We start from the raw sequence: 56,839 nt of genomic DNA on the forward strand, positions 1-56,839 counted from the left end.
GGCCGCCCGGGGTCAGTCGGCCTGGGTGCGGGCCAGCGGGTTGGCCTGGGTGGAGTTGCGGACGGTGAAGACCACCGCGCCGGGGCGGTAGCGGTCGTCGGAGGTCTCGACCGGGCGGCCCTCCGAGGTGGTGGTGGTACGGCGTACGCGCAGCAGCGGGCTGCCCCGTCGCACCCGCAACTCCCGGGCGTCCACGGTGCCCGCCGCGAGGGCGTCCAAGTGGTGCTCGCCGTGGGCGAAAACCAGGCCGCAGGAGTCCAGGAGCGCCTGGGTGACCGATTCGCAGCCGGCCGGCAGCTCCTCGACGGCCTCGGCGATCCAGCCCGCGTAGACCGTGCGCTCCAGCAACACCGGCTCGCCGTCCAGGGTCCGCAGCCGCAGCACCCGCAGCACCTCGGCACCCGGCGCCAGTTGCAGCAGCGCGGCCTCTTCCCGGTCGGCGGTGCCGCGGTCGCTCTCCAGGACCTGGCCGCCGGGGGTGTGGCCGCCCGCGCGCGCCCACTGGGCGAAGCTGCGCAGCTCGGTGAAGCTCTGGCTGGGCGCGGTGCTCAGCACGAGATGCCGGGCGCCCTGGCGGGAGCCGATCAGGCCTTCGGCGAGCAGCGCGGCCAGTGCCTGGCGGACCGTGCCGCGCGAGACGCCGTGGGTGGCGGCGAGTTCGGTCTCCGAGGGCAGTGCGCTGCCCACCGGGAGCCGCCCGTCGGTGATCTCCCGGCGCAGGGCCTCGGCGATCTGCTGGTGGCGTCGGGTCAACAGGACTCCTCGCGGCCAGGTCAGGACGTGGCCGGCGGTCTGGCTCCGGGGCTGCGGACAGGGTCGGAACGATCGGGTCAGCTGTGCACAGGTGTAGATATCCACGCAGTCACGGGGTATGCGTCTAACCACTGCGCCAAACTCTAAACCTTTTCCATTATAACGCTTATGACCTGCGGTTTTTATGTCGCCAGGGGTTTATTTCGAGTCCCTCTTGCGGTTACTTTGACGGGGCTTACTGACGGCAGCTTGTTCATACAGGTTGGCTGCCAAAGATCCAGGAGTAACCAGTGAAGCGACCCCGACCGGCCCCCGTGCGCCGGGCGCTCGCCGTCGGCATCGCGGTCCTTGTGGCCGCCACGGCCGCCGGCGGCTGCGGCTATGCCCCGGCCGCCGTCACCGGCAAGGCGGCCACCGCCCGGTCGGCGGCGGACCTCGGCGGCATGGACGCGCTCGTCAAGGCGGCCAGGAAGGAGGGCCGGCTCAACGTCTATGCGCTGGCCCCCGATTGGGCGAACTACGGCGAGATGATCAAGACCTTCGAGCGGAAGTACGGCATCGAGGTCAACAACGAGAACCCCGGCGGAACCAGCCAGCTCGCCCTCGGCGCCGCCGACAAGCGCCGCGGCCAGGACCGCGCCGTCGACGCCCTCGACCTGGGCACCGCGTTCATGCGCAACGCCCAGGGCAAGCGGCTGCTCGCGCCGTACAAGGTGACCGGCTGGCCGGACATCCCCCGCGCGCAGAAACAGGCCGACGGCTCGTACCTCAACAACTACGGCGGGTACATCTCCATCGGCTGCGACGCCAAGGCCGTCAAGAAGTGCCCCAGGACCCTCGCCGAACTGCTGCGGCCGGAGTACCGGAACAAGGTCGCGCTCAACGGCAACCCGGCCGAGTCGTCCTCGGCGTTCTCCGCGCTCTTCGCCGCCGCGCTCGCCAACGGCGGATCCTTCGACGACGTCCGGCCCGGCCTGGAGTTCTTCAAGAAGCTCAAGCAGCGCGGCAACTTCGTGCCGGTCGAGTCCTCACCGGCCACCATCCGCAAGGGCGAGACCCCGATCTCCCTCGACTGGGACTACCTCAACCTCGGCTACCGCAAGGAACTCACCGCCAAGGGCGTCGACTGGCAGGTCACCGTGCCGTCCGACGGCCAGTACTCCCAGTACTACAACCAGGGCATCAACGCCTACGCCCCGCACCCCGCGGCCGCCCGCCTGTGGCTCGAATTCCTCTACAGCCCCCAGGGCCAGAACATCTGGCTGCGGGGCTACTCCCGGCCCGCCCTCCTCGACCGGATGGAGAAGGACGGCACCGCCGACAAGAAGGCCGCCGCCCGCCTCCCCGAGGTCCACGGCACCCCCCGGTTCCCCACACCGGAACAGGAGGACGCCGCCAAGGTGGCCATCAACGAGGGCTGGGGCAAGGCCGTCGGCTGACCCCACTCACCCCCCTCCCCGCCTCCTGGAGACCCGCGCATGAGTGACCGACCCACGACGGCCGCCGGCCCGCCCGGCCGCCCGTCCCGCAGAACCGGCCGCCGCCACTGGCCGGCCGTCCTCCCGTTCTTCGCCTTCCTCGCGCTGTGCTTCGGCCTGCCGGCCGGCGCCCTGGTGTACGGCGCCTTCACCGCCACCGACCCGGCCACCGGCAACAGCCACGCCACCCTCGACAACGTCCGCCAGTCGCTCAAGGGCATCTACGCCACCGGCCTCGGCGGCAGCGTCCAGCTCTCCTTGATCTGCGCCGTGCTGGCGACGCTCTTCGGCACTCTCATCGCCCAGGCCGTCGTCGGCTCCCGGCGCCCCGCCCTGCGCCGCGCCGTGGTCGCCGCCTCCGGCGTGCTCGCCAACTTCTCCGGCGCCCCGCTCGCCTTCGCGTTCGTCGCGACGCTGGGCACCACCGGCACCCTCACCCGGCTGCTGTCCCTGGACCGCACCGGCTTCAGCCTCTACACCACCGCCGGACTGGTGCTGGCCTACCTCTACTTCATGATCCCGCTGATGGTGGTGACCGTGCTGCCCGCGCTCGACGGGCTGCGCACCCAGTGGCGGGAGGCCGCCGCCTCCTGCGGCGCCACCCGCGGCCAGTTCTGGCGGCACATCGGCATCCCCGTGCTGCTGCCCTCGCTGCTCGGCGGCGCGGTGCTGCTCTTCGGCACCGCCTTCGCCTCGCACGCCACCGCCGCCGTCATGGTCGGCAGTTCGGTGCCGCTGATCACCGTGCAGATCTCCAACGCACTGGCCGGAAACGTCCTGGTCGGCCAGGAGAACCTGGCCCTCGCCATGAGCCTCAACATGGTCGTCATCGCGCTGCTGGTGATGGCCGTACAGATACCGCTACAGCGCAGGAGTGCCCGATGGCTGGGATGACCACCGCCGCGCAGCCGCCCGTGGCACCGCCCTCGGACCGCGCCCCCGGGCAGCGCCCCGCACCCCCGGCCCGCGGCCGCCGCCCCTACGGACGCCTCGCCGTCCTCCTGGTGGCGTTCCTCTACTTCGCGGTCCCCGTCGCCGCCTCCCTCTGGTTCACCGTCGACGACCCCGTCAAGGGCTTCTCCCTCGACGTCTACACCGGCCATCTGGTCTCCGGCGACATGCTGGGCAGCCTCCAGCTCTCCGTCGAACTGGGCCTGGCCACCGTCGCGCTGGGCCTGCTGCTGGTCGTCCCCGCCATGGTCGTCGTGCATCTGCGGCTGCCCCGGCTGCGCCCGCTCGTCGAGATCCTGTGCATGACGCCGCTGGTCGTCCCGCCGATCGCGCTGGTCGCCGGCGTCAACACGGTGCTGTCCTGGGCACCCGGCCTGGCGCGGACGCCCTTCTACCAGACCCTGATGGTCATCCAGAACGAGAACTTCCCGCTCGTCCTCGTCCTGCTCTACACCGTGATGTCGCTGCCGTTCCTCTACCGCTCGCTGGACGCCGGACTCCGGGCCGTCGATCTCAAGACGCTGGTCGAGGCCTCCCGCAGCCTGGGCGCCGGACGGCTGATGACCCTGTGGCGGGTGGTCGTGCCGAATCTGCGGCCCGCCGTCGTCAGCGGCGCGGTCCTCAGCCTGGCCATGGTGCTCGGCGAATACACCGTGGCCTCCGTGCTCGGCTACCGGCCGTTCGCCGTGTGGATGGTGGAGGTCGGCAACGAGGAGGCCGAACTCGCCGGGGCCGCCGCCATGCTGAGCCTCTTCCTCACCTGGGGCCTGCTGCTTCTGCTCACCCTCCTGGCGGGCGGACGGACCCGTCGTACCCGCCGGCAAAGGAAGACGTCATGACCGTACCCGTACAACTCAAGGGGCTGCGCCGGAAATTCGGCGCCACCACCGCGCTGGACGGCCTCGACCTGGACATCGCGCCCGGCGAGCTGGTCGCCCTGCTCGGACCGTCCGGCTGCGGCAAGACGACCGCGCTGCGCATCATCGCGGGCTTCGAGACCGCCGACAGCGGCGAGCTCACCATGGACGGCCAGGACGTCACCCACGTCCCCGCGCACCGCCGCGACATCGGCATGGTCTTCCAGTCGTACAGCCTCTTCCCCAACATGACGGCCGCCCAGAACGTCGGCTACGGCCTGCGGGTCCGCAAGTCCTCCACCGCCGAGCGCGCCGCCCGCGCCGGGGAGCTGCTGGAACTGGTCGGCCTGCCCGGCCGCGAGGACCACTATCCGCACCAGCTCTCCGGCGGCCAGCAGCAGCGCGTCGCCCTGGCCCGCGCGCTCGCCGTCCGGCCGCGCGTGCTGCTCCTCGACGAACCGCTGTCCGCGCTGGACGCCAAGGTGCGGCTCAGCCTCCGCGAGGAGATCCGCCGCATCCAGCTCGAACTCGGCATCACCACCGTCTTCGTCACCCATGACCAGGAAGAGGCGCTGTCCATGGCGGACCGCGTCGCCGTGATGCAGGGCGGACGGCTCGAACAGTGCGCCGCACCCGCCGAGTTGTACGAGCGCCCGGCGACACCGTTCGTCGCGGAGTTCGTCGGCACCATGAACCGCCTGCCCGGCACCGTCCGGGACGGCGGGGTGGTGGAACTGTTCGGCCGCCGCCTGCCGATCCACGGGGCGGAGCCGGGCACCGAGGGCCGTACGGTCGACGTACTGCTCCGGCCGGAAGGCCTCGCCATCCGTACGGACGCGGGCGCGGAGGGGATGTCCGCGACCGTACGGGTGGCGACCTTCCTGGGCGCCACCACCCGTCTCCACCTGACCACCGAGACCGGCGTCCAGCTCAAGGCCGATGTCCCCAGCTGGGAGGCGGGCGGCCTGACACCGGGCGCACGGTGCACGGTCACCCCGCACGAGAAGCCGGTGCTGGTGGCGGAGGGCTGAGCTGGGGCTTCGCGGTCCGGAGTCCCGCTCCGTCCGCGATGCGCCGCGCGCCCTGGCTCCCCTCCGGGGGGAGGGGAGGCAGGGTGTGCGGGTGGGGCCCGGGGCCGGAGCCGTGCCGTGAGGGTGGCGTGGAGCCCTGCTGCCCGGAGCAGGTCACCGGGATCGGCGCGGTGCCCCGATGGCCGGAAGCGGTCACCGGGTTCCGGCGTCCCGCGCGCCGCACAGGGCGTGGTCGACGAGGTTGGTGATGCCCCGGAGCTGGCGCAGGGCGGTGTCCTTGTCCCCGGGGCGGCTGTGCGCGGAGACGGTGACGGCGGCCCGCCCGTCCGGGGTCACGCCGGGCCACACCACGTAGCCGAACCCGGTGCCGCTGTGCCCCCAGTACCCGCCGCCGCAGGACAGCGGTATCCAGAGGAGGCCGAGCCCGTCGCGGGTTCCCGGGGGGCTGCCGTGGCCTTCGGTGACCTCGACCGTCCGTTGCATCTCGGCGAGCTGCGCGGGGGCCAGCAGCCGCCCGCGCGCCAGCGCCGCGAAGAACCTGTCGGTGTCCGCCGTCGTACTGATCATCGATCCGTCGGCATCCCCGTCGAAGGGGAGGTAGGCGACCGTGGTGTCGGTCATCGGCCCGCCGGGCTCGAACTGCTGGTAGTTGCGGGCATGCGGGCGGGGCAGGAACGGCCGGTTTCCGGGCGTGAGGGTGTGTGTCAGCCGCAGCGGACGCAGAATCCTGTCCCGGACCTCCCGCTCCCAGGAGTGGCCCGTGGCCGCCTTGATCACCATGCCGGCGAGGACGTAGTTGGTGTTGGAGTACTCCCAGCGTGCGCCGGGGTCGAAAGAGCGCGGATGCTTCATGGCGAAGGCGACGCGCTGCTCGGAGGTGTGGACGGTCCAGCGGTGGTGGCGGTACCCCGCAGCGCTGGGGTCCGGGACGACGTCGTTGACGTAGTCAGGCAGTCCACTGGTGTGCTGGAGCAGCTGGCGCAGGGTGATCCGGCGGCCATCGTTTCCGTGGCCACGGACCACGCCCGGCAGCCATGTGTCCACCGTATCGGCGAGCGACAGCCGACCCTCGCCGACGAGTTGGAGCAGCACGGTCGCGACGAACGTCTTCGTGTTGCTGCCGATCCTCACGTACCCGTCCGCGGGCGGGGGCTGCCCGGTGCCGAGATCTCCCGCTCCGCTGCGGACGGTGCGCACTCCACGGGGCGTTTCCAGCCGGACCGATACTCCGGTGACGCCGGCGTCCCGCAGCGCGTCGGCATCGCGTTGCAGCGGGGAGGTCCGGGCGGCGGCCACCGCTCCGGACCCGGAGGGTAAGAGCGCTGTGAAGAGCGCGACAGAAAGGACGGCCGCTGTCCGGCGCGTCATCCGACGTTGCGTGATTGACATGGCCCGACTGTAGGAGCGGGCAGGGGCGGAGAACATCCGGCCGGCCAGAGGTCTCACGGTCGGGTTTTCCACCGGCAGGGGCGGGTTCGCGGCGGCCGGGGGCGGGTTTTCCACCGGACCGTCGGGTTCCTCACCGCAGGAGGCGGGCTTTCCACCGCCGCCCGCTCGTACGGCTGTTGCGGGCATTCGGCGTCGATGGCGCTGAGGAAGCGGGGCCTTGTCGATGGCCGTGCGAAAGCGCGGTCCTTGTCGACGGGCCTGAGGAAGCGGGCCCTGAGGAAGCGCGGCCCTTGTCGACGGGGCTGAGGAGGCGGGGCCTTGTGGACGGCGTGGAGGAGGCGGCGCCTTGCGGAGAAGGAAGCGGGGCCCTTCAGGGCCGGCCGGAAAGTCGGCTCAAGTACGCACGGCGGGCCCCGGAGCCGGTCCCTTCTCCGGGCCCCCGCCCCCTCCCCTCCCCCTTCGGGGAAGGGGAGGGGGCGGGGGAGGGTGTGCGGGTGGGGTGGGGGAGCGGTGGAAACCGCCCCCAGCCGTCAGGCGGGCGGCGCGCCGGCCCCTCCCGCGGCCCCGGGCGGGCAGTGCGCCGACCTCAGCCGGGCACTGCACCAGCCTCAGCCGGCCGTTGCCCCAACCTCAGTTGGGCAGTGCGCCGTTCGGCAGTTCGACGTCGGCGCCCAGCTCGACGAGCTTCTCCATGAAGTTCTCGTAGCCGCGGTTGATCAGGTCGATGCCGTGCACCCGGGAGGTGCCCTGCGCCGCCAGCGCCGCGATCAGGTACGAGAAGCCGCCGCGCAGGTCGGGGATGACCAGGTCGGAGCCCTGGAGCTTGGTGGGCCCGGAGACGACCGCGGAGTGCAGGAAGTTGCGCTGCCCGAAGCGGCAGGCGGAGCCGCCCAGGCACTCCCGGTAGAGCTGGATGTGCGCGCCCATCTGGTTGAGCGCGGAGGTGAAGCCGAGCCGGGACTCGTAGACCGTCTCGTGCACGATCGACAGGCCCGACGCCTGGGTCAGCGCGACGACCAGCGGCTGCTGCCAGTCGGTCTGGAAGCCGGGGTGGACGTCGGTCTCCAGGGCGATGGCGTTGAGCAGGCCGCCCGGGTGCCAGAAGCGGATGCCCTCGTCCTCGATCTGGAAGGCGCCGCCGACCTTGCGGAAGGTGTTGAGGAAGGTCATCATCGACCGCTGCTGTGCGCCGCGGACGTAGATGTTGCCCTCGGTGGCCAGCGCCGCGGACGCCCAGGAGGCCGCTTCCAGGCGGTCCGGGAGGGCGCGGTGGGTGTAGCCGTCGAGCTTGTCGACACCGGTGATCCGGATCGTCCGGTCGGTGTCCATGGAGATGATCGCGCCCATCTTCTGCAATACGCAGATGAGGTCCTCGATCTCCGGCTCCACGGCGGCGTTCGACAGCTCGGTGACGCCCTCGGCCAGGACGGCGGTCAGCAGCACCTGCTCGGTGGAGCCGACCGACGGGTACGGCAGCCGGATCTTGGTGCCGCGCAGACGCTGCGGGGCCTCCAGGTACTGCCCGTCGGCGCGCTTCTCGATCGTCGCGCCGAACTGGCGCAGCACGTCGAAGTGGAAGTCGACCGGCCGGCCGCCGATGTCGCAGCCGCCCAGGCCCGGGATGAAGGCGTGGCCGAGCCGGTGCAGCAGCGGGCCGCAGAAGAGGATCGGGATCCGTGAGGAGCCCGCGTGCGCATCGATGTCCGCGACGTTGGCGCTTTCCACGTGCGACGGGTCGAGGACCAGCTCGCCCGGCTCGTCACCGGGGCGCACCGTGACGCCGTGCAGCTGGAGCAGCCCGCGCACCACGCGTACGTCGCGGATGTCGGGCACATTGCGCAGCCGGCTGGGGCCGCTGCCGAGCAGGGCGGCGACCATGGCCTTCGGCACAAGGTTCTTCGCACCGCGAACCCGGATCTCGCCCTCGAGCGGGGTGCCGCCGTGGACAAGCAGTACGTCGTCAGTAGAGACGGTCATGGATCTCGCGTTCCTGGAGACGGGCAGGGGCCAAGCTGAAATGGTAAGGGCGGGCGGGGGTGAGTCCGTAGACCCGTGCAGCCTCTGTGCATGTAATGGCTTTGTCACAACACGCTCCGCTACGATGCGCCTTTGATCTGTAATCGCCCTTTGGCTGAAAACGCGGGGGAATGTCTTGAATGGCCTATCCGGCGCCGACGTTGTGCGCCGGTGCTGCCGCCGTACGCCCTGCCCTGCTCTCGGCCGGGTCCGGGCGTTGACTCCCCGCTCCGGGCAGAAGTGCGGGATCATGTGGCCATGACCGAGGTGTCCTCGCTCACAGGGCGGCTTCTTGTCGCGACCCCCGCGCTCGCCGATCCGAATTTCGACCGCGCGGTGGTGCTGCTCCTCGACCACGACGAGGAGGGCTCCCTCGGCGTGGTCCTCAACCGTCCCACGCCGGTCGGCGTCGCCGACATCCTCGCGCCCTGGGCCGCGCTGGCCGGCGAGCCCGGGGTGGTCTTCCAGGGCGGCCCGGTGTCGCTGGACTCGGCGCTCGGGGTCGCCGTGGTGCCCGGCGGGCTGTCCGGTGAGGGCGGTATCCCGTCGGTGGACAGCGGCGCCCTGGCCAACGGCGACGGCGCGGAGACGGCCGGCGCACCGGCCGCGGACCGGGCGGGCGTCCAATCGGGTGACGAGCCGCTGGGCTGGCGCAGAGTGCACGGCGCGATCGGCCTGGTCGATCTGGAGGCCCCGCCGGAACTCCTCGCGGCGGTGCTCGGCAGCCTGCGGATCTTCGCCGGTTATGCGGGCTGGGGTCCGGGCCAGCTGGAGGACGAACTGGTCGACGGTGCCTGGTACGTCGTCGAGTCCGAGCCCGGCGATGTCTCCTCGCCCGACCCGGAACAGCTGTGGCGCGCGGTGCTGCGCCGGCAGCGCAACGAACTGGCGATGGTGGCCACCTATCCGGACGATCCGTCGCTGAACTGACCCTCGCCGGGTTGCGTTTCGGGGGGATCAGATCCCGGACGGGTGCCGAGGGGTGCGGCCGGGGTCGGGGCGGCGGCGGACGGCGGGCGTGCCGTCGGTCGCCACATTTTTGTTGACGACTTGATTATTGTGACGGCTTCGTCATGGGGAATTGTCAGCCCCCGTCGCTATCGTTCGGGACGACAGGGGACGGTGCGCGGTCGCGTCGGCGGGACCGTGCTGGACAAGCGGGGGAGAGCGCCATGCACAGGCCGAGCGTGCCCGAGGACCTGGATCACCCGGAGCGCCTGTGGGCGCGCGCCGCGACGCTGGCGGTAGTGGCGGCCGCCATGGACGACGGAGACGAATTCTCCTGGGGCGACCTGGGTTTGCAGTGCTGGAACGGCGGCGGAAGCTACTGGTGGCGGCTGAAATTGTTCGAGGACGGCCGGGCCCTGCTGTGCGGCCAGGACTCGGACGGCAGCCATACGCACAGCGCCAGCCGGCAGATCGACTTCCTGGACGGCGGTCCCGCATGGCTGCCCTGGGAGCAGTTGCGCGAGGACGCCGAGGGAAACCTCTTCGGGTTCGTCTACTGGTGGCAGGACGGCGCCTGGGCCCGCGCGCCGTACCCCGAAAAGATGCCGGACGACGGCCTGGAGATGGCCATGAGCTGGGTCGCCCCCGGTGACGACGCGGTCCGGGACATCGTCGAGGATCTGGTGGCCCGCACGGAGACCGAGGTCGACGCCCTGGCGGCGGTCCGGGCCTTTCTCGCCGCCGCCGAGGCCCGCAGCGTCGGCGCCGAGGACATCAGCACGCTCCTGGACGCGGTCTGCGGCCAGGATTCCTGGTACGAGGTCCGGCCGGACGCCGCGCTGGCGTTCGCCACGAAGCTGGGCCTGACGGCCGGGGCGCGGGGCGGGATGGCAGTGGCTTCCTAGGGGAGGCCCTCCCCGGGGCGGGCCCTCCAGGGACGGTGGGCCCCTCACCGGCCCTGGTGCCCCAGCAGACCGGTTGCCGGCGCTGCGCGCCGAGCGTGGCACCGTCGCCCTCGCCCTGAACAACTCGGCCCTCTCTCTGGGCAGGCACGGTCGGCTCGGCGCTCGGCGGGCCGGCGCTCGGGGCGGGGCCGGCGCCGTACGCGCTGCCGTGGGTGGCCGCCGGGGTGGCGGCGGCGGGTCTGGCGCTCCACCTGGCGACGGGCCGACGCTCCCGGGTTGCGGCGCGCGTGAGTACCCTTGGCTGTTATGAGCACTCTTGAGCCCGAGCGCGGGGCAGGTACGGGGACCCTCGTAGAGCCGACACCGCAGGTGTCGCACGGCGACGGCGACCACGAGCGCTTCGCCCACTACGTCCAGAAGGACAAGATCATGGCGAGCGCGCTCGACGGCACCCCCGTCGTGGCGCTGTGCGGGAAGGTCTGGGTCCCGGGCCGCGACCCGAAGAAGTACCCGGTCTGCCCGATGTGCAAGGAGATCTTCGAGTCCATGGGCGCCGGTGGCGACAAGGACAAGGGCGGCAAGGACGGCGGCAAGAAGTAAGCAACCGCCGGCCGTGACGCCCGGCCGGCCACGGCCGGTTGCCGCCCCGTGAGCACAGCAGAGCCGAAGTGCCGCAGAGCCGCCGGGCGCAGCCGTCCGTCATGAGGCGGCGGCGCTCCGCGTCGGGTACGGGCCCGGGTCCCCTCGTGGACCGGGCCCGTCGGCATTCCCGTAGGAGCCCTGGCGGAAGCCCCGGCCGGGCCGGTAGCTGCTTCCCGGCCCGGTGAGGCGGTAGCCGCTTCCCGGCCCGGAGAGCACGCGACGGCCCTGGGCCGGGGCGCAACCGCCCGTGATCTTCCCTGAATTGTGCGCCCGGGTCACCGCCCCCGCCCGCCTCCGCCGGTCATCTCCGGCCCCCGCGCCACAGCACTGCTGTGCGCCATGTCCCTCCCCGGCATCACCGCGCAGTCCACCGTGCCCCCGCGCGGCCGGTCTTCCGTACCTTCGCGCCGAACCGGAACGAGCGGGGCGCGATCATGGCAGCATCGACCGTGACGACCATCCCCGTGCTGGTCTTCTTCGTGCTCCTCTTCGTACTCGTACAGGCCGACCGGTCCCGGGCCGGGCGGCGCGGTGAAGGACGGACGGCATGCCCGACACAGACCCCACCCCGACGGCACCGGGCGGCGGCCTGGTCCCGGCGCCCCTGAGCATCGACGGGCCCTACCGCAGCGCCGTCCGCCTGGGCGACGAGACCGCGTTGGCGGCCGCACCCGGCACCGAGGACACCGCGCGCTGGCTGCGCACCACCCTCGGCGCGGCCTTCGGCCTGCCGCTGCCGCCCGGCTCCGACGGGGCGACGGACACCCTTGCGCTCACCCTCGACCCGGCCCTCCCCGCGGAGGGCTACCGCCTGGAGGCCGTCACCGGCTGGGGCGTACGGATCACCGGCGGCAGCCCGGCGGGCGTCTTCTGGGGAGCGCAGACGCTGCGGCAGCTCCTCGGCCCGCACGCCTTCCGCCGGGCGCCGCTCGCCCCCGGGCGCGCGGCCGTCCTGCCGCAGCAGACCATCGAGGACGGCCCCCGCTTCGGCTGGCGCGGCATGCTGCTCGACGTCGCACGGCACTTCCTGCCCAAGGACGGTGTGCTGCGCTGCCTCGACCTGCTCGCCGCCCACAAGCTCAACGTCCTGCACCTCCACCTCACCGACGACCAGGGCTGGCGGATCGAGATCGCGCGCTACCCGAAGCTGACCGGGACCGGCGGCTGGCGGGAGCGCACCAAACTCGGTCACCGGGCCTCCCCCCTCTGGGACGAGCGCCCGCACGGCGGCTACTACACCCAGGACGACATCCGCGAGATCGTCGCCTATGCCGCCCAGCGGCATATCACCGTCGTGCCCGAGATCGACATCCCCGGACACTCGCAGGCCGCCATCGCCGCGTATCCGGAACTCGGCAACACCGACGTCATCGACACCACCTCCCTGAAGGTCTGGGACACCTGGGGCGTCAACCCCAACGTACTGGCACCCACCGACAACACCCTGCGGTTCTACGAGCAGGTGCTCGAGGAGGTCCTCGCGCTCTTCCCCTCGCCGTTCGTGCACATCGGGGGCGACGAGTGCCCCAAGGACCAGTGGAAGGCGTCCGCCACCGCCCAGGCGCGGATCGCCGAGCTGTCACTGGCCGGCGAGGACGAGCTCCAGAGCTGGTTCATCCGGCACTTCGACCGCTGGCTCGCCGACCGAGGCCGCCGCCTGATCGGCTGGGACGAAATCCTGGAAGGCGGACTGGCCGAGGGTGCCGCGGTCTCCTCCTGGCGCGGCTACGCCGGGGGTATCGCCGCCGCGAAATCCGGCCATGACGTCGTGATGTGCCCCGAACAGCAGGTGTACTTGGACCACCGTCAGCATCACTCCCCGGACGAGCCGGTGCCGATCGGCTTCGTACGGACCCTGGAGGACGTCTACCGCTTCGAGCCGGTACCACCGGAGCTGACCGCCGACCAGGCCGCACACGTCCTGGGCACCCAGGCCAATGCCTGGACCGAGGTCATGGACAGTCAGCAGCGCCTCGACTACCAGGTGTTTCCACGGCTTGCCGCGTTCGCCGAGGTCGCCTGGTCGCGGCTGCCCGCACCGGCCGACCGCGACTACCAGGACTTCACCCGGCGGATGGCCGTCCACTACGCCCGCCTCGACGCCCTCGGTGTCGACTACCGCCCGCCCGGCGGCCCCCTGCCCTGGCAGAAACGGCCCGGCGTGCTCGGACGCCCGATCGACGGGGCGCCCCCAAACGTGTGAGCCCCGGTGCAAGGAGGGCGCTCGCGCGGCCGGACCCTGGGACGGTGGTGCGGTACGGCGGTCCCCCCGCACCGCTGTGCCGCCGTACCGGCGTACCGGGCGGCATTGCCGTACCGACGGTGTGCGCGACGCCGGACTCCTCCACCGATGCGCCACACCGCAATTCCCGCACGGTCGGCGGCGGACGAAACCGGACCAGCGCCCTGTCCGGGGACGGATCGCCGGTTCGCGGACCCTCGCGCCGAGGGCCCGGGAAGATGTGCCAGAGTTGCCACGTCCGGGCTGGGAGCACGTACCGTACGGCGGAGCGGAACTGCCGGGACACCGGGGAAGGGGCAGCTGGCTTGACCACGCACGCACCGCACGCGTCGCACACGGTGACGTTGCCGGCCTCGCTCGACGAGGCGGTGGCGGCGCTCACGGCCATGCCTGCCGCCGTGCCCGTCGCAGGCGGCACCGATCTCATGGCGGCGGTCAACGCCGGACTCCTCAGACCCGCAGCCCTGGTGGGCCTCGGCCGGATCAGCGAGATCCGCGGCTGGCAGTACCTGGACGGCCATGCGCTGCTCGGCGCCGGCCTCACCCTCGCCCGTATGGGACGCCCCGACTTCGCCGCCCTGATCCCGGGCCTCGCCGCCGCCGCCCGCGCGGCCGGCCCGCCGCAGGTCCGCAACGCAGGCACCCTCGGCGGCAACATCGTGACCTCCGCGCCCACGGGCGACACCCTCCCGGTGCTCGCCGCCCTCGAAGCCACGGTGATCATCGCCGGACCCGGGGGCGGCCGCCGCGAGATCCCGGTCAGCCATCTCCTGGCCGGCCGGGAGATGCTGAACCCCGGCGAGCTCGTCGGTTTCGTACGGGTGCCGCTGCTGCACGCCCCGCAGACCTTCCTCAAGGCCACCGGCCGTACCGGCCCCGGCCGGGCCGCCGCCTCCGTGGCGCTCGTCCTGGACCCGGCCAGGCGCGGCGTGCGCTGCGCGGTGGGCGCGGTCGCCGCCATGCCGCTGCGCCCCCTGGAGGCCGAACAGTGGGTGGCCTCGCTCATCGACTGGGACGGCGAACGCGGCCTGGTGCCCGAGGCGCTGACGGCCTTCGGTGACTATGTCGCCGCCGCCTGCATCCCGGACCCGGCGCCGCCCGAGGACGGTTCGGAACCGGCCACCCTGCCGCCGGCCGCACTGCATCTGCGCCGTACGGTGGCAGCCCTGGCCCGCCGCGCACTTGGGAGGGCGCTCTCGTGAGCGACGACAACCGTCATCCGTACCAGCCGCACCCCGATCAGGGCTGGCAGCCGCTGCCGCAGGGCGGCGAGTACGAGTCGGAGGCGACGGCCTTCGTACAGCTCCCGGAGGGGTTCACCACCGGGGTCTACGGAGGCGGTTCGCCCCGGTACGGCACCCCGGGCACCGAGCCGCTCGCCGCACCCGGCCACGGCTACACCCCGCCGGCCTCCTTCACCCCGCACGACCCCACGCCGTCGGCTGCGGACGCGGGTCCCGATCCGGCGGCCACGGGCCAGTGGACGATGCCCTTCGCGGACCACTCGGCCGGTTACGCCGACCCGCCCGCCGGATACCCGGCCCAGGCGGAGCACGCGGCCCACCACGGCCCGTCCACGGGCTACCACGGCGACGCTCCCGAGGGAGCCCGGTCGTGGCACGGCGACCCGGTGGACTGGCCCGTCGCGGGCAGCCAGGAGGCGGGTGGCACCGGCACCTGGTCGGTCCCCGCGGCGGCGGACGACGGCCTGGAGGAATCCGGCGAATACCTGCTCGGCGACGACGGACTGACGGGGTATACGGGACGTACGGGCGACCATCCGGGCCACCCCGGGCACTCGGGGCATCCCGGCCACTCCGGCGATCCCGGACATCCGGGCTTCGCGGGCCCGGGGGGCGCCGCCGGTTACCAGGGCGGGTACCCGGGCGCCGGTGCGTACGACGGCGCCGGGGGCGCGGCGGACGGCGGCGAGGCCGCCCGGACCGGGCACTGGAACTTCAGCGCCGGGCTGGACGCCACGGGCGGGCCGGAGACGCACCCCGCGGCGCCGCATGATGCCTCGCACGGCGGGGCGGTGCACGATCCCTTCGCTCACGCGCGCGACCCGTATGCCCACGACGCGCACGATGCGCACGAGAGCGGCCTGCCGGACCACGGCGCCGAGCCGGACGGTGAACTGCCCGGCGACGGCGGCCCGTCGGGCGGCGACCCGTACGGGACGGGCGCGGGCGGCCTGAACGGCGCCGCCGGCGCGGCGACCGGACACTGGTCGCTGCCGGCCGACGCACTGGCCCAGTGGCCGCCGGCCGCGGAGACGGCGCAGCCGCCGCACGACGGGGCGCCGCAGCATCACGGGGCGCCGCAGCACCACGAGGGTGCGGAGCGGGCCGGCGGGACGGCGGACGCGCCCGGTGCCGGCGGGTGGACGATCCCGGGGGCCGAGGGCGAACAGCAGGAGGATCCGGGCGAGTTCGCGCTCACCGACGCGCACGGGCCCGTTGCGCCTGGGCCGTCCTCCGCGCCCGTTTCATCCGCCTCGTCCGCCTCGTCCGCCTCGTCCGCCTCGTCTGCCGGGCCGGGTGCCGGCGGCCTTGCGGACGCCTTTCCGGAGCGATCGAAGCGCGGCGAGCACCCCGAGTCCGGTCGGCCCACCGGCCCCGACGGCCTCGCGGGTCCGGCGGGTACCGGGCACGTCGGCGAGGGTGCCGGGCCGAACGAGGGCGCCGGGACGGGCGAGAGTGCCGGGACGGGCGAGAGTGCCGACGGATCCCGTCGTGCCGACATCACCGGCCGGGCGGAGTCCGCCGAGGGTGCCGGACCCACCGGTAACGGGGGCCCCGCCGACGCCGAGGGCTCCGCAGAACTTGTCGACGCCGCATCGGCATCCGCATCTGCTTCCGCCTCCGCCTCCGTTGCGGACCTTGCGGACGACCCCGGCATCGACACCCACGACGAACGCCCCGCCGCCTCCTACGTCCTGCGGGTGAACGGCATCGACCGCCCGGTCACCGACGCCTGGATCGGTGAGTCGCTGCTCTATGTGCTGCGCGAGCGGCTCGGCCTGGCCGGTGCCAAGGACGGCTGTTCGCAGGGCGAGTGCGGAGCCTGCTCCGTCCAGGTGGACGGGCGGCTGGTGGCGTCCTGCCTGGTGCCCGCGGCCACCACGGCGGGCAGTGAGGTCCGTACGGTCGAGGGGCTCGCGGAGAACGGTGTGCCCTCCGACGTGCAGTGCGCGCTCGCCGCCTCCGGCGCGGTGCAGTGCGGCTTCTGCGTACCGGGGATGGCAATGACCGTCCACGACCTGCTGGAGGGCAACCACGCCCCCAGCGAGCTGGAGACCCGTAAGGCGCTGTGCGGCAACCTCTGCCGCTGCTCCGGCTACCGGGGCGTGCTGGACGCCGTCGACGAGGTCGTCAAGGCCCGCGCGGCCGCCGCGGAGGCCGCGGAGGCCGCCTACGCCCCGGCGGACGACGCCGAGGGGGCGGCGCCGCCGGACACCGCCCGTATCCCCCACCAGGCGGGCCCCTCCGACCCCACGGGCCGCGCCCCGCACGACCAGGATCCGCACACGGGAGGCTCCGCATGAGTGGCACGTCCGATGGCGCAGGTGCCGTCACCGCGACCCCTGCGGCGGGCGTCCAGATCCCCGACGAGCAGCCGGCGCACGGCCTGGGCGTCTCCCTGCCGCCCGCCGACGCGTCGGCCAAGACGGAAGGCACCTTCCCGTACGCCGCCGACCTGTGGGCCGAGGGGCTGCTGTGGGCCGCGGTGCTGCGCTCACCGCACCCGCGTGCGCGGATCCTGTCCCTCGACACCAAGCACGCCGCGGAGATGCCGGGCGTCCGGGTCGTCGTCACGCACGAGGACGTCCCCGGTGACGCGGGGCACGGCCGGGGCACCGCCGACCGCCCGGTCTTCGCCAAGGACGAGGTCCGCCACCACGGCGAGCCGATCGCCGCGGTGGCCGCCGACCACCCCGACACGGCGCGGCTGGCCGCTGCCGCCATCGCCGTCGAGTACGAGATCCAGGAAGCGGTCACCGACCCCCAACTGGCCTTCGAGGCGGAGCCGTTGCACCCGGACGGCAACCTCATCCGGCACATCCCGCTCCGCTTCGGTGACCCCGATGTCGTGGGCGAGGTGATGGTCGAGGGGCTGTACCGGATCGGCCGCCAGGACCCGGCGCCCATCGGGGCCGAGGCCGGGCTCGCGGTGCCGCGCCCCGATGGCGGCGTGGAGATCTACACCGCCTCCACGGACCCGCACACCGACCGTGATCTGGCCGCCGCCTCCTTCGGCCTCGAACCGGAGCAGGTCAAGGTCGTGGTGACCGGCGTGCCCGGCGCCACCGCCGACCGCGAGGACCCCGGCATCCAGCTGCCGCTCGGCCTGCTGGCGCTGCGTACGGGCTGCCCCGTCAAGCTCGCCGCCACCCGCGAGGAGTCCTTCCTCTCGCACGCCCACCGCCACCCCACGCTGCTGCGCTACCGCCACCACGCGGACGCCGACGGCCAGTTGCTCAAGGTGGAGGCCCAGATCCTGATGGACGCCGGCGCCTACGCCGACACCTCCGCCGATGCGCTCGCCGCCGCCGTCTCCTTCTCCTGCGGCCCGTACGTCGTCCCGCACGCCGTCGTCGACGGCTGGGCGGTGCGCACCAACAACCCGCCGTCCGGCCATGTGCGCGGCGAGGGCGCGATGCAGGTCTGCGCCGCCTACGAGGGCCAGATGGACAAGCTGGCCGCCCGGCTGGGCCTGGAGCCCGCCGAGATCCGGCTGCGCAATGTCATGGCCACCGGCGATCTGCTGCCCACGGGGCAGACCGTGACCTGCCCGGCCCCGGTCGCCGAACTCCTGCACGCCGTCAAGGAAGCGCCGCTTCCCGAGCTGCCCAAGGATGCGCCCGAAGCGGAGTGGCTGCTGCCGGGCGGGCCCGAGGGTGCGGGCGAGCCGGGCGCGGTGCGCCGCGGTGTCGGCTATGCGCTGGGCATGGTGCACATGCTCGGCGCGGAGGGCACCGACGAGGTCTCCACCGCGACCGTCAAGGTCAGCGGCTCGGTCGCCACCGTCATCTGTGCCGCCGTCGAGACCGGATCCGGGTTCTCCACGCTGGCGCGGCAGATCGTGCAGGAGACGCTCGGGGTCGAAGACGTGCAGGTCGCGGGCGTCGACACCGACCAGCCGCCGGCCGGTCCGGCCTGCCACGGGCGGCACACCTGGGTCTCCGGTGGCGCCGTCGAGCGCGCCGCCAAGATGGTCCGTACACAGCTGTTGCAGCCGCTGGCCCACAAGTTCGGGATGTCCACCGAGCTGCTCCAGATCAACGACGGCAAGATCACGTCATACGACGGGGTGCTCAGCACCACGGTCGCCGAGGCGCTGGACGGCAAGGAACTGTGGGCCACCGCCCAGTGCCGTCCGCACCCGACCGAGCCGCTGGACGAGGGCGGCCAGGGGGATGCGTTCGTGGGTCTCGCCTTCTGCGCGATCCGCTGCGTCGCCGATGTCGACATCGAGCTGGGCACCATCCGGGTCGTGGAGATGACCGTCGCCCAGGACGTGGGCCGGGTGCTCAACCCCCGCCAGCTGCGGGCCCGTATCGAGGCCGGGGTCACCCAGGGCCTGGGCGCCGCCCTGATGGAGAACCTGCGCACCACCCGCGGGCAGGTCCGCCACCCCGACCTGACCGGCTATGCGCTGCCGACCGCCCTCGACGCTCCGGACATCCGCATCGTCAAACTCGTCGAGGAACGGGACGTGATCGCCCCCTTCGGCGCCAAGCCCGCCAGTGCGGTCCCGGTCGTCACCTCACCGGCCGCCGTGGCCTCCGCGGTCCGCGCCGCCACCGGCCGCCCCATCGGCCGCCTCCCGATCCGCCCGCAGGCGGCGGTGGCGCAGGCGGTGCAGCAGTAGGAGGTAGGAGGGGTTGGGGGCGGGCCGGCGCGGAGCGGGCCGGGACCGGGCCGGGTCGGGCCGATCCGGGGCTGAAGGTTCGTGACCGCAGTGCGCGGCCGCAGTTGGCGGCCTCGCGGGAGCGCTCGCAGGTCGGGCAGGCTCTCACTCCTCTGCGTTCTGCCGCGCGTGCACCAGTCCGGCAACGAGGTGCGCCCGCTCGGCCATGGCGCCGGTCACCAGATACTCGTGGTCGGCGTGGGCGCCGCCCCCGACTGCTCCAAGGCCGTCGAGGGTGGGCACCCCCAGCGCGGCCGTGAAGTTGCCGTCGCTTCCGCCGCCGACTGCCGTGCCTTCGAGGCCGGGTAGCAGTCGCCGTGCCACCGCAAAGAGTTCTGCCGACGCCGACTCGGGCATCGGGGGCCGGCTGACGGCTCCCTGAACCGCGATCTCCGCCTCGTCGAGATGCGGAGCCAGTGCCGCGAACGCAGCTTCGATGCGGTCCTTCTCGTCGGCCGACTCGACCCGGACGTCGACGATGACGGTCGCCGCTGCGGGAACGACGTTGTCCAGGGTCCCCGCCGACGCGACGGTCGGGGTGACGGTCGTGCCGAGGTCGGGCCGGCCGAGCGCTGCGATGTCCAGTACCTGGTGCGAGGCTTCGATCAGGGCGTTGACCCCGGCTGCGGGCTCAAGGCCCGCGTGCGACGCCCGGCCCGTGACGGAGACCTGGAACGTGCCGCAGCCTTTACGGCCGGTCTTCAGGCCTCCGCCGTCAGCGGCACCCTCGCACACCAGCACCGCGCCGCAGGCACGGGCGCGTTCTTCGATGAGGGCCCGGGAGGAGCGGGAGCCGACCTCTTCGTCGGCGGTCACCAGGATCTCGACGCCCGACCGGTCGTCGAGCGTCGCCAGGCCGTGAATGGCCTGCACCAGACCGCCCAGCATGTCGAAGACCCCGGGTCCGGTTGCCTGCCCGTCTTCGACCTTGAACGGGCGGCGTTCAAGGGTGCCGAGCGGAAACACCGTGTCGTGGTGACCGAGGATCAGCACTCGGGGATCGCCCCCGGCCGACCAGTGGACGTGCGGCCCGGCGTCGCTCGCGATGAGGTGGGCCTGCCCGCCGAGGCGGCTCTCGATGACGGCGGCGACGGCTTCGGCCGAGGCCGTCAAGGCGTGGAGATCGCGCGAGGGAGACTCGATTTCGACGAGTGTCCTGAGATCCTCAAGCATCGCGTCAACACTTACGTCTACGCCCTTGTGCATCGTCACGCCGCAAGGGTACGCGGTGCGCTGCCCGCCACTCGTGCACCGCCGGACGCCAACTCCGGATTCCAGGCGCTCATTTCGGCCTCTTTCCCTCCGTGCTTTGCGCGCGGAAGGCGGTTGGTGTGCGGGGTGAAAGCGGTGAGGGAGGCCCTCCGTTGGGAGGGCCTCCCTACCTGTAGCCCCCTGCAAGGGCAGTGGAGGCCGTGGCGGGAATCGAACCCACGTAACTCGCTTTGCAGGCGAGTCCCTAAACCACTCGGGCACACGGCCGGGATGCTGTGCTGATCCCGACTGTAGGCCGCCGAGTGGGGTGTCCGGCAAGAGGGCGGGGCGGGGTGCCATGGAGCTGTCATACGGGGCAACACGGGGCAACATGCCGTTCATGAAGCGGGCCTGTGCCGTCGGGGCGGGGCTCCGGCGGGGGCCCGTTCCTCAAGCCGCCCCTCAAGCCGCCCCTCACGCCGTGTGCAGGAACTCCTCCACGGTCGGTCCGAAGGCCTCCGGTGCGTCCACCCATGGGTAGTGGCCCACCTCGTGCAGCTGTCGCACCCGTGCGTCCGGGAACGACGCGGCCACCAGCTCGCCCGCCCGCATACCGGTCACCGCGTCCCGGTCACCGGTCACCACCAGCACCGGGCAGGTCACCTCCCGCAGCCCGGCCGCCAGTGCCGTCCGCAGCTGCTCGTCCACGCCCTGCCAGAACCCGGCCCGTGGTACCGGCCCCAACTGCTCGCCCTCCGTGGCGGCATGGGCCCGCTGCGGCTCGTCCCACCGTCCGTAGGCGAGCGGCGCCGCGGCGAACAGCAGCTCCCGTACCTCGCTCAGATCGGAGGCGTCGGCCAGCTGCTGTACGGCCGCCGAAGCCTGCGGCCACCACTCCTCGTGCGCCCGCGACGCGAAGATCTCCTGTGCGTCGTCGGGAAGTTCGCCCTGTAGACGGGAGCCGGGGCAGACCAGCACCAGGCGGCTCAGCCGTTGCGGATGCCCCGCGGCGTACGCCTGCGCGATCGCGGCACCCGCGTCGTGCGCGAGCAGCGCGAACCGCTCCAGGCCCAGGTGCTCGCGGAGCGCTTCGACATCCTCGGAGAGCTGCGGGAAGGCGTAGCGGGACGGGTCGGCGGCGGACGGGGAGTCGCCGGTGCCGCGGCTGTCCGGGATGATCAGCTGCCGGTGTGCGGCCATCCCGCCGAGGTCGCCCAGGTACGCGGCGTCCCGCCCGGGTCCGCCGGCCAGGCACACCAGGGGCGGCAGCGGCGAGTCGGCCGGTCCGAGGACGCGGTAGTGGAGCTCGGCATCGTCGTATGTACGGAAGTGCGGCATACGGACAGCTTGCCCGACGCGCGGCCAGGGGAACTCGCGGCAACGACGGTGAAGGGGCTCGCGGCGTGGGAGGCGAAGGGGCCGGCGGCGCCGGAGGCGAGGGGAATCGCGCCGGCCACCGCGAGGGCTCGCCGCTCCCCCCGCGACGTAGGACCGACGACCGACCCGATCCCCGTCTCCCGACAGGGGCACAGCCGCCATACGGCCCTTACGCTGGCCCGATGACCGCTGACCGCCCCCGCGGCGCCGACGCCGACCCCGACCCCGACCCCCACCCCGGCACCGGGACCGAGCCCCACACCGCCCCCGCCCCTGACTCCGCCACAGCCACCACAGCCGCCACGACCAGCGGCACCGTCGCCACCACCCACCCGACCCACTCCGCGCCCCACGGCGACGCGCACAGTGGCGCCGGGATCCTCGGCCGGGAGCACCGCGCGCTCACCTTCGGGATCATCTCCGTCGTCTCGGTCGTCGCCTTCGAGGCGAGTGCCGTGAGCACCGCGATGCCCGTCGCCGCCCGCGCCCTGGACGGCATCGGTCTGTACGCCTTCGCCTTCTCCGCCTTCTTCACGGCGAGCCTGTTCGCGATGGCGCTCTCGGGGGAGTGGAGCGACCGGCGCGGCCCGCTCGGACCGCTGTTCGGCGGGATCGCCGCGTTCGGGGTGGGGCTGCTGGCGGCGGGCGGTGCCCCGAGCATGGGGATGTTCATCGCGGGCCGCGGGGTGCAGGGCATCGGCGGCGGGCTGGTCGTGGTCTCGCTGTATGTGGTCGTCGGCCGTGCCTATCCCGAGCGGCTGCGCCCGTCGGTCATGGCCTCGTTCTCGGCGGCCTGGGTGGTGCCGGTGATCGTCGGTCCGCTGGTCGCGGGGGCCGTCACCGAACAGCTCGGCTGGCGCTGGGTGTTCCTCGCCATCCCCGTCCTGATACTGCTGCCGCTCGCGGTGATGCTGCCCGCGCTGCGCAAGCTGCCCCGTACGCCGCCCGGCCCGCGCGGCGGCGCGCGGCAGGTGCTGGGCAACCGGCGCTGTCTGCTCGCGCTGGCCGTCGCCGTGGGTGCCTGCCTGATTCAGTACGCGGGCCAGCATCCGACCTGGTTCGCGCTGCTGCCCGCGGCCGCCGGACTGGCCCTGCTGGTACCGGGCATCGTGCGGCTGCTGCCCCGCGGCACGTTCCGGGCGGCGCGCGGTCTGCCGAGTGTGGTGCTGATGCGTGGTCTGGCCGCGGGCGCGCTGGTCGCCGCCGAGAGCTTCATCCCGCTGATGCTGGTGACCCAGCGCGGACTGTCCGCCACCCTCGCCGGCCTCTCTCTCACCGGCGGCGGACTGACCTGGGCGCTCGGTGCGTACGTCCAGAGCAGGCCGCGGATGGAGCCGTACCGGGAGCGGCTGATGGGCCTGGGGATGGTCCTCCTGGCGGCGGCCATCGTGACGGTGCCGCTGGTCCTGCTCGACGGCGTGCCGGCCGCGGTCGTCGCGGCGGGCTGGACGGTCGGGGGGTTCGGCATGGGCCTGAACATCTCCAGTGGCGGTGTCCTGCTGCTGAAGCTGTCCCGGCCGCAGGAGGCGGGCAGCAACTCCGCGTCCCTCCAGATGTCGGACGCGCTGGGGAATGTCACCTTCGTCGGCCTCAGCGGTGTGCTGTTCGTGGCGTTCGGCGGTGGCTCGATCGCCGTGGACGGGCCCGCGGCCACCGCCGGCGCCGGTTCGGTGAGCCATCCGGCGGCCTTCGCGGCCGTGTTCGCGGCGATGGCGGTGGTGGCGCTGGCCGGCGCCGGTGTAACAACCCGGTTGCGGCCGGAGCGGGGCTGAGGGAGCCGCGCCGACGGCCGCGGCACCGCCCCCACCACGGCAACCACCGGTATCCAGGGCCGGATGGCGATTGTGACCTCGGTCCCACCCCGGGGTGACCCGGCCTTGTAACCCCGGAGCGTGAACCGGCGCACGGGTAGGCTGACGCGGTTGCCGATCGCCGAGTTCAGCCGACGGAGACCGTGACTACCACCACCAGCGCCACCAATAGCCATCACCTGTCCCCAGCCTTCCCGGGACGGGCCCCTTGGGGTACCGCGAACAAGCTGCGTGCCTGGCAGCAGGCGGCCATGGACCGCTACCTCCAGACCCAGCCGAGAGACTTCCTCGCCGTCGCGACGCCCGGAGCCGGCAAGACGACGTTCGCGCTCACGCTCGCCTCGTGGCTGCTGCACCACCACGTCGTGCAGCAGGTGACGGTCGTCGCACCGACCGAGCATCTGAAGAAGCAGTGGGCGGAGGCGGCGGCCCGGATAGGGATCAAGCTCGACCCGGAGTACAGCGCGGGGCCGTTGGGCCGCGAGTACCACGGCGTCGCGATCACCTATGCCGGCGTGGGCGTACGGCCCATGCTGCACCGCAACCGGATCGAGCAGCGCAAGACGCTGGTCATCCTCGACGAGATCCACCACGCCGGTGACTCGAAGTCATGGGGCGAGGCGTGCCTGGAGGCGTTCGAACCCGCCACCCGGCGGCTCACGCTGACCGGTACGCCTTTCCGGTCCGACACCAACCCGATTCCGTTCGTGACGTACGAGGAGGGCAACGACGGCATCCGGCGCTCCTCCGCCGACTACACCTACGGATATGGGAACGCGCTGGGCGACGGCGTCGTCCGGCCGGTCATCTTCCTCTCCTACAGCGGCAATATGCGCTGGCGGACGAAGGCGGGCGACGAGATCGCGGCCCGGCTCGGCGAGCCGATGACCAAGGACGCGGTCTCGCAGGCGTGGCGTACCGCGCTGGATCCGCGCGGCGAGTGGATGCCGAATGTGCTGCGCGCCGCCGACCAGCGGCTGAGCGAGGTCCGTAAGTCCATCCCCGACGCCGGGGCGCTGGTGATCGCCTCCGACCAGGAACAGGCGCGGGCGTACGCCAAGCTGATCCGGGAGATCACCGGCGAGGGCGCCACCCTCGTCCTGTCCGACGACTCCGGCGCCTCCCAGCGCATCGACGACTTCGCGTACTCCCAGGACCGCTGGATGGTCGCGGTCCGGATGGTGTCCGAGGGGGTGGACGTGCCGCGGCTGGCGGTCGGGGTGTACGCCACCACGATCTCGACGCCGCTGTTCTTCGCGCAGGCCGTCGGGCGCTTCGTGCGGTCCCGCAAGCGCGGCGAGACCGCCTCCGTCTTCCTGCCCACCGTCCCGATGCTCCTCGGCTTCGCCAACGAGATGGAGGTCGAGCGCGACCACGTCCTCGACAAGCCGAAGAAGGACGGGGAGGAGGACCCGTACGCCGAATCCGAGAAGGAGATGGAGGAGGCGAACAAGGAGCAGGACGAGGACACCGGCGAGCAGGAGCAGTTCTCCTTCGAGGCGCTGGAGTCGGAGGCGGTCTTCGACCGGGTGCTCTACGACGGTGCCGAGTTCGGGATGCAGGCCCACGCGGGCAGCGAGGAGGAGCAGGACTACCTCGGCATCCCCGGACTGCTGGAGCCCGACCAGGTGCAGATGCTGCTCCAGAAGCGGCAGGCGCGGCAGATCGCCCACAGCAAGAAGCGGCCGGACGCGGAGGCGGATCTGCTGGAGCTGCCGGCCGAGCGGCGTCCCGTGGTCACGCACAAGGAGCTGCTGGAGCTCAGGAAGCAGCTGAACACGCTGGTGGGGGCGTATGTCCACCAGAGCGGGAAGCCGCACGGTGTGATCCACACCGAGCTGCGGCGGGTGTGCGGCGGGCCGCCGAGCGCGGAGGCCACCGCCGGGCAGCTGGGTGAGCGGATCAAGAAGGTACGGGAGTGGGCCACGCGGATGAAGTGAATCCGCCTGTGGCCCGTGGGGGCGGTGTGCCGGTTGCGGCGCGCCGCCCCTTGCTCGTTCGTTCCCCTCGTTCGCTCGCCTCGTTCGTTCCTCTCGTTCGTTCCCTCCCCCCGCTCGTTCTCGCCCCGCTCGTTTTCTCCCCTCTCCCGCGACGGGGCGAAGCGGAGTCGCGTATTCCCATAACGCCCGGATGGCGCTGTAGCCCAACCTGAAACACAACGGGCCGTTGTGAGCGGACCTACAGGGATATTCCGGGCGGGAAAGCCCGGATTCTGGACGGACTCTTCCGCTCACCGGACTGGCTCGCTACTGTCCCGCTCACGCACACGCCCCGTGGCAGCGCCGCCGCGGAGCGCAGCCGGTGCCATGCGGCCGGCGGCCTCTAGCGCGCGCTGCTCCGGGACACTCGCAGCGCGTCGCGTCCGAGTGCCGCCACTCACCCAGGAGGCGTCGTGACCGCAGAGACCTCCCAGACCCTCGACCGAGGGCTGCGCGTCCTCAAACTGCTTGCCGACACCGACCACGGGCTGACCGTCACCGAGCTCTCCAACAAGCTCGGCGTCAACCGCACCGTGGTCTACCGTCTGCTGGCCACGCTGGAGCAGCACGCTCTGGTGCGCCGCGACATAGGCGGCCGGGCCCGGGTCGGTCTGGGCGTGCTGCGCCTGGGCCGTCAGGTGCATCCGCTGGTCAGAGAGGCCGCGCTGCCCGCGCTGCGGTCGCTCGCCGAGGACGTGGGGGCCACCGCGCACCTCACCCTCGTCGACGGTACGGAAGCGCTGGCCGTCGCCGTGGTGGAGCCGACCTGGACCGATTACCACGTGGCCTACCGGGCGGGGTTCCGTCATCCGCTGGACCGGGGCGCCGCCGGGCGGGCGATCCTCAAGGCCCGGCAGGGCCGCACCCAGGACGCCGGACTCGCCCTGACGCACGGGGAGTTGGAGGCCGGCGCGAGCGGTGCGGCGGCGCCGCTGCTCGGGGTGAGCGGTATCGAGGGGAGCGTGGGCGTGGTGATGCTCGCGGACACCGTCTCCGAGCGGATCGGACCGCGGGTGGTGGACGCGGCCCGGGAGGTGTCGGAGGCGCTGCGCTGAGGCCGTGGGTGCGGCCGGGGTCACGGGGTGTGAAGGGGCGGTGGCCGTGTCGTGAGGCCACAGCGCCTTGAGGCTCTGTTGGAGCGGGTGTCAATTAGGGTGGCGGAGTGTCCTCACGCACCCGCGCCCTGGCTTTCTGCGCCGCCCTCGTTCTCGCCCTCCTCCTCGCCGCGGCGTTCGCCCCGCTGCCGTATTCGGTCGCCTATCCGGGCATGACGGCGAACGTCCTCGGCAAGGACAAGGGCAAGCCGGTGATCACCATCACCGGCGCCGGGACCCGTAAGACGAGCGGGCAGCTGCGGATGACCTCGATCGTCGCCACCGGCCCGGACGCCTCGGTCCATCTGCCGGACATCCTCAAGGGGTGGCTGAGCACGGATGAGGCCGTGATGCCGCGGGAGGCGGTCTACCCGGTGGGCGAGAACACCGAGGAGATCGCCGAGCACAACGCGAAGCAGATGGAGGAGTCCCAGGACACCGCCACCAGCGCCGCGCTCGGGCAGCTCGGCAAGTCCGCCAAGGACATCAAGGTGAAGCTGAGCCTCGCGGACGTGGGCGGACCGAGCGCCGGGCTGATGTTCGCCCTCGGCATCGTCGACAAGCTGGACGGCGACGGTGCGGGCCACGACCTGACCGGTGGGCGCACCATCGCCGGTACGGGGACCATCACCGCCGGTGGCAAGGTCGGCGCGGTGGGCGGGGTCCCGCTGAAGACCCAGGCCGCGCACCGGGACGGCGCCTCGGTCTTCCTGGTCCCGCGCAAGGAGTGCACGGACGCGCGGGCGGAGCTGCCGAAGGGGATGCGGCTGGTGCCGGTCACGACGCTCGACGGTGCGGTGGACGCCCTGAAGGCCCTGCGGACCGGGGGCAAGGTTCCGCACTGCTGAGCGGCGCCGCCGCTCGCGTCCCACCGCTCCTGCGTCCGCCGCTCCCGCCTGCGCCGCGCTGCCCGTGCCTCACCCCTCCTTGATGAACCCCTCCCGGATCAGCCAGTTCTTGGCGACCTCGTGCGGGTCCTCGCCGTCCACGTCGACCTTGCGGTTCAGCTCCTGGGCGACGGTGTTGTTGAGGGCCTTGGTGACCGGGGCCAGGACCGGGGCGATGGCCGGGTACTTCTTCAGGGCCTCGGCGTTGATCTCGGGCGCGACGTTGTAGTTGGGGAAGAAGTGCTTGTCGTCGGCCAGGACGTGCAGATGCATCGCCTTGATCCGCCCGTCGGTGGTGAAGACCTCTCCGAACGCACAGGTGCCCTTCTGCGTCTCGGTGTAGACGACACCGCCGGTCATCTTGCGGACATTGGCCGACGGCACCTGCATGCCGTATGCCCGCGCCATGCCCGGCAGACCGTCGTTGCGGGTGGCGAACTCGTTCTCCACACACATCGTCACGGCGCTCGGCTTCTTGTGGGACAGCGCCGCGACGTCCGAGAGGTCGCGCACCCCCAGCTTCTTCCAGTTCGCGGAGTTCAGCGCCAGCGCGTAGGTGTTGTTCAGCGTCGAGGCCGGCAGCCAGACGATGCCGTTCTTCCGGTCCTCGTCGCGGACCGCCTGCCACTGCTTCTGCGGATCGACGATCGGCTTGGTGTGGCCGAGGTAGGTGATCCAGCCGGTGCCGGTGTACTCGTACGCGGCGTCCGCCGTACCGGACTTGACGGCCTCGCGTGCGCCGATCGAGCCCTGGATGCTGGTCTTGTCGATGACCTTGGCGCCTGCCGCCTCGAAGACGATGCCCATCATCTGGCCGAGGACGATCTGCTCGGTGAACTCCTTCGAGGTCACGGTCAGCTGCGCCCCGGTGAGCGGCCGGCCCGGGTAGCCGGCCTTCGGCCCCGGCCGCACGTTGTCGGTCATCGCGCTGCCGCTGACCAGGCCGCATCCGCCGAGCACGGCGGTGGCGAGCAGGGCGGTGGCGAGCAGGACTGCCCGGCGCCTTCCGGGGCGGCGCGGGCCCTGGCGCGGATGGTCCCTCATGTCGTCGCCTCCAGTCCGCGCGGCCGCAGCAGCAGTTCGGCCAGCGACGCCAGCCATTCGACCAGCAGGGCGAGCGCCACGGTGAGCACCGAACCGAGGATCAGTACGGGCATGCGCTGGGTGACGATGCCCGCCGAGATCAGGTCGCCGAGGCCGCCGCCCCCGCCGAAGGTGGCCAGGGTCGCGGTGCCGACGTTCAGTACCAGCGCGGTGCGGACGCCGGCCAGGATCAGCGGTACGGCCAGCGGGAGTTCCACCTTGGTCAGCACAAGGGTGGGGGACATGCCGATGCCGCGGGCGGCCTCGGTCAGCGTCGGGTCGATGCCGCGCAGCCCGGCGATGGTGTTGGCGAGGACCGGCAGCACGGCGTAGATGACCATGCCGACGATCGCCGAACGGGCCCCGATGCCCAGCCAGATGACCAGCAGGATCAGCAGACCCAGGGCCGGGATGGCCTGTCCGAGGTTGGCGAAGGCCATGGCGACCGGGGTGGCCCGGCGCAGCTTGGAGCGGGTCAGCGCGATGCCCAGCGGGATCGCGATGATCAGTACGAAGAAGGTGGAGATCACGGTGAGCTGGATGTGCTGCCGCAGCGCAATCCACACCTTGCCGTTGTCCACCGCCTGGTGGGCGATGGAGTCCAGACGGGCACCGCGGAACCACAGCCAGGTGGCGAGCAGCGCGGCCACCAGAAAGACCGGCATGAAGGTCCACTTCTGCCAGCTGATCCGGCGCCGGCCCGGGACGGCGGGCGCGGTGGGCGCCTCACCGGCCGCCCGTTCCCGCTCCTGCATCTCGACGTCGTCGCGGAAGGCGAAGGCCTCGTGGTCGCTCGGCGGGCGCTCACTGTCCCGCGGACTGTTCCCGTCGCGGGGGCTCATGCCTCCAGGCCCTCCTGTTCCAGGTGCGTCTGGCGGGCGCGCTGTTCCTGGAGCTGGTGCTGGTGCTCCAGGGCTTCCATCCGGTCCGCCTCCAGCAGTTCTTGGACGTTGTTCATCAGCGTCTCCATGTCGACCACGCCGATGTACTCGCCGCGGCGCCCGGTGACCGCGACCCGGCCCGCGCTGTCGGTGAGCACCGCCTCCAGTGCGTCGCGCAGCGTCGCATCCCGGGTCACGGTGTGCTGGACCGGCGTCCCGGCCCGCGCAAGCGACTCCTTGGCGAGGGCCAGATCGCTGCGGCGCAGCCACTTGTACGGGCGGCGGTTGGGGTCCAGCAGCAGCAGTTCGTTGTGGGAGCCGGCGCGCACCCGGTCGAAGATGGACTCCAGCGGGTCATCGGTCGCGGCGGTGGGGAAGTCGACCACGCCGACGTCCCGTACGCGGGTCAGGTTCAGCCGTTTGAGTGCCGCTCCCGCACCGACGAAGCCGGAGACGAAGTCGTCGGAAGGGTTGGTGAGGATGGCCTCGGGGGTGTCGAACTGGGCGATGTGCGAGCGCTCGCGGAGCACCGCGATACGGTCGCCGATCTTGATGGCCTCGTCGAAGTCGTGGGTGACGAAGCAGATGGTCTTGTGCAGCTCGTGCTGGAGCCGGATCAGCTCGTCCTGGAGGTGGTCGCGGGTGATCGGGTCGACGGCGCCGAACGGCTCGTCCATCAGCAGGACGGGCGGGTCTGCGGCGAGGGCGCGGGCCACGCCGACGCGCTGCTGCTGACCGCCGGAGAGCTGACGGGGATAGCGGCCGTGGAATTCGCCGGGGTCCAGGCCGACCAGGTCGAGCATCTCCTCGACCCGGTTCTTGATCTTCGACTGGGACCAGCCGATCATCTTCGGGACCAGTGCAATGTTCTGGGCGACCGTCATGTGCGGGAAGAGGCCGGAGGACTGGATGGCGTAGCCGATCGTGCGGCGCAGCTTGACCGGGTCCATGTCGGTGACGTCCTCGTCGCCGATCCGGATCCGCCCGGAGCTCGGCTCGATCAGCCGGTTGATCATCTTCAGGGTGGTGGACTTACCGCAGCCCGAGGGCCCCACGAGGATCACGATCTCGCCGGCCTTGATCTCCATGTTGACGCTGTCCACCGCGGGGACGGGGTTCCCCTGATAGATCTTCGTCAGGTTCTCCAGCTGGATGCTGGCGCCGGAGGCGGCGGCGGTCTCGGGCGTCTCAGGCACGGATCCCCCTGGAGATGGTCAGGCGTCCGATCAGGACGTATGCGGCGTCGAAGAGAAGAGCGAGGATGGCGATCCCGACGGTGCCGGAGAGCACCTGGTTGAGGGAGTTGGCGCTGCCCAGCGAGGCGATCCCGCGGAAGATCTCGTTGCCCAGGCCGGGGCCGGAGGCGAAGGCGGCGATGGCGGCGATGCCCATGAGCATCTGGGTGGCGACCCGGATGCCGGTGAGGATGGGCGGCCAGGCCAGCGGCAGTTCGACGCGGAAGAGCCGGGCGGTGCGGGACATCCCGATGCCGTTGGCCGCATCGACCAGGTCCGGGTCCACCCCGCGCAGCCCGACGATGGCATTACGGACCACCGGCAGCAGCCCGTACAGGGTCAGCGCGATCACCGTCGGGGGGACGCCCAGGCCGACGATCGGGATCAGCAGACCGATCAGGGCCAGGGAGGGGATGGTCAGGATGGTGGCGGTCGAGGTGGTGGCGAGGTTGCCCGCCCATTCGCTGCGGTAGGTCACCACGGCGATGAAGACCCCCAGCAGGGTGGCGAGCACCATGCACTGAAAGACGGCGCTGGCGTGCTGATATGTGTCCGTCAGCAGCTGTGCGTGCCGGGTGCCGACGTACTCCCAGAAGCTCACTCGGTCTCCTCGGTCAGTCTCCCGATGCCTGTTTCACCAGCGGGACGATCCGCAACGGAACCGGATTTTCCATGACGATTGCCGTTGATGCCCGCACGATCCCATCAAAGCCCACAACCCGGTCGATCACCCGCTGTAGATCGGCGTTGGACCGGGCGACAAGCCTGCACAGCATGTCCCCATGTCCCGTCGTTGTATGCAGCTCCAACACCTCGGGAACGGTCGTCAAGTGGGCGCGCACGTCATTGCCTTGCCCCTGTTTGATCTCAAGTGTGGCGAAAGCGGTCACGGGATAGCCGAGCGCCGCCGGGTCCACATCCGGTCCGAATCCCCGGATCACTCCATTCGACTGAAGCCGGTCGAGCCTGGCCTGGACCGTCCCGCGGGCCACCCCCAGCCGCCGGGACGCCTCCAGGACGCCGATCCGCGGCTCCTCGGCGAGCAGCTCCAGCAGTGCTCCGTCCAAATGATCGATCGCCATCGCTCGCACCGTCCCTTTTGATGGTCATCATGTACAGATAGCTCGGCGGCTGCGCCTTTTCGCTATGCATAATGCCCAGAAAATCCGCGAACTATTGCGCACCTTGTGGATCGGAGGGACTCTGCGACCATGGCAGACACCACGATGCACACCCAGCCCACCCACCCCGGCGCGACCCGGCAGGCGGACCCCTTCCCGGTCAAGGGGATGGACGCGGTCGTCTTCGCCGTCGGGAATGCCAAGCAGGCCGCGCACTATTACTCGACCGCCTTCGGTATGCAGCGCGTCGCCTACTCCGGTCCGGAGAACGGCAGCCGCGAGACCGCGAGCTATGTGCTCGAATCCGGCGGCGCCCGGTTCGTGTTCACCTCGGTCATCAAGCCCAGCACCGAGTGGGGCCACTTCCTCGCCGACCATGTCGCGGCCCACGGAGACGGTGTCATCGACCTCGCCCTCGAGGTCCCGGACGCCCGCGCCGCCTACGAGCACGCCGTCGCCCACGGTGCCACCGGCCTGGAGAAGCCCTACGAGCTCACCGACGAGCACGGCACTCTCGTCCTGGCGGCCATCGCCACGTACGGCAAGACCCGGCACACCCTCGTCGAGCGCTCCGGTTACCACGGCCCCTACCTGCCCGGCTTCGTCGCCGCCGAGCCGCTGGTGGAGACCGGCCCGCGGCGCTTCCAGGCCATCGACCACTGCGTCGGCAACGTCGAACTCGGCAAGATGAACGAGTGGGTGGCCTTCTACAACAAGGTCATGGGCTTCACCAACATGAAGGAGTTCGTGGGCGACGACATCGCCACCGAATACAGCGCGCTGATGTCGAAGGTCGTCGCCGACGGCACGCTCAAGGTGAAGTTCCCGATCAACGAGCCCGCGATCGCGAAGAAGAAGTCGCAGATCGACGAGTACCTGGAGTTCTACGGCGGCCCCGGCGTCCAGCACATCGCGCTGGCCACCAACGACATCGTCGCCAGTGTCCGGGCGATGCGCGCCGCCGGTGTGGAGTTCCTGAACACCCCCGACTCCTACTACGACACCCTCGGTGAGTGGGCCGGCGAGACCCGGGTGCCCGTGGAGACGCTCCGCGAGCTGAAGATCCTGGTCGACCGCGACGAGGACGGCTATCTGCTCCAGATCTTCACCAAGCCGGTCCAGGACCGGCCGACCGTGTTCTTCGAAATGATCGAGCGGCACGGCTCCATGGGCTTCGGCAAGGGCAACTTCAAGGCCCTCTTCGAGGCGATCGAGCGGGAGCAGGAGCGCCGCGGCAACCTCTGACCGCGGACGGCGCTGCGCGCCGACCGGACCCGCGGGCCGTACACGATCTTCCGTGTACGGCCCACGGATGCGAGGCTGAGGGTATGGACCTCATCGCACGGCTGCGCGCCGGACTCCCGGGTGAAGCGATCCTCACCGACCCCGACGTCACCGGCTCCTACGCCCATGACATGGCGAGCTTCTGCGAGGCCGGGACACCCGCCGTGGTCGTCCTGCCGCGCACCGTCGAAGAGGTCCAGCACATCATGCGGACGGCCACGGAACTGAGGGTTCCGGTCGTCCCCCAGGGCGCGCGCACGGGCCTGTCGGGTGCCGCCAACGCCTCCGACGGCTGCATCGTGCTCTCCCTGGTCAAGATGGACCGGATCATCGAGATCAACCCCGTCGACCGGATCGCGGTCGTCGAACCCGGCGTCATCAACGCCGTCCTCTCCCGCGCGGTGAACGAACACGGCCTCTACTACCCGCCCGACCCCTCCAGTTGGGAGGAGTGCTCGATCGGCGGGAACATCGGCACCGCCTCCGGCGGCCTGTGCTGCGTCAAATACGGCGTCACCGCCGAGTACGTCCTCGGCCTGGACGTCGTCCTCGCCGACGGGCGGCTGCTGACGACCGGCCGGCGTACCGCCAAGGGCGTCGCGGGCTACGACCTCACCTGGCTGTTCGTCGGCTCCGAGGGCAGCCTGGGCATCGTCGTACGAGCCGTCCTCGCCCTCAGGCCGGAGCCGCCCGGCCGGCTCGCGCTGGCCGCCGAGTTCCCCTCCACGGCGGCCGCCTGCCAGGCCGTCTGCGAGATCATGGCCCGCGGCCACGCCCCCTCGCTGCTGGAGCTGATGGACCGTACGAGCATCCGCGCCGTCAACGACATGGCGCAGATGGGCCTCCCGGACAGCACCGAGGCGCTGCTGCTGGCCGCCTTCGACACCCCCGAGCCGGCCGCCGACCTCGCCGCCGTCGGGAAGCTGTGCACCGCGGCGGGCGCCACCGAGGTCGTGCCCGCCGAGACCGCCGCCGAGTCCGATCTGCTGCTCCAGGCCCGCAGGCTGACCCTGACCGCGCTGGAACGGGTCAAATCCGCCACCATGATCGACGACGTCTGCGTCCCGCGCTCCCGGCTCGCCGAGATGCTCGACGGCACCGCCGCCATCGCCGAGAAGTACGGCCTGACCATCGGCGTCTGCGCGCACGCAGGCGACGGCAACACCCACCCCACCGTCTGCTTCGACGCCGCCGACCCCGACGAGTCCCGCCGGGCCCGCGAGTCCTTCGACGACATCATGGCGCTCGGCCTGCACCTGGGCGGCACCATCACCGGTGAGCACGGCGTCGGCGTCCTGAAGAAGGAGTGGCTGGCGCGCGAACTGGGACCGGTGGGCGTGGAGTTGCAGCGCGGCATCAAGGACGTCTTCGATCCGCTGGGGATTCTCAATCCCGGAAAGCTGTTCTGAAGCACGGGCCCCGGGGCTTTTCCTTGCCGCACGGTCGGGCATGTACGCGCGGGCATTTTACTCGTCGTGGCGAGCATGCGCAGAAAGGGGAATTTCCCGCCGGGGTTCCGACGTGGTTCCGGCGTGGTTCTGGCGTGGATCCGACGTGGATCCGGCGTGGTTCCGACGTGGATCCGGCGTGGCGAGAGCGGACCTTTCCGCATACCCTGAACACGAATATCTGCGTCCGCCGGTCTTTCAGTGAGGAGTTCGGCCGCGGCGGCCATATACGGATTCCGTCGCTTGAGGTTGCGCCGTTCCCCGCGCGCACGATTTTCGTCGTGAGGGAGATCGATTCCCAATGGACCTCAACACCATCACCGAAGTCGTCCGGCGACCGCCCGACCGGCCAGGCGCCCGGTGGCGGGCGGGCGATGCCTGGCTCGCCGGCGGAACATGGCTGTTCTCCGTGGCGCAGCCGGACCTGCGCCGCCTGATCGACCTGACGGCGTTGCGCTGGGAACCCCTCGTCCCGAGCGGAGCGGGCCTCGGGATCGGCGCCACGTGCACCATCAGCGAGCTGTATGCCTGTGCGCTGCCGGACGAGTGGATCGCGGGCCGCCTCTTCGCGAAAAGCTGTGAGGCGTTCCTGTCCTCGTTCAAAGTCTGGAGTTCGGCGACCGTCGGCGGCAATATCTGCATGTCCTTGCCGGCCGGCCCCATGATCACGCTGATGGTCGCGCTCGAGGCACAATACGAGCTGTGGGCTCCTGACGGTTCCGCGCGCACCGTCGATGCCCTCGACTTTGTGACCGGCGACCATCAGAACATTCTCGGCCCCGGGGAAATCCTGCGGCGCATCGATATTCCGGCGCACGCCCTGCAAAAACGCACCGCGCACCGCCGCTTCTCGCTGACCCGCCTCGGCCGTTCGACGGTATTCCTCATCGGTACCCGATCGCCGGGAACGAGCGACCTGCTGCTCACCGTCACCGCCGGCACCACACGGCCGGTGCGCATGGCCTTCGGCACCATGCCCGATGCCCGGACGCTGGAGCAGAGCATCGACGCCCTCCCGGCCGAAGTCTGGTTCGCCGATGCCAACGGAACCCCCGGCCACCGCCGCCACCTCACACAGCACTTCGCCGAAGAGATCCGTCGCGAACTCATGGCCGGGGGCCCGGCATGACCTACCTCGTGAACGGCCGGAGATTCGACGAGGAACCGGACCCCGGTCAGTGCCTGCGCACTTTCCTCCGCGCGCTCGGCCACCACGGCGTCAAAAAGGGGTGCGACGCGGGCGACTGCGGCGCCTGCACGGTGTGGCTGGACGGCAGCCCGGTCCACAGCTGCATCACCCCCGCTTTCCGTGCGGACGGCCATGAGGTGACGACGATCGAGGGGATCGGATCCCCCGGGAATCTGCATCCGGTGCAGCGGCAGTTCCGCGACGCCCCGGGATTCCAGTGCGGTTTCTGCACCGCAGGGATGATCATGACGTCGGCAACGTTCACCGAGGCCCAGAAGGCGGACCTGCCGCGGGCGTTGAAGGGGAACCTCTGCCGCTGCACCGGCTATCGAGCGATCGAGGATGCCGTGAAAGGCGTTGCCGGTGTGGCACGGGCCGCGCCGGGAAAGGCCGTCGGGACGAGCGTCGGTGCGCCGGCGGCCGAGGACGTGGTGACCGGTCGCGCCGAGTTCACGATGGATACGCACCTCGACGGCATGCTGCACCTCAAGGTGCTGCACTCACCCCACGCGCACGCCCGGATCGTCTCGATCGACAAGTCCGCCGCACTTGCGGTTCCCGGCGTGCAGCGCGTCTACACCTGGGAGGACGTGCCGCGCAGGCGCTTCACCACGGCGATCCACACCGACCATCTCGTGGACCCGGACGACACCTACCTCCTCGACCACACCGTCCGCTTCGTCGGCCAGCGCGTCGTCGCGGTCCTGGCCGACTCCGTCGGGGCGGCAGAAGAGGGCTGCCGGCAGGTCGTCGTGGAATACGAGGTGCTGCCGGCGGTATTCGACCCCGAAGAGGCCATGTCCGAGGGGGCGCCGCAACTGCACGGCGCGGTGGACCCCTTCGTCCTCGACCCCGTCCACAACATCCTGGTGGAGATTCATTCGCAGATCGGTGAGGTCGACGCGGGGTTCGCCGAGGCCGATGTGATCCACGAAGGCACGTACTTCTCCCCACGGGTGCAGCATGCGCATCTGGAGACCCACGGCTCGATCGCCTGGATGGACAACGGCCGCCTGAACGTCCGTACCAGTTCGCAGTCGCCGTCGATCGCGAAGGTCAAACTGGCCCATCTGTTCGCGCTGCGCCCGGACCGGCTCCGGGTGTTCTGCCAACGCGTGGGCGGCGGCTTCGGCGGCAAACAGGAAGTGATCTCGGAGGATCTGGCCGCGCTCGCCGCCCTGGACACCGGGCGGCCGGTCTCCTTCGAGTACACCCGGGAGGAGGAGTTCACCACCGCTTCGCCACGGCACCCGATGACGCTGACGGTCAAGCTCGGCGCGAAGACGGACGGCACGCTCACGGCGCTCCAGGTCCGCAATGTGTCGAACACGGGCGCCTATGGCAACCACGCCGGCGAAACGCTGTACGCGGGCGGCGCCGCCGTCATGATCTACCGCTGCCCCCACAAGAAATACGACGCGTTCTCCGTCTACACCAACACCGTGCCGAGCGGGGCACTGCGCGGTTACGGGATGACGCAGCCGGCGTTCGCCATGGAGTCGGCGATGGACGAACTCGCACGCGCCCTGCACATGGATCCACTCGCACTGCGACGGCGCAACATCGTGCGGCCGGCCGAGCCGCTCCTCGCCATGCAGGAGGGCCCCGACGACGTGGTGTTCACCGAGGACGGCCTCGCGAAGTGCATCGACCTGGTGGACGCGGCCCTGGCCCGTACCGCCGAGGTGCCGCCGCCCGGCCCCGGGTGGCTCGTCGGGGCCGGTGTCGCGAGTTCCCTGCACGAGACCGCGCCGCCGACCGAACACCTCTCCGAGGCCTGGGTCACGCTGGGCGACGACCTCGTGTACGAGGTGGCCGTCGGCACCGTCGAATTCGGCGAGGGCACGTCGACCGCGCATGTCCAGATCGCGGCCCACCAGTTGGGTACGACCCCGTCGCGCATCCGGCTGGTGCAGTCCGACACCGACCGCACGGCCTTCGACACCGGCGCCTTCGCGAGCGCGGGCCTGTTCGTGGCGGGCAACGCGGTACTCCGCGCGGCCGATGCCGTGCGCGACCGCATCCTGGAATTCGCCGCCGCGTACACGGGCGAGCATCTGGTGATGTGCTCGATGGACGACGAGAGCGTCCGCTGCGGTGACCGGCGGGTGCCGTTGGCGGAGCTCGTCGCCTCCGCCCGCGCGCGCGGAATCCGGTTCACCGCCGCCCGCAAGGCCCACGGCTCACCCCGCAGCGTCACCTCCAATACGCAGGGTTTCCGCATCGCCGTCCATCCGGTGACGGGCGAGATCCGCATCCTTCACAGCGTCCAGGCGACCGACGCCGCCGTCATCATCAACCCCGCGCAGGTCCGGGGACAGGTGGAAGGCGGTGTCGCCCAGGGAATCGGCTTCGCGCTGACCGAGAACCACCACGTCGACGCGAACGGTGCCATGGCCAACCCGGACCTACGCAACTACCGCATCCCCGCCTACGCCGACGTCCCCCGCACCGAGGTGCTGCTGGTGGACTCGGCGGATTCCCTCGGGCCCCTGCGGTCGAAGGGGATCGCGGAATGCTGTATCAACCCGGTGGCCCCCGCGCTGGCGAACGCGCTCCATGACGCCACCGGCGTCCGCTTCCGCGCACTGCCCCTGACACCGGAACGCATCTACCGACGGCTCGGCGACAGCGCGTCGGTGACGACGGGCCGGCGCACATGACCACCGAAGAGTCGCACGGTGCCGAGGCGACGGTCATCATCGGCCAGAAGGTCCGGCCCGGAATGGAGCGGGAATTCGAAGCGTGGCAGGAGGACCTCAACGCCGCTGCCGCCGACTACGCCGGTTTTCTCGGCGCCGAGATCTCCCCGCCGACGCGGCTGCAACCCGACTGGGTGGTCGTCTACCGGTTCGACTCGATCGCCCATCTGCAAGCGTGGATCAACAGCGCCACCCGGCAGGGCTTCCTCGACCGTGGTGGTGCGTATCTCGACGGTCCGCCGACCCAGCAGGTCGTCAGCGGCGGCATACGGCCACCGGACCCGCTGGTGACCGTCGTGGTGACCCACCGCGTCCACCCGGATCACGTCGACGCCTTTCTCGCCTGGCAGCGCCGTATGGACCAGACGGAGAGCGCCTTCGAAGGCTTTCGCGGAACCGAACTGTTCCGCCCGGTCGAGGGGCTTCAGAACGAATGGACCACGCTGTACCGCTTCGACAGCGCCGAGCACCTCGATGCCTGGCTGACGTCGGCGGAGCGGCAGAAAGTGCTCGCCGAGGGCGAGAAGTTCCACGACTTCCGCATGCGCACGATCGACAACTCGTTCGGCAGCTGGTTCGCCTTCGAGGAGAACGGCAAGGAAGCGCCGCCGCCCTCGGAGACCAAAACCTCCGTCGCGGTCTGGGTCGGCCTGTACCCGACCGTGGTGTTGCTGACGCTCGCCCTGTCGCCGCTGAAGATGCCGCTCTGGCTCGGGCTGCTCGTGGGCAACCTGCTGTCGAGCTTCATCATGAGCTTCGTGACGATGCCCTTCTACGTGAACCCGCTGCTCAGACGGTGGCTGCGGCCGCGCCCTGACGCACCGGCGATGAAGACCCACCTCGTCGGCCTCGGCACCGTCGCCGCGGTGATGGTGTTCTGGGCCGTGGTCTTCTACCTCGTGACGACGCAGCTCTTGCATCTGCCCTGACCCGGCGCCCCCGAACGCCGACGCACGGGCCACGACCCGGATGTACACGGCACGGGAAGAACGGTTGACTGCCCTTATGACGATCAATGATCCGCACAGACCCGGCGAGGGCATGGTCACCTTCCGCGTGAGCGGCCAGGGTGTCGACGAGCTCAGCTACGCCGTGCAGGCGCCGGGCGACTCCGGCGGCGAAGAGCAGGTGCTCCGGCCCGAGTTGCCGTGGTTCGTGGTGACCGACGCGCGGGGCGTGGGCGCCATGCCGATGCTCACCCTCACCCTTGAGGGGCCCGACGCCCACGCGGAGTGCGAGATCCTCACCGACGGCGCACCGGCCGTCCGCGGCACCGTCCAGGGCCCCGCGGCGACCGCCGTGTTCATGGCACGCGCCGCCGCCTCATAGAGTTCCGCCATGGACTCCTTTCTCCCCGGAATAGCCCTCCTCGTCATCTCCATCGCCCTCGTGGCCTCCACCACCGACCGTCGCTCCAAGGCGGTCGACCGCCGGCTCCAGCGGCTGGAGCGCAAAGTGGACCTGCTGCTGGCCCATGCGGGTGTCGCCGAGCCCGAGGACCCCAGAATGGCCGAGATCGACGACCTGCTCGCCCAGGGCAAGCAGATCCAGGCCATCAAGGTGCACCGCGAGGTGACCGGTTCCGGCCTCGTCGAGGCCAAGGAAGCGGTCGAACGCCGGATGCGCTGACGGGCCGTTGGGCAGAGGATGGCCAAAAGGCCCCCGCCGGGCCCCACCTGGCCACCTCATGCACACCCGGGAAGCGAGAGCCGATGGCAGCGACCGAAGCGACCAAAGCCGCTGATGAGGCGTATGACGTCATCGTGCTGGGAGCCGGGCCGACCGGTGAGAACGTCGCCGACCGGGCGCATGCCGCGGGGCTGAGCGCGGTGCTCGTGGAGAGCGAACTGGTCGGCGGCGAATGCTCCTACTGGGCGTGTATGCCCAGCAAGGCCCTGCTGCGCCCGGTCACCGCCCGCGCCGAGGCGCGCCGGGTCCCCGGCCTCAAGGACACCGCGGACGTGCCCCTGGACGTGCCCGCGGTGCTCGCCCACCGTGACGAGTTCACGTCCTACTGGAAGGACGACGGACAGGTCCGCTGGCTGGACTCGGCCGGCATCGACCTGGTCCGCGGCCACGGCCGGCTGGCCGGACCGCGGCGGGTGGTCGTCGACGGCGAACGGGTGCTCACGGCACGCCATGCGGTCGCGGTGTGCACCGGCAGCCGCGCGGTGGTGCCCCCCGTCCCCGGGCTGGCCGAGGCCAGGCCCTGGACCAGCCGCGACGCCACCAGCGCCAAGGCCGTGCCGGGCCGCCTGGTGGTGGTCGGCGGCGGCGTGGTGGGCGTCGAGATGGCCACCGCCTGGCGGGCCCTGGGCTCCTCCGCGACGCTGCTGGTGCGCGGCGACGGGCTGCTGCCCCGTATGGAGCCGTTCGCCGGCCACCTCGTCACGGAATCGCTCGCCGAGGCCGGTGTCTTCCTGCGGACCGGTGTCGAGGTGCGTGAAGTACGCCGCGAAGCCCCCGGCGGCCCGGTCACCGTCCTGCTGGACTCCGGGGACGAGATCATCGCCGATGAAATCCTGATCGCCACCGGCCGGGCCCCGCGCACCGACGACGTCGGCCTGGAGACGGTCGGCCTGACCCCCGGCTCCTGGCTGGACGTCGACGACAGCCTCCGGGTGAGGGGGGTGACCGGCGGCTGGCTCTACGGCGTCGGCGACGTCAACCACCGCGCGCTCCTGACCCATCAGGGCAAATACCAGGCCAGGATCGCCGGTGCCGCGATCTCCGCACGCGCCCGGGGCGTCCCGATCCTGGAGTCCGACCGCTGGGGCGCGCACGCCGCCACCGCGGACCGCCTCGCCGTCCCGCAGGTCGTCTTCACCGACCCCGAAGTCGCCTCGGTGGGCCTGACCGCCGCCGCGGCGGAGCAGGCCGGCTACCGCATCCAGGTGATCGACCAGGACGTGGCGGCCGTGGCCGGGGCCTCCCTGTACGCGGACGGCTACCGCGGCCGGGCCCGGATGGTCGTCGACCTGGACCGTGAGGTGGTGCTCGGCGCCACCTTCGTCGGGTCCGGCGTCGGCGAGCTGCTGCACTCCGCGACCGTCGCGGTGGCCGGCGAGGTCCCCATCGAGCGGCTGTGGCACGCGGTGCCCTCCTACCCGACGATCAGCGAGGTGTGGCTGCGGCTGCTGGAGGCCTACCGCGGCTGAGGCGGCGTCCCGGCCCCTCGGGGTCAGGCGCCTGCTCGCGGTTCAGGCGTCTCCTCGCGGTTCAGGCGGCGTCCGCGCCCAGGGCCGCGGCGATCCGCAGCTGCCCGGCGGCCTCGCCGGCCCGCCCCTGGCGCTCCAGGGTGCGGCCGAGCATCAGCCGGGCGTACTCCTCGACCGGATCGCGGTCCAGGACGGCCCGCAACTCGGCTTCGGCGCGCCCCAGTTGGGCGGAGTGGTAGTAGGCGCGGGCGAGCAGCAGCCGCGGTGCGACCGGCTGCGGGTCCTCGTCCACCAGCCCGCGCAGGATCCGGGCCGCGGCGGTGAAGTCCTTCGCCTCGAAGAACAGCTGGGCCCGCGCCCAGCGGTCGGCGGCGACGCCGTGCTCGTAGTAGCCCTCGTCGTACGGCGTCGAGCCGGTGGCGTATGCCGTGACACCGGTGCCGTACGCCGTGAAGCCGGTGTCCTGCCCCGTCGGTGCGCGGTAGCTCTCGGTCATACCGGGCCCAACAGTGCGGACCGGTGGAACATTCCACCGGCCCGGCCGGCGCAGCGCGGTGCGGCGCCGGCCTCCCCGTCGCGGTCCGTCCCCCTGGCGGCTCGGTACGCCACCCCTACGCCCCGGGCTCGGGGGACTCCTCGGAGGGCAGGGTGCCGCCCGGCCGCAGCTCGTCCGACGACGCCATGGCGAGCAGATCGCTCAGCCCTTTGTCGAGGCTCAGATGCCCCTGCTCGGACCCCGGCGGGACCAGCCGCAGGGTGCGCTCCAGCCAGGCGGAGACCGCCGGGGCCGGTGCCTCCAGCAGCGCCCGCCCGTCCGGCGAGTCGAGCTCGACACAGACCAGGCTGCGGCCGTCGAACTTGGTCGGCCACACCCGCACATCACCGTCGCCGCACGGCCGGAACACCCCCTCGACGAGCAGTTCGCGGGCGAAGGTCCAGTCGACCGGGGAGTCCGAACCGATATGAAAGGTGACATGGACGGCGTACGGGTCGTCCGTCCGGTACGTCAGCCGGGCCGGCACCGGAACGCTCTGCTCCGGCGATACGACCAGGCCCAGCTCCAGCTCTCGTTCCACCACGGTGTGCATCAGGTCCGCCTCTCATCGCTCCCGCGGACACCCGGTACCGGGCCCGCACAGAGGAAGAGGCGCCGGACGCCGGACCATTACACGACTTCGTACAACTTTTTTCCCGGGCCTCTTCCAGGTGGTCGTGGGCGGGCATGAGCACCGATGCGACCCGGGGTCTGATAGATGTGGACGCCGCGTTGCGGCAGACTGCACCCCACACCCACCAGGCCGAGTACAGATACGGGACTTCGGACATGAGCGCCCCTACCTCAGGATCCGCCGGCGGTAGCCCCACGCCAGGCTTCTACCCGGACCCGTCCATCCCCGGCTACATCCGGTACTGGAACGGTGCCGCATGGGTGCCGGGCACCAGCCGGCCCGCCCCCGCCGAGGGCGAGGCGATGCCCGCCCCGCCGCCCGGCGTGGCCCCGCTCCCCGCCGTCGAGGAGACCGGCCCGGTCTTCTTCGACGAGGAGGAGGCGGCCGGCGGCTCCGCGGTGCCGGCCGTACGCCGCAGCGGCGAGGTCGAGGCCCGGCCCGCCCTCGGCTGGGACGACCCGGCCCGGCTGCACGGCAGCGGCCCCGAACCGGCGGCCGCCTGGCAGGCCGATGCCTCCCGGCAGGGCGGGTACGGCGGCGAGAACGACCGCCGGATCTCCTGGGGCTCACCGGACCAGGCGCCCGCCGGCACGCCGTCGGGCGGCGCTTCGTGGGGCACGGTGCCGCCGCAGCGCGAGGAGCAGGGCGGTGCCGAGGCCCCGGCCGGCGAGACGCCCGGTGCGTCCTCGCCCGACGCGCGCCCCGAGGGCCCGTCCGACGGGACGGTCGCCATCCGGGCCGTGAACCCGGCCGCGCGCCGCGGCGGGAACTCCGGCGACCAGGGCACCACCGCGATCCGTGCGGTACGCCCCGACGCCGGCAAGCCCGCCAAGGGCGGCGAGACGATGGCCATCCGCGTCGCGGGCGCCGGCCGCGGCCCGTCCGCCGCGCCCGGTGACGGCTCCCCGCAGTCGCTGCCGTCGGTCGGCGACCCGCAGCAGGGCCACCCGGCCCCGCAGAGCCCCGCCCCGCAGCAGAGCACGGGCCCGGCGGCCCGGAACCAGGCCCCGCAGAACCCGGCCCCGCACAGTCCCGCACCGCGTCCCGCCCCGCAGAGCCCGGTGCAGCAGCCCCCCGCTCAGCAGGCGGCCGCGCCCTCGGCGGGCTTCCCGCCGCAGGGCGGTGCCGCACCGGCCGGGACCGGCGCGCAGGGCGCCGACGCCGACGGCGTCATCCCCTGGAAGCCGCCGGCCGCCGCCGACCCCTTCTCGGCGCTGGCGCAGGCCGCGCAGGGCCATCCGGCCGGCCTCGGCCGCAGGCTGGCGGCCCGGCTGATCGACACCCTGGTGCTGGGCGCCCTCACGGCCGCCGTCGCCGTCCCCATGTGGGGCACGGTCACCGACCACCTCGACGCCAAGGTCGAGGCGGCCAAGCAGTCCGGCCGCCAGGTGACGGTCTATCTGATCGACGGCACCACCATCCCGGTCTTCGCCACGATCCTGGCCGTCCTGCTGATCGGCGGTGCGCTCTACGAGGCGCTGCCCACCCTCAAGTGGGGCCGCACCCTGGGCAAGAAGCTGTGCGGCGTGCGGGTCCTGGACATCGAGAGCCATGACACCCCGACCCTCGGCGCCGCGCTCAAGCGCTGGTTCGTCTACAGCGTGCTCGGCGTGCTCGTCGTCGGCGTGCTGAACGTCGTCTGGTGTGTGTTCGACAAGCCGTGGCGCCAGTGCTGGCACGACAAGCTGGCGCGGACGTTCGTCGCCTCCGGCTGAGACCGTCCGCCGGGCCGTTCGCCGGTGCCTGTCCTCCGCCGGACCGCCGCGGTGGCCGGGCGCCGCCGCGGCGCACCGCGGTCGCAGGGCCTGTCGTCAAAGCCCCGTCGTTCGACCGTAGGGCGGGCCTGGCGACGTCTGGTGCGTGCGCGGCTTGCGGGACTTCGAAGACATGCCCCGGAGAGCGGCATCCTTCCCCCGAACGGACTTCGCCGGATGCGGCGGGCCGCGACAAGGGGTCGACTCGGGCCATGAGTACCGACCAGCCCCCCGGTGAGCCGCCGGAGAACGACCCGTTCCTGAAGAAGCCGCAGGAGCCCCCGGCGGGCGGCGCTCCCCGTAACAGTGCTCCCCGTGAGAACGGCGCCCCTCGCAACCACGCGCCGCGCGGCAACGGTGCGGGCGCAGGCGGTACGGGCGCTGGTGAGGGCGGTACGCCACCCCCGGGAGGCCCGCCGCCCCCGCCGCCCGGTGGTACCCCGCCGCCCTATGCGGGCGACCCCTACGGCAGTGGCCCGTATGCCGGTGACCCCTACGGCGGACAACCCGGGCCGGCCGACCCGCTGGCCGGGATGCCGCCGCTGGCGAACCGCGGCCGCCGCCTCGTGGCGCGCATCATCGACGCGATCATCATCGGGGTACCGGTGTCCGTGATCATGACGCTGATCGTCGGTGGCGTGGACTACTTCAGTACCGACAGCGTGGAGGCCGGTAGGCAGTCGACGGTATCGGGCGTCACCATGCTGGCGTATCTCATCTACGACGGGCTGATGATCTCAAGCCGCGGCCAGACCCTCGGCAAGATGGCGATGAAGATCCGGGTCGCGATGCTCTCGAACGGCTCGACCCCGACCGCCCAGGCGAGCTGGATCCGCGCCGCGGTCTATACGCTGCCGGAGATCGTGCCGTGCTGCGGCTTCATCTTCTGGCTGGTCAACGTCCTGTGGTGTACCTGGGACCAGCCGTATCACCAGTGTCTGCACGACAAGGCGGCGAAGACCGTGGTGGTGTCCGCGGAGACGGGTGGCGCCCGCTCAGCGTGAGTGCCCGTTCAGCGTGAGTGCTCGCCGACCCGGGCGTCCGTGGTGGCGGCCGGGGCGGTGAAGCTTCCCCAGCGGGTGCGGGGAGGTCCCGCCACCGGCCGGACGGGCTCGGGCAATGTCGGTACGGACCTCAAGGGGGCAGGCGATCCGTCCCGTACGAGACGCCGGCGGACCACCTGCGGCACCCCGGGCATCGGGACCGTCATGGCGACCAGCAGCCCGAGCCCGAGCCCGGCGATGGCGATGACCGCGACCCCGACCCCGGTCTGCGTCTGCGAGAGCAGCAGCATCGCGAGGGTGGAGAGAAAGACGGTGGCCGAACCGTAGGCGAGCTGTGCGGCAGTCGGACGAGGCATGGCGAATCCGTCCTCGGAGGGTCGGCAGGGGGGTGTCGGTCAAGGGCGCGCCATCAAACGAGCCTACGGTCCTTTTTGCCCGAGCGGAACGCCAAGTAAGCGTGACCTAACCCACGGTTCCGGTGCACAGGGGGCGCACCGAGCGGCCGTGTCTGCGCCTGCCCGGTGCCGTCATGGCTGTTGGGGGCGGGGGCGCATGCCCGTCGGGCATATACACCGGGTCCCTGCCCGCCGCGGTGACGCCCGGAGCGCTGCTGCCGCGCGGCGTCCGATACCCGTAACTCGCGGACCGAGAAACGTACTTCGCTGACGTGCCCAAGTCAAGATCTGTCTTTTTCCCCGTACTTCCGGTCGAATGCCGTCGAACAGTGACCGGTTCGAAGGGGAGGACAGCGCCAAGTGAGAGACAACAGAACGGTGTTCAGATCGGCCGCCCTGGCCACGGCAATCGCCGCGATCGGGGCGGCCGCTTTGTCTTCGGGGGTGGCTGCGGCCGACGCGCAGGGACCGTCGCCCCTCGCCAGGCGCCATGACCCCGCCCCCGAGCAGACCGTGGACCATGACCTCAAGGGGCCGTTCAGCGAGCGGCAGGCGGCCGAGCGCAAGGAAGCGCTCCAGCAGGTCATCTCCGGCGACGCCAAGACGACCGAGCGGAACGGCTCCAAGGTCGTCAAGCTCGGCAAGAGCAAGTACGTCGAGCTCGCCCGGCAGAAGACCGACAAGATCTTCACCGTCCTGGTGGACTTCGGCGACAAGGTCGACGACACCACGATGTTCGACCCGGACGGCGACGGCCCGAAGCCCCCGGTGAAGAAGTACGGCGGCGACCCCGGCCCGGCGCACAACAAGATAGCCGAGCCGGACCGTGCCGAGGACAACAGCACGGCCTGGCAGAAGGACTTCAACCAGAAGCACTTCCAGGACCTCTATTTCTCGCACGACAAGAAGAAGCAGTCGCTGGCCAAGTACTACGAGAAGCAGTCCTCGGGCCGCTACTCGGTCCAGGGCGAGGTCTCCGACTGGGTCAAGGTCGACTACAACGAGGCCCGTTACGGCTCCAACTACTGCGGCCAGACCAACTGTGCCAGCGCCTGGGACCTGATCCGCGACGGCGTCAACCAGTGGGCCAAGGACCAGAAGGCCAAGGGACGTACCGACGCCCAGATCAAGACCGACCTGGCCAAGTACGACCAGTGGGACCGCTACGACCACGACGGCGACGGCAACTTCAACGAGCCCGACGGCTACATCGACCACTTCCAGATCGTGCACTCGGGCGAGGACGAGTCCGCGGGCGGCGGCGTCCAGAAGACCAACGCCATCTGGGCGCACCGCTGGTACGCCTACGGCACCGACGCCGGCCGGACCGGCCCCGGTGCGAACAAGGCGGGCGGCACCCAGATCGGCGACACCGGGATCTGGGTCGGCGACTACACCATGCAGCCGGAGAACGGCGGACTCGGCGTCTTCGCCCACGAGTACGGCCATGACCTGGGCCTGCCGGACGAGTACGACACCAGCGGCACCGGCGAGTCCTCCGTGGACTTCTGGTCGTTGATGTCGGGCGGCTCCTGGCTCGGCACCGGCAAGAACAGCATCGGCGACCTGCCCGGCGACATGAGCGCCTGGGACAAGCTCCAGCTGGGCTGGCTCAACTACGGCAAGGCGAAGGCCGCGAAGAAGTCCACCCACAAGCTGGGCGTCGCGGAGTACAACACCAAGAACAAGCAGGCGGTGGTCGTCGAACTGCCCGCCAAGCAGGTCAAGACGGAGATCGTCACGCCCGCGGAAGGCTCCCACCAGTGGTGGAGCGGCATGGGCGACGACCTGAAGAACACGCTGTCCCGGCCGGTGGACCTCACCGGCAAGGCCAAGGCGTCGCTGACGCTCAAGGGCTGGTGGGACATCGAGAAGGACTACGACTACCTCTACGCCGAGGTCTCCACCGACGGCGGCGCCAACTGGACCGCCCTGGACGGCACCGCGAACGGCAAGGCCCTGCCGCGTGACGGCAGCGACAAGCCCGCGCTGACCGGCACCGTCGGCGCCTACCAGGACCTCGCCTACCCGCTGGACGCCTACGCGGGCAAGAAGATCGACCTCCGCTTCCGCTACCAGACCGACGGCGGCGCGGCGCAGAAGGGCTTCGCGGCCGACAGCATCGGCGTCACGGCCGACGGCAAGCCGCTGTTCAGCGACAACGCCGAGGGCGACGACAACGGCTGGACCAGCAAGGGCTTCTCGCGCATCGGTGCGTCCTTCACCAAGGACTACCCTCAGTACTACATCGCCGAGAACCGCCAGTACGTGTCGTACGACAAGACCCTCAAGGTCGGCCCGTACAACTTCGGCTGGACCACCGCCAAGCCGAGCTGGGTGGAGCACTTCCCGTACCAGAACGGCGTGCTGATCTGGCTGTGGGACACCTCGCAGGCGGACAACAACGTCGGCCAGCACCCCGGCTACGGGCAGATCCTGCCGGTGGACGCGCACCCGAAGGCCGAGCGGTGGACCGACGGCAAGCTGATGCGCAACCGCTTCCAGTCCTACGACTCGACCTTCACGCGCTACCGGACCGACGCCCTGACGCTCCACAAGGACGGCAAGCAGGTCAAGATCAAGTCGAAGCCGGGCGTGACGCTCTTCGACGACCGGCACGGCGTCTACTACGACAAGGCGAACCCGACCGGCGGTGTGATCGTTCCTGACACCAACACCCGGATCAAGATCACCAAGGAGGCCCGGGACGGCTCCGCGGTGACGCTCCAGGTCGGCCGCTCCGGTAAGTAAAAGGTAAAATCGCAGGTCAGATGCTATTCGGCCGCCGCCCCCTAGCGGGCGGCGGCCGATTCGCGTTTAGATGCGTCTACAGTTCCTTGTTGACGCGAAGTCTCACGGGGGAGATATGACGATGTCCGGTGGCGGTTTCATCAGGCTTCCTGGCGGAAGCGTGGTGGTCGCCCTCTCGCTGCCCAGACCGCCCCACGGGGCGCGCGGCGGCCTCTACGACTGCGGTTGCCGGGTGCGGGTCCTGGTCCACGCCGTGAACCGACAGCGCGCCCTGACCAGGCTGCGCAACCTCGGGCTGCGGGCCGTCTACCTGCGCGGCAACAGCGAGCCGCCCACACCCGACGAGATCACGGCCGTCCTGCACCATCCGGACGGCCTGGTCTGGCGCGAGACCCCGGAGGACGACACCGAGTCCTGGCACCCGATACGGGCGCTGCTGCGCAATCCGGCGCTCCCGGTCAGGGGGAAGGGCCGGGACGGGGACGACGAGCGCCCCGCATCGGCCGCCTGACGGGCCCCGCGGGCGGCTCAGCCGCCGAGGACCACCGGCTTGCCGGTCAGCTCGGCGCCGGCCGCCCGCAGCTCCTCCAGTGCCCGCTCGGTGGTGCGCGCGGCCACGCCGGCGGTCAGATCCAGCAGGACATGGGTGCGCAGCCCGGCGCGGACCGCGTCCAGGGCGGTGGCGCGTACGCAGTGGTCGGTGGCGATGCCGACCACATCGACCTCGCTGACGCGGTGCGCGTGCAGCCAGTCCGCGAGCGGGACGCCGTTCTCGTCCGCGCCCTCGAAACCGCTGTAGGCGCCGGTGTGGGAGCCCTTGTCGAAGACCGCGTCGATGGCGCCGGAGGCGAGCACCGGGGCGAAATTGGGGTGGAAGCTGCTGCCTTCCGTGCCGGCCACGCAGTGCACCGGCCAGGAGTGCTCGTAGTCCGGGGTGTCGGAGAAGTGGTCGCCGGGATCGATGTGGTGGTCCCGGGTGGCCACGACATGGCGGTAGCAGCCGCCGGCCGCCTGGCCGATCAGATCGGTGATGGCCGCCGCGACATCCGCACCTCCCGCCACCGCGAGGCTGCCGCCCTCACAGAAGTCGTTCTGCACATCAACGACGATCAATGCCCGGTGCATGGTGCGTGCCTTCCGGCTGGAAATCGGGGGAGGGGCGCGGAGCAGTGGTGTGACCGAGGGTAGCCACTGGAAGGGGTTTGCGGGAGTGGTGCGGAGCCCGGCGGGGCCGCGGATGCCGGGCACGGCGTGCGGCAGCCGCCGCCCGGCACCCCGCTCGTGGGCGACGGCGCCCGGTCAGACGTACTCGGTGGGCAGGACGGGCTCGCCGCGGGAGAGCTGGGTCGCCGACAGCGGCAGCCGGTCGCGGGCGGCGATGTGCCGGTCGCGGGCGGCGTCCAGCGGCTCGCGGGCGACCACCTTGCCGGCGCTCACCAGCGGCACCAGCAGCTGCCGGTCGGCCAGCTCCGCCGGGACCGGCCCGGTGCCGATGACTTCGGCGACGGCCACACCGTCCTCGTCGACCCGGCGCGCGGCCCACTTACGGCCGCCGTGCGAGGTCTTGGCGCCCATCGACTTCTTCGCGACCGGCCGCAGCGGCATGCCGGGTTCCTCGCCGTCGGCGCGGGCGACCAGCTTGTAGACCATCGAGCAGGTCGGGTGCCCGCTGCCGGTCACCACCTGGGTGCCGACGCCGTACGCGTCCACCGGCGCGGCGGCCAGCGAGGCGATGGCGTACTCGTCCAGATCGCTGGTCACCACGATCTTGGTCTTCCCGGCGCCCAGCTCGTCCAGCTGGTGGCGCACCCGGTGGGCGATCAGCAGCAGATCGCCGGAGTCGATCCGTACGGCGCCGAGACCGGGCCCGGCCACCTCCACGGCGGTGCGCACCGCCTCGGTGACGTCGAAGGTGTCCACCAGCAGGGTCGTACCGCTGCCGAGGGTCTCGACCTGCGCGGTGAAGGCGTCCCGCTCGGTGTCGTGCAGCAGGGTGAAGGCGTGGGCGCTGGTGCCGACGGTGGGGATGTTGTAGCGGAATCCGGCCGCCAGGTCGGAGGTGGTGTGGAAGCCGCCGACGTACGCGGCGCGGGACGCGGCCACCGCCGAGAGCTCATGGGTGCGGCGGGCGCCCATCTCCATCAGCGGGCGGTCGCCGGCCGCCACCGACATCCGGGAGGCGGCCGCGGCCACCGCGGAGTCGTGGTTGAGGATCGAGAGGATCACCGTTTCCAGGAGGACCGCCTCGGCGAAGGTGCCCTCGACCCGCATGACCGGGGAGCCGGGGAAGTAGACCTCGCCCTCCGGGTAGCCCCAGATGTCGCCGCGGAAGCGGTAGCCGGCCAGCCACTCCAGCGTCGGCTCGTCGAGGATGCCGCGCTCGCGCAGGAAGCCGAGGATCGTCTCGTCAAAACGGAAGTTCTCCACCGCGTCCAGCACCCGGCCGGTGCCGCCCACCACGCCGTAGCGGCGGCCCTCGGGAAGCCGGCGGGTGAAGACCTCGAAGACCGAGCGCCGGTCCGCGGTGCCGGACCGCAACGCGGCTTGCAGCATGGTGAGTTCGTACTGGTCGGTGAAGAGCGCAGTCGACGGCACGGCCACCGGCAGCCCCAGGTCTGCTGTGTTCATGGAGGAAATGCTACCCCCGATACTCGTCACTCTGACGATAGTGCTCCGGGAGGCACAAAAGGCCGCCCACGGCCTCGGTGCACAGCTGGCCGACGCGGCCCGCGCGAGGGGCATTTGTGCGTCGCCCGCCCCCGGGTGGCAGCATGGGGCCTGTGAGCGCCCACCCGTCACCCACAATTACGCTCCGGCCGCATCGCTGCACCCTCAGTGTCCCGGTCGAGACCGAGCGTCCCGAGTCGAGCGAGGCTCCCTTCGAGGTCCCCGAACCCGATGTCCCGTGGGTCACGATCGTCCACAACGACCCGGTCAACCTCATGAGCTATGTCTCGTACGTCTTCCAGTCGTACTTCGGCTACTCCAAGGACAAGGCGCACCAGTTGATGCTCGACGTCCATCACAAGGGACGCGCGGTGGTCTCCAGCGGCAGCCGCGAGGAAATGGAACGCGACGTGCAGGCCATGCACGGCTACGGCCTGTGGGCGACCCTCCAGCAGGACCGCAAATGACCGGGCACTTCGAGCCGCAGCCCGGCGGCGGCGCCGCCGTACCCCTCGACGAGATCGAGATCTCCATCCTGCGCAGCCTCGCCGTCCAGCTGATGGAGCTGCTCGGTCCGGGCGAGGAGGCCGGGGAGAGCGAGAGCGACGACCTGCTGGCGTCGATCTTCAACGACGGCCCCAGCGAACCGCCCGCCGACCCGGTCCTGGCCCGGCTCTTCCCCGACGCCTACGGCGGGCCCGACCTCGTCCCCGACGACGATGTGCAAGCCGCCTCCGCCGAGTTCCGCCGGTACACCGAGAACGATCTGCGCTCCCGCAAGCGCGAGGACGCCCTGGCGCTGATCCGCGCGCTGGACACGCTGGCGCCCGCCGGTGACCGCGCGACGCTCCGCCTCGACCCGGGTGAGTGCCGGCAGTGGCTGGGTGCTCTCAATGACCTCCGGCTGGCCATCGGAACACGGCTTGAAGTGACCGATGAAGAGGACGGCGGCGAGCTGCTGCGGCTGCCGGACAGCGACCCGCGCAAGCCGATGGTGATGGCTTACCTCTGGCTCGGCGGGCTCCAGGAGACTCTCGTCGAGTCCTTGATGGGCTGAAATCCGGACGTACTACCCCCTCCGTTGGCGCATCGTTCGCTCAGCGGATGATCAAATCCGGATAACGATCGCATCACTACCCCCATGTGAATTGCGGCACTTAAGCGCCCTTGTCCCCTTTCTCTCATGGTTTGATTCACGCCATCCCTAGGCGGTCCGCGAATCGCCGTGATACATGTTCACGACCTGCCGTGAGCGACGCCACCCCTGTCGCCGCGGGAGCGCTGTGCCGGCCGACCGTCGGCGTGCAGGAACTCCATCCGGGGGGATCGGGACCCGATCCGGACAGACCGGGTCGGTATGGAGAAAGGCGCACCACACATGACCTCTATGCAGGTCGACAAGCAACACGACGGCAATGAGGCACCTGGCGAGGCCCCCGAAGAGGGCTACCAGCGGGGTCTGGGAAACCGTCAGATCCAGATGATCGCCATTGGCGGCGCCATCGGTACCGGCCTCTTCCTCGGAGCCGGCAAGGCGATCTCCATGGCCGGGCCGAGCATCATCCTCGCCTACGCCATCGTCGGTCTGGTCATCTTCTTCATCATGCGGGCCCTGGGCGAGCTGCTCATGTACCGCCCTGTCTCCGGATCCTTCTCGGAGTACGGCCGCGAGTTCCTCGGCCCGTTCATCGGCTTCGTGACCGGCTGGACGTACTGGCTCTTCTGGGTCGTCACCGGCATCACGGAAGTGACCGCCGCGGCCACCTATGTGCAGTACTGGAACAAGGACATACCGCAATGGGCTGCGGCGCTCGTCTTCACGTGCGCGCTCTTCGGTATCAACCTGATCTCCGTGAAGATCTTCGGTGAGCTGGAATTCTGGTTCTCGATGGTCAAGGTCACTGCGATCATCGGCATGATCCTGATCGGCCTCGGCGTCATCACCCTCGGCTTCTCCGACGCCGGTGACACCGCCTCCTTCACCAACCTGTGGTCCCACGGCGGCTTCTTCCCCAAGGGCATCGGCGGCACGCTGATGACGCTGCAGATCGTGATGTTCGCCTTCCTCGCCGTCGAGCTCGTCGGTGTGACCGCGGGCGAGGCGACCAACCCGAAGAAGGTCCTGCCCAAGGCGATCAACACCGTGCCGTGGCGGATCGGCCTCTTCTACATCGGTGCGCTGATCATCATCCTGTCCGTCGTCAGCTGGACGGTCTTCGAGCCGGGCGTCAGCCCCTTCGTCGCCGCCTTCCAGCAGATCGGCCTGCCGGCCGGTGCCGGCATCGTCAACTTCGTGGTGCTGACCGCCGCACTCTCCTCGGCGAACTCCGGCATGTACTCCACCGGCCGGATGCTGCGCGACCTCGCGCTCAACGGCCAGGGCCCGAAGTTCTTCACCAAGCTGAGCAAGAACGGCCTGCCCACCTGGGGCACCGGCGTCTCGGTCGCGATGATGCTGTTCGGCGTCTACATCAACTACCAGTGGCCCGGTGAGGCGTTCAACTACGTCGTCTCCTTCGCCACCATCTCCGGTATGTGGGCGTGGATCGTCATCCTGGCCTCGCAGCTGCGCTACCGCGCCAAGGCGAACCGCGGCGAGCTGCCGCAGTCCGAGTTCAAGGCGCCCGGCAGCCCCTACACCTCGATCTTCGCGCTGGCCTTCATCGCCATGGTGATCGTGATGATGGGTGTCGACCCGGACGCCAGGATCTCGCTCTACGCGGCTCCCGTGTGGGCGCTCATCCTGGGCGTGGGCTACCTCTGCATCAAGCGGCGGGACGCGGCGAACGGCCTGACGGCCGGCGCGGCACCGAAGGACGCCCCCACCAAGGGCACCAAGAGCTGAGGCAGTAACGGGGACGGAAGAGGGCGAATCTCCCTGGCCGTCCAGCATGCGGGCCCGTGCGTACCACTCTTCGGTACGCGCGGGCCCGCTGTCTATTCTTGGCGCCATGCTGACCCTCACCAAGGCGCTCTTCGACCAGATCGTCGAGCACTCCCGCCAGGACCACCCCGACGAGGCCTGCGGCGTGGTCGCAGGCCCGGCGGGCAGTGACCGCCCCGAGCGGTTCATCCCGATGCTGAACGCCGCCCGTTCGCCCACGTTCTACGAATTCGACTCCGCCGACCTGCTCAAGCTCTACCGCGAGATGGACGACCGGGACGAGGAGCCGGTGATCATCTATCACTCGCACACCGCCACCGAGGCCTACCCCTCGCGTACCGACATCTCCTACGCGAACGAGCCCGGCGCCCACTATGTCCTGGTCTCCACCGCCGACACCGACGACGCCGGGCCCTTCCAGTTCCGCTCGTACCGGATCGTGGACGGCGAGGTCACCGAGGAAGAGGTCGAGGTCGTGGCGGCCTACTCCTGAGGTCGTCCCACCTGGTGTACACCAATCGTCCGCATCATGGGACGAGGTTCCAATACCCGGACCGGGAATCGATACGATGACCGCATGGTTGACCACGACGTGAGCGAGAAGAGGCCGGGCATGCTGCTGCTCGCTCCGCTCGCCACGCGTCGCTCGGCATCCGCACTGCTGGGCGCGTTCGGCTGCGGAGCCGCACGGCTGCACGTGGATCTGTGCCGCCTTTCCAGCGCCATCTGTCCGCGCTGCGCCGCCGCCTGACCGGGCCCGTACCGGCCGCGCGGCGCGCGCGCCGCCCCAGCCCCGTACTTCCGGCGTCACCCGACGCCCTCCCGGCACGCCGTAGCGCCGTGCACACGGGACGCACAGCCCCCGCCACCGCACTCCGACAGGAGCACTCTCATGGCCATCGAGGTCCGAATCCCCACCATCCTGCGCACCTACACCGACGGTCAGAAGGCCGTCGAGGGCAGCGGAGAGACCCTCGCCGACCTCTTCACCGACCTGGACAGCCGGCACACCGGCATCCGCGAGCGCATTGTCGACGGCGAGCAGCTGCGCCGCTTCGTGAACGTCTATCTCAACGACGAGGACGTCCGCTTCCTGGAAGGCATCTCCACCAAGCTCGCCGACGGCGACAACGTGACGATCCTCCCGGCAGTGGCCGGCGGAATGGTGTGACGTGCGGTACGACTCCCCGCTGGCGGCGGTCGGGAACACCCCTCTCGTCCGCCTCCCGCGCCTGTCACCCTCCGACGACGTCCGCATCTGGGCGAAGCTGGAGGACCGCAACCCCACGGGTTCGGTGAAGGACCGTCCCGCGCTGCACATGATCGAACAGGCCGAGAAGGACGGCCGGCTCACCCCCGGCTGCACCATCCTCGAACCGACCAGCGGCAACACCGGCATCTCGCTCGCCATGGCGGCCAAGCTCAAGGGCTACCGCATCGTGTGCGTCATGCCGGAGAACACCTCGTCCGAGCGGCGTGAGCTGCTCACGATGTGGGGCGCCGAGATCATCTCCTCGCCCGCCGCGGGCGGCTCCAACACGGCCGTCCGGGTGGCCAAGGAGCTGTCCGCCGAGCACCCCGACTGGGTGATGCTCTACCAGTACGGGAACCCCGACAACGCCGGTGCGCACTACGCCACCACCGGCCCCGAGATCCTCGCCGACCTCCCCTCCGTGACCCATTTCGTGGCCGGTCTGGGCACCACCGGCACGCTCATGGGCGTCGGCCGCTATCTGCGCGAGCAGGTCCCCGGCGTCCAGATCGTCGCCGCCGAGCCGCGCTACGACGATGTCGTCTACGGTCTGCGCAACCTCGACGAGGGCTTCATCCCCGAGCTCTACGACGAGTCCGTGCTCACCACCCGCTTCTCGGTCGGCTCACAGGACGCGGTCCGCCGCACCCGTGAACTCCTCGCCGAGGAAGGCATCTTCGCGGGCATCTCCACCGGCGCGGCGCTGCACGCCGCGATCGGCGTCGGCAAGAAGGCCGTCAAGGCGGGCGAGAGCGCCGACATCGTCTTCGTCGTCGCCGACGGCGGCTGGAAGTACCTCTCCACCGGCGTGTACACCGCCGAGTCCACGGAGGCGGCGATCGCCACGCTGCACGGCCAGCTCTGGGCGTAGGGGGTGTCTCCCCGGGGAGACACCCCCCGGCCGCCGGCCGACGGACCGGCCGTACCTGCCCGCCGCGCCCGGCACGTGTACCGCCGGGCCCTCGCCGTCGTGGTTCCCTACCACGGCGGCGGGACTCTTTCCGGGGGTGCACCCGCGAACGCCGGGGCACCCCCGCACCGCCTTGCGGCCGTGACGGTCAGCTCTCCTGACGAGGGCCCGGCGGAAGCCCGGCGGCACCGGTGACTACGTACGGGCGTACGGGGCGACAGCCCAGACTGGTGATTCCGCCCACAGCTCGCCCCGCTGGAGGAGCCACAGGACCTTTTGCGCCTTACGCTCGTGGGCACCGCACCGACCGCCCAGGACCCGGCACCACCCGGCAAGGCCCCGCCGGGAAACCCCGCATGGACCCTTCCCCGAGCTCTCGACGGGATTCCAGCAGGGGAGACCCCTATACCGCCGCCCCCGCCCACGGAGGTTCACGCCCGCTATGAAGCTCACCGTCGTCGGATGCTCGGGGTCGTTCCCTTCCATGG

General features: G+C 71.2%; 50 protein-coding genes, 1 tRNA gene and 1 pseudogene (1 of these 52 only partly in view). 36 read left to right on the top strand and 16 right to left on the bottom strand.

The features are described from left to right. Window positions 1-12: 12 nt before the first annotated feature. Entirely contained in the window at window positions 13-753 is a 741-nt protein-coding gene (locus tag IF67_RS0118000) for a GntR family transcriptional regulator (RefSeq protein WP_030986828.1), read from the bottom strand. Window positions 754-1,043: 290 nt separating this feature from the next. Between IF67_RS0118000 and IF67_RS0118005 the strand changes: the two genes are divergently transcribed. Genes IF67_RS0118005 through IF67_RS0118020 form a run of 4 tightly spaced genes read left to right on the top strand, consistent with a single transcriptional unit; the run spans window position 1,044 to window position 5,070 of the window. Beyond that, complete coding sequence (locus IF67_RS0118005) at window positions 1,044-2,192, top strand: extracellular solute-binding protein (RefSeq protein ID WP_420708679.1); 1,149 nt, start codon at window positions 1,044-1,046, stop codon at window positions 2,190-2,192. A gap of 39 nt (window positions 2,193-2,231) precedes the next feature. After that, window positions 2,232-3,125: an ABC transporter permease gene (locus tag IF67_RS0118010; RefSeq protein WP_030986832.1), complete on the top strand. Its 894-nt coding sequence runs from the start codon at window positions 2,232-2,234 to the stop codon at window positions 3,123-3,125. Further along, a complete protein-coding gene (locus IF67_RS0118015; protein ID WP_030986833.1) occupies window positions 3,113-4,021 on the top strand; it encodes an ABC transporter permease in 909 nt (302 codons plus the stop codon). The genes IF67_RS0118010 and IF67_RS0118015 overlap by 13 nt, the downstream gene beginning before the upstream one ends. Then, on the top strand, window positions 4,018-5,070 hold the full coding sequence (locus IF67_RS0118020; protein ID WP_030986835.1) for an ABC transporter ATP-binding protein: 1,053 nt from the start codon (window positions 4,018-4,020) through the stop codon (window positions 5,068-5,070). Before IF67_RS0118015 ends, IF67_RS0118020 begins: the two co-directional genes overlap by 4 nt. 192 nt (window positions 5,071-5,262) lie before the next feature. Here the strand turns inward: IF67_RS0118020 and IF67_RS39295 are convergent, their stop codons facing one another. Then, complete coding sequence (locus IF67_RS39295) at window positions 5,263-6,459, bottom strand: serine hydrolase domain-containing protein (RefSeq protein ID WP_030986837.1); 1,197 nt, start codon at window positions 6,457-6,459, stop codon at window positions 5,263-5,265. Between the two features lie 630 nt (window positions 6,460-7,089). Further along, complete coding sequence (murA, locus tag IF67_RS0118030) at window positions 7,090-8,436, bottom strand: UDP-N-acetylglucosamine 1-carboxyvinyltransferase (RefSeq protein ID WP_030986839.1); 1,347 nt, start codon at window positions 8,434-8,436, stop codon at window positions 7,090-7,092. A 297-nt stretch (window positions 8,437-8,733) separates the two neighbouring features. Here murA and IF67_RS0118035 point away from each other — a divergent pair, with 297 nt between their 5' ends. The 8 genes and pseudogenes from IF67_RS0118035 (at window position 8,734) to IF67_RS0118075 (ending at window position 19,086) form a co-directional block, all read left to right on the top strand. Next, window positions 8,734-9,405 carry a YqgE/AlgH family protein gene (locus IF67_RS0118035; protein WP_030986840.1) on the top strand — a complete coding sequence of 224 codons (672 nt, stop codon included), beginning with the start codon at window positions 8,734-8,736 and terminating at the stop codon, window positions 9,403-9,405. A 242-nt stretch (window positions 9,406-9,647) separates the two neighbouring features. Further along, a complete protein-coding gene (locus tag IF67_RS0118040) occupies window positions 9,648-10,328 on the top strand; it encodes a hypothetical protein (protein WP_030986842.1) in 681 nt (226 codons plus the stop codon). Between the two features lie 306 nt (window positions 10,329-10,634). Continuing rightward, window positions 10,635-10,928: a DUF3039 domain-containing protein gene (locus IF67_RS39300; RefSeq protein ID WP_026169910.1), complete on the top strand. Its 294-nt coding sequence runs from the start codon at window positions 10,635-10,637 to the stop codon at window positions 10,926-10,928. Between the two features lie 399 nt (window positions 10,929-11,327). Continuing rightward, window positions 11,328-11,510 (top strand): annotated as a pseudogene (locus IF67_RS44980) (carbohydrate ABC transporter permease); the annotation flags it as partial. Between the two features lie 7 nt (window positions 11,511-11,517). Continuing rightward, window positions 11,518-13,173, top strand: coding sequence for a beta-N-acetylhexosaminidase (locus IF67_RS0118060; protein WP_030986843.1), 1,656 nt, complete (start codon window positions 11,518-11,520; stop codon window positions 13,171-13,173). A 344-nt stretch (window positions 13,174-13,517) separates the two neighbouring features. Beyond that, window positions 13,518-14,414: an FAD binding domain-containing protein gene (locus tag IF67_RS0118065; RefSeq protein WP_030986844.1), complete on the top strand. Its 897-nt coding sequence runs from the start codon at window positions 13,518-13,520 to the stop codon at window positions 14,412-14,414. Next, on the top strand, window positions 14,411-16,759 hold the full coding sequence (locus IF67_RS0118070; RefSeq protein WP_030986845.1) for a (2Fe-2S)-binding protein: 2,349 nt from the start codon (window positions 14,411-14,413) through the stop codon (window positions 16,757-16,759). The genes IF67_RS0118065 and IF67_RS0118070 overlap by 4 nt, the downstream gene beginning before the upstream one ends. Beyond that, window positions 16,756-19,086 carry a xanthine dehydrogenase family protein molybdopterin-binding subunit gene (locus tag IF67_RS0118075; RefSeq protein ID WP_030986846.1) on the top strand — a complete coding sequence of 777 codons (2,331 nt, stop codon included), beginning with the start codon at window positions 16,756-16,758 and terminating at the stop codon, window positions 19,084-19,086. Before IF67_RS0118070 ends, IF67_RS0118075 begins: the two co-directional genes overlap by 4 nt. A 144-nt stretch (window positions 19,087-19,230) precedes the next feature. Here IF67_RS0118075 and IF67_RS0118080 read toward each other — a convergent pair whose 3' ends face one another. The 3 genes from IF67_RS0118080 to IF67_RS0118090 form a co-directional block, all read right to left on the bottom strand. Further along, a complete protein-coding gene (locus IF67_RS0118080) occupies window positions 19,231-20,331 on the bottom strand; it encodes a M20 family metallopeptidase (protein ID WP_030986847.1) in 1,101 nt (366 codons plus the stop codon). Between the two features lie 198 nt (window positions 20,332-20,529). Then, window positions 20,530-20,604 (bottom strand) — tRNA-Cys (locus IF67_RS0118085). Between the two features lie 186 nt (window positions 20,605-20,790). Then, on the bottom strand, window positions 20,791-21,654 hold the full coding sequence (locus IF67_RS0118090) for an alpha/beta fold hydrolase (RefSeq protein WP_030986848.1): 864 nt from the start codon (window positions 21,652-21,654) through the stop codon (window positions 20,791-20,793). A gap of 221 nt (window positions 21,655-21,875) precedes the next feature. On the opposite strand from IF67_RS0118090, the gene IF67_RS0118095 reads away from it, so the two are divergent. The 4 genes from IF67_RS0118095 to IF67_RS0118110 all read left to right on the top strand — a co-directional run bounded on the left by IF67_RS0118095 (window position 21,876) and on the right by IF67_RS0118110 (window position 27,425). Continuing rightward, a complete protein-coding gene (locus IF67_RS0118095) occupies window positions 21,876-23,465 on the top strand; it encodes an MFS transporter (RefSeq protein ID WP_234341178.1) in 1,590 nt (529 codons plus the stop codon). 182 nt (window positions 23,466-23,647) lie between these two features. After that, a complete protein-coding gene (locus IF67_RS0118100; RefSeq protein ID WP_030986852.1) occupies window positions 23,648-25,444 on the top strand; it encodes a DEAD/DEAH box helicase in 1,797 nt (598 codons plus the stop codon). Window positions 25,445-25,896: 452 nt separating this feature from the next. Beyond that, window positions 25,897-26,538: an IclR family transcriptional regulator gene (locus IF67_RS0118105; protein WP_030077437.1), complete on the top strand. Its 642-nt coding sequence runs from the start codon at window positions 25,897-25,899 to the stop codon at window positions 26,536-26,538. A gap of 107 nt (window positions 26,539-26,645) precedes the next feature. After that, window positions 26,646-27,425, top strand: coding sequence for a S16 family serine protease (locus IF67_RS0118110; RefSeq protein WP_030986854.1), 780 nt, complete (start codon window positions 26,646-26,648; stop codon window positions 27,423-27,425). Between the two features lie 69 nt (window positions 27,426-27,494). Here IF67_RS0118110 and IF67_RS0118115 read toward each other — a convergent pair whose 3' ends face one another. From IF67_RS0118115 to IF67_RS0118135, 5 genes are read right to left on the bottom strand one after another with little or no spacing between them, the layout of a single operon-like run. Next, a complete protein-coding gene (locus tag IF67_RS0118115) occupies window positions 27,495-28,508 on the bottom strand; it encodes a glycine betaine ABC transporter substrate-binding protein (RefSeq protein WP_030986856.1) in 1,014 nt (337 codons plus the stop codon). Next, window positions 28,505-29,389 (bottom strand): ABC transporter permease, encoded by an 885-nt coding sequence (locus IF67_RS0118120; protein ID WP_030986858.1) that lies wholly within the window; start codon window positions 29,387-29,389, stop codon window positions 28,505-28,507. The genes IF67_RS0118115 and IF67_RS0118120 overlap by 4 nt, the downstream gene beginning before the upstream one ends. Next, window positions 29,386-30,624, bottom strand: a complete 1,239-nt coding sequence (locus tag IF67_RS0118125) for an ABC transporter ATP-binding protein (protein WP_030986860.1) — start codon at window positions 30,622-30,624, stop codon at window positions 29,386-29,388. Before IF67_RS0118125 ends, IF67_RS0118120 begins: the two co-directional genes overlap by 4 nt. After that, a complete protein-coding gene (locus IF67_RS0118130; RefSeq protein WP_030986862.1) occupies window positions 30,617-31,264 on the bottom strand; it encodes an ABC transporter permease in 648 nt (215 codons plus the stop codon). The genes IF67_RS0118125 and IF67_RS0118130 overlap by 8 nt, the downstream gene beginning before the upstream one ends. A gap of 13 nt (window positions 31,265-31,277) precedes the next feature. Further along, on the bottom strand, window positions 31,278-31,745 hold the full coding sequence (locus IF67_RS0118135; protein WP_030986863.1) for an Lrp/AsnC family transcriptional regulator: 468 nt from the start codon (window positions 31,743-31,745) through the stop codon (window positions 31,278-31,280). A gap of 129 nt (window positions 31,746-31,874) precedes the next feature. Here IF67_RS0118135 and hppD point away from each other — a divergent pair, with 129 nt between their 5' ends. From hppD to IF67_RS0118175, 8 genes are all read left to right on the top strand, one after another. Further along, window positions 31,875-33,029, top strand: coding sequence for a 4-hydroxyphenylpyruvate dioxygenase (gene hppD / locus IF67_RS0118140; RefSeq protein WP_030986865.1), 1,155 nt, complete (start codon window positions 31,875-31,877; stop codon window positions 33,027-33,029). An 83-nt stretch (window positions 33,030-33,112) separates the two neighbouring features. Beyond that, entirely contained in the window at window positions 33,113-34,477 is a 1,365-nt protein-coding gene (locus IF67_RS0118145; protein WP_030986867.1) for an FAD-binding oxidoreductase, read from the top strand. A gap of 340 nt (window positions 34,478-34,817) precedes the next feature. Continuing rightward, window positions 34,818-35,645: an FAD binding domain-containing protein gene (locus IF67_RS0118150; protein WP_030986869.1), complete on the top strand. Its 828-nt coding sequence runs from the start codon at window positions 34,818-34,820 to the stop codon at window positions 35,643-35,645. Beyond that, window positions 35,642-38,368 (top strand): molybdopterin-dependent oxidoreductase, encoded by a 2,727-nt coding sequence (locus IF67_RS0118155; protein WP_030986871.1) that lies wholly within the window; start codon window positions 35,642-35,644, stop codon window positions 38,366-38,368. The genes IF67_RS0118150 and IF67_RS0118155 overlap by 4 nt, the downstream gene beginning before the upstream one ends. After that, window positions 38,365-39,336, top strand: coding sequence for an antibiotic biosynthesis monooxygenase (locus tag IF67_RS0118160; protein ID WP_030986873.1), 972 nt, complete (start codon window positions 38,365-38,367; stop codon window positions 39,334-39,336). Before IF67_RS0118155 ends, IF67_RS0118160 begins: the two co-directional genes overlap by 4 nt. A 76-nt stretch (window positions 39,337-39,412) precedes the next feature. After that, window positions 39,413-39,736, top strand: a complete 324-nt coding sequence (locus tag IF67_RS0118165; RefSeq protein WP_051818225.1) for a hypothetical protein — start codon at window positions 39,413-39,415, stop codon at window positions 39,734-39,736. 9 nt (window positions 39,737-39,745) lie between these two features. Beyond that, window positions 39,746-40,036, top strand: coding sequence for a ribosomal protein L7/L12 (locus IF67_RS0118170; RefSeq protein WP_030986877.1), 291 nt, complete (start codon window positions 39,746-39,748; stop codon window positions 40,034-40,036). A gap of 83 nt (window positions 40,037-40,119) precedes the next feature. Further along, complete coding sequence (locus IF67_RS0118175; protein ID WP_030986879.1) at window positions 40,120-41,565, top strand: dihydrolipoyl dehydrogenase family protein; 1,446 nt, start codon at window positions 40,120-40,122, stop codon at window positions 41,563-41,565. 61 nt (window positions 41,566-41,626) lie between these two features. Here IF67_RS0118175 and IF67_RS0118180 read toward each other — a convergent pair whose 3' ends face one another. After that, window positions 41,627-41,911: a tetratricopeptide repeat protein gene (locus IF67_RS0118180; RefSeq protein ID WP_051818245.1), complete on the bottom strand. Its 285-nt coding sequence runs from the start codon at window positions 41,909-41,911 to the stop codon at window positions 41,627-41,629. A gap of 265 nt (window positions 41,912-42,176) precedes the next feature. After that, the gene (locus IF67_RS0118185; RefSeq protein ID WP_030986883.1) at window positions 42,177-42,653 is read right to left on the bottom strand and encodes an SsgA family sporulation/cell division regulator; all 477 of its coding nucleotides are present in this window, start codon (window positions 42,651-42,653) and stop codon (window positions 42,177-42,179) included. Window positions 42,654-42,889: 236 nt separating this feature from the next. Between IF67_RS0118185 and IF67_RS0118190 the strand changes: the two genes are divergently transcribed. Together IF67_RS0118190 and IF67_RS0118195 are read left to right on the top strand one after the other, a co-directional pair. Next, on the top strand, window positions 42,890-44,449 hold the full coding sequence (locus IF67_RS0118190; RefSeq protein ID WP_030986885.1) for an RDD family protein: 1,560 nt from the start codon (window positions 42,890-42,892) through the stop codon (window positions 44,447-44,449). Window positions 44,450-44,700: 251 nt separating this feature from the next. Continuing rightward, window positions 44,701-45,492: an RDD family protein gene (locus IF67_RS0118195; protein ID WP_030986887.1), complete on the top strand. Its 792-nt coding sequence runs from the start codon at window positions 44,701-44,703 to the stop codon at window positions 45,490-45,492. Window positions 45,493-45,500: 8 nt separating this feature from the next. Here IF67_RS0118195 and IF67_RS0118200 read toward each other — a convergent pair whose 3' ends face one another. Continuing rightward, window positions 45,501-45,848: a hypothetical protein gene (locus IF67_RS0118200; RefSeq protein ID WP_030986889.1), complete on the bottom strand. Its 348-nt coding sequence runs from the start codon at window positions 45,846-45,848 to the stop codon at window positions 45,501-45,503. Between the two features lie 399 nt (window positions 45,849-46,247). Between IF67_RS0118200 and IF67_RS0118205 the strand changes: the two genes are divergently transcribed. Both IF67_RS0118205 and IF67_RS39310 read left to right on the top strand, forming a co-directional pair. Next, entirely contained in the window at window positions 46,248-48,638 is a 2,391-nt protein-coding gene (locus IF67_RS0118205; RefSeq protein WP_030986891.1) for an immune inhibitor A domain-containing protein, read from the top strand. A 121-nt stretch (window positions 48,639-48,759) separates the two neighbouring features. Then, complete coding sequence (locus tag IF67_RS39310) at window positions 48,760-49,149, top strand: hypothetical protein (protein WP_051818248.1); 390 nt, start codon at window positions 48,760-48,762, stop codon at window positions 49,147-49,149. Window positions 49,150-49,166: 17 nt separating this feature from the next. Here IF67_RS39310 and IF67_RS0118215 read toward each other — a convergent pair whose 3' ends face one another. After that, entirely contained in the window at window positions 49,167-49,763 is a 597-nt protein-coding gene (locus IF67_RS0118215) for an isochorismatase family protein (protein WP_030986894.1), read from the bottom strand. A gap of 174 nt (window positions 49,764-49,937) precedes the next feature. Next, window positions 49,938-51,266 carry a nicotinate phosphoribosyltransferase gene (locus IF67_RS0118220; RefSeq protein WP_030986896.1) on the bottom strand — a complete coding sequence of 443 codons (1,329 nt, stop codon included), beginning with the start codon at window positions 51,264-51,266 and terminating at the stop codon, window positions 49,938-49,940. Window positions 51,267-51,418: 152 nt separating this feature from the next. Here IF67_RS0118220 and clpS point away from each other — a divergent pair, with 152 nt between their 5' ends. From clpS to IF67_RS0118260, 8 genes are all read left to right on the top strand, one after another. Continuing rightward, window positions 51,419-51,772 carry an ATP-dependent Clp protease adapter ClpS gene (gene clpS, locus IF67_RS0118225; RefSeq protein ID WP_107050243.1) on the top strand — a complete coding sequence of 118 codons (354 nt, stop codon included), beginning with the start codon at window positions 51,419-51,421 and terminating at the stop codon, window positions 51,770-51,772. Next, window positions 51,769-52,362 (top strand): DUF2017 domain-containing protein, encoded by a 594-nt coding sequence (locus IF67_RS0118230; protein WP_030986900.1) that lies wholly within the window; start codon window positions 51,769-51,771, stop codon window positions 52,360-52,362. Before clpS ends, IF67_RS0118230 begins: the two co-directional genes overlap by 4 nt. Window positions 52,363-52,683: 321 nt before the next feature. Further along, on the top strand, window positions 52,684-54,150 hold the full coding sequence (locus tag IF67_RS0118235; RefSeq protein ID WP_037839532.1) for an amino acid permease: 1,467 nt from the start codon (window positions 52,684-52,686) through the stop codon (window positions 54,148-54,150). A gap of 106 nt (window positions 54,151-54,256) precedes the next feature. Next, window positions 54,257-54,682, top strand: a complete 426-nt coding sequence (locus IF67_RS0118240) for a Mov34/MPN/PAD-1 family protein (protein ID WP_030986904.1) — start codon at window positions 54,257-54,259, stop codon at window positions 54,680-54,682. Window positions 54,683-54,766: 84 nt separating this feature from the next. Next, window positions 54,767-54,940 (top strand): putative leader peptide, encoded by a 174-nt coding sequence (locus IF67_RS41625; RefSeq protein ID WP_107426016.1) that lies wholly within the window; start codon window positions 54,767-54,769, stop codon window positions 54,938-54,940. 141 nt (window positions 54,941-55,081) lie between these two features. Beyond that, entirely contained in the window at window positions 55,082-55,360 is a 279-nt protein-coding gene (locus IF67_RS0118250; RefSeq protein ID WP_030077388.1) for a MoaD/ThiS family protein, read from the top strand. Between the two features lies 1 nt (window position 55,361). Continuing rightward, window positions 55,362-56,312 carry a PLP-dependent cysteine synthase family protein gene (locus IF67_RS0118255; RefSeq protein ID WP_030986907.1) on the top strand — a complete coding sequence of 317 codons (951 nt, stop codon included), beginning with the start codon at window positions 55,362-55,364 and terminating at the stop codon, window positions 56,310-56,312. A gap of 481 nt (window positions 56,313-56,793) precedes the next feature. Continuing rightward, on the top strand, window positions 56,794-56,839 hold the 5' portion of the coding sequence (locus tag IF67_RS0118260) for an MBL fold metallo-hydrolase (protein ID WP_030986909.1). The gene runs 707 nt beyond the window's last position; only the first 46 of its 753 coding nucleotides appear in the window; it begins with the start codon at window positions 56,794-56,796; its stop codon lies beyond the right edge, outside the window.

Origin of the sequence: Streptomyces sp. NRRL S-1813 (assembly GCF_000719605.1) — a bacterium.
Taxonomy (GTDB): Bacteria; Actinomycetota; Actinomycetes; order Streptomycetales; family Streptomycetaceae; genus Streptomyces; species Streptomyces decoyicus.

What these genes read in the sequence shown, in the direction of transcription:
- IF67_RS0118010 (WP_030986832.1), top strand. Translation starts at nt 2,232, where the DNA reads ATGAGTGACCGACCCACGACGGCCGCCGGCCCGCCCGGCCGCCCGTCC.
- IF67_RS0118015 (WP_030986833.1), top strand. Translation starts at nt 3,113, where the DNA reads ATGGCTGGGATGACCACCGCCGCGCAGCCGCCCGTGGCACCGCCCTCG.
- IF67_RS0118020 (WP_030986835.1), top strand. Translation starts at nt 4,018, where the DNA reads ATGACCGTACCCGTACAACTCAAGGGGCTGCGCCGGAAATTCGGCGCC.
- IF67_RS39295 (WP_030986837.1), bottom strand. Translation starts at nt 6,459, where the DNA reads ATGTCAATCACGCAACGTCGGATGACGCGCCGGACAGCGGCCGTCCTT.
- murA (WP_030986839.1), bottom strand. Translation starts at nt 8,436, where the DNA reads ATGACCGTCTCTACTGACGACGTACTGCTTGTCCACGGCGGCACCCCG.
- IF67_RS0118035 (WP_030986840.1), top strand. Translation starts at nt 8,734, where the DNA reads ATGACCGAGGTGTCCTCGCTCACAGGGCGGCTTCTTGTCGCGACCCCC.
- IF67_RS0118040 (WP_030986842.1), top strand. Translation starts at nt 9,648, where the DNA reads ATGCACAGGCCGAGCGTGCCCGAGGACCTGGATCACCCGGAGCGCCTG.
- IF67_RS39300 (WP_026169910.1), top strand. Translation starts at nt 10,635, where the DNA reads ATGAGCACTCTTGAGCCCGAGCGCGGGGCAGGTACGGGGACCCTCGTA.
- IF67_RS0118060 (WP_030986843.1), top strand. Translation starts at nt 11,518, where the DNA reads ATGCCCGACACAGACCCCACCCCGACGGCACCGGGCGGCGGCCTGGTC.
- IF67_RS0118075 (WP_030986846.1), top strand. Translation starts at nt 16,756, where the DNA reads ATGAGTGGCACGTCCGATGGCGCAGGTGCCGTCACCGCGACCCCTGCG.
- IF67_RS0118080 (WP_030986847.1), bottom strand. Translation starts at nt 20,331, where the DNA reads ATGCACAAGGGCGTAGACGTAAGTGTTGACGCGATGCTTGAGGATCTC.
- IF67_RS0118090 (WP_030986848.1), bottom strand. Translation starts at nt 21,654, where the DNA reads ATGCCGCACTTCCGTACATACGACGATGCCGAGCTCCACTACCGCGTC.
- IF67_RS0118095 (WP_234341178.1), top strand. Translation starts at nt 21,876, where the DNA reads ATGACCGCTGACCGCCCCCGCGGCGCCGACGCCGACCCCGACCCCGAC.
- IF67_RS0118115 (WP_030986856.1), bottom strand. Translation starts at nt 28,508, where the DNA reads ATGAGGGACCATCCGCGCCAGGGCCCGCGCCGCCCCGGAAGGCGCCGG.
- IF67_RS0118120 (WP_030986858.1), bottom strand. Translation starts at nt 29,389, where the DNA reads ATGAGCCCCCGCGACGGGAACAGTCCGCGGGACAGTGAGCGCCCGCCG.
- IF67_RS0118135 (WP_030986863.1), bottom strand. Translation starts at nt 31,745, where the DNA reads ATGGCGATCGATCATTTGGACGGAGCACTGCTGGAGCTGCTCGCCGAG.
- hppD (WP_030986865.1), top strand. Translation starts at nt 31,875, where the DNA reads ATGGCAGACACCACGATGCACACCCAGCCCACCCACCCCGGCGCGACC.
- IF67_RS0118145 (WP_030986867.1), top strand. Translation starts at nt 33,113, where the DNA reads ATGGACCTCATCGCACGGCTGCGCGCCGGACTCCCGGGTGAAGCGATC.
- IF67_RS0118150 (WP_030986869.1), top strand. Translation starts at nt 34,818, where the DNA reads ATGGACCTCAACACCATCACCGAAGTCGTCCGGCGACCGCCCGACCGG.
- IF67_RS0118155 (WP_030986871.1), top strand. Translation starts at nt 35,642, where the DNA reads ATGACCTACCTCGTGAACGGCCGGAGATTCGACGAGGAACCGGACCCC.
- IF67_RS0118160 (WP_030986873.1), top strand. Translation starts at nt 38,365, where the DNA reads ATGACCACCGAAGAGTCGCACGGTGCCGAGGCGACGGTCATCATCGGC.
- IF67_RS0118165 (WP_051818225.1), top strand. Translation starts at nt 39,413, where the DNA reads ATGACGATCAATGATCCGCACAGACCCGGCGAGGGCATGGTCACCTTC.
- IF67_RS0118170 (WP_030986877.1), top strand. Translation starts at nt 39,746, where the DNA reads ATGGACTCCTTTCTCCCCGGAATAGCCCTCCTCGTCATCTCCATCGCC.
- IF67_RS0118175 (WP_030986879.1), top strand. Translation starts at nt 40,120, where the DNA reads ATGGCAGCGACCGAAGCGACCAAAGCCGCTGATGAGGCGTATGACGTC.
- IF67_RS0118185 (WP_030986883.1), bottom strand. Translation starts at nt 42,653, where the DNA reads ATGCACACCGTGGTGGAACGAGAGCTGGAGCTGGGCCTGGTCGTATCG.
- IF67_RS0118190 (WP_030986885.1), top strand. Translation starts at nt 42,890, where the DNA reads ATGAGCGCCCCTACCTCAGGATCCGCCGGCGGTAGCCCCACGCCAGGC.
- IF67_RS0118195 (WP_030986887.1), top strand. Translation starts at nt 44,701, where the DNA reads ATGAGTACCGACCAGCCCCCCGGTGAGCCGCCGGAGAACGACCCGTTC.
- IF67_RS0118200 (WP_030986889.1), bottom strand. Translation starts at nt 45,848, where the DNA reads ATGCCTCGTCCGACTGCCGCACAGCTCGCCTACGGTTCGGCCACCGTC.
- IF67_RS39310 (WP_051818248.1), top strand. Translation starts at nt 48,760, where the DNA reads ATGTCCGGTGGCGGTTTCATCAGGCTTCCTGGCGGAAGCGTGGTGGTC.
- IF67_RS0118215 (WP_030986894.1), bottom strand. Translation starts at nt 49,763, where the DNA reads ATGCACCGGGCATTGATCGTCGTTGATGTGCAGAACGACTTCTGTGAG.
- IF67_RS0118220 (WP_030986896.1), bottom strand. Translation starts at nt 51,266, where the DNA reads ATGAACACAGCAGACCTGGGGCTGCCGGTGGCCGTGCCGTCGACTGCG.
- IF67_RS0118230 (WP_030986900.1), top strand. Translation starts at nt 51,769, where the DNA reads ATGACCGGGCACTTCGAGCCGCAGCCCGGCGGCGGCGCCGCCGTACCC.
- IF67_RS0118235 (WP_037839532.1), top strand. Translation starts at nt 52,684, where the DNA reads ATGACCTCTATGCAGGTCGACAAGCAACACGACGGCAATGAGGCACCT.
- IF67_RS0118240 (WP_030986904.1), top strand. Translation starts at nt 54,257, where the DNA reads ATGCTGACCCTCACCAAGGCGCTCTTCGACCAGATCGTCGAGCACTCC.
- IF67_RS41625 (WP_107426016.1), top strand. Translation starts at nt 54,767, where the DNA reads ATGGTTGACCACGACGTGAGCGAGAAGAGGCCGGGCATGCTGCTGCTC.
- IF67_RS0118250 (WP_030077388.1), top strand. Translation starts at nt 55,082, where the DNA reads ATGGCCATCGAGGTCCGAATCCCCACCATCCTGCGCACCTACACCGAC.